A 57,671-nucleotide genomic window follows, 5' to 3' on the forward strand; every position below is an offset into this window, starting at 1 on the left:
AGTCGGTAATTTCACAGAGTCTGACATGTCAGCAACATGCTGACTGTGATTTGCCTCATGTCAGTGGGGGATACCGATTTCTCTCCGCCCACCACTGCCGTTCATTTTCTTGTTTACAATTCATCTCACCACCTATAGAGGTGGGAGAATCCTTGTTATATCTTGTTGAATAGGCAACCTCACAAGAAGCCTGACCTCAAACGGGGATTCTGACCCACGTGCATTTCAACTCACAGCCTCACGAGGAGGCTGACGGAGAAAGAGAGGAAAAGGGATATGAAACATGAAATTTCAACTCACAGCCTCACGAGGAGGCTGACTAGTAATGGCAACAGCCGGGTGCAGGAATCATTATATTTCAACTCACAGCCTCACGAGGAGGCTGACATTTTCCACGATGCTGATTAACTCGTTTGCGATATTTCAACTCACAGCCTCACGAGGAGGCTGACATTTCACGCCCTCTTCCATGCTGCTGTACGCTCTATTTCAACTCACAGCCTCACGAGGAGGCTGACGATGTGTCCTAGCAACTGATGCATGATGCATAGCATTTCAACTCACAGCCTCACGAGGAGGCTGACAGCAGAATGGATTGGATCGAGAGTTTCCGCTGACATTTCAACTCACAGCCTCACGAGGAGGCTGACGTGCCTGATCTAATGTTCTGCACGGCTCTTGACACATTTCAACTCACAGCCTCACGAGGAGGCTGACAGCTTGCAAATGGTCAAAAAGTACTTCAGCGGTATTTCAACTCACAGCCTCACGAGGAGGCTGACAAGTTCAAGTTCATATCCTTTATATTTGATTTTCATTTCAACTCACAGCCTCACGAGGAGGCTGACATTTTCCGTGAAGTCATTCCAATACCTGTCGTTATTTCAACTCACAGCCTCACGAGGAGGCTGACGATTATATGCAATATGGGGGGTACTTTTAACGAAATTTCAACTCACAGCCTCACGAGGAGGCTGACATGCCGCGAGGAACCCTGTCCCCCTTTTGTGGGATATTTCAACTCACAGCCTCACGAGGAGGCTGACGGTAAGGGGTATGCTTATGAAGTTATATGTATTCACATTTCAACTCACAGCCTCACGAGGAGGCTGACAACATCTGCGGCTGGAACAGCAAGCGGTGATACATTTCAACTCACAGCCTCACGAGGAGGCTGACGATACAACCGGTGTCCAAAATGGCGTATCAGCTATATTTCAACTCACAGCCTCACGAGGAGGCTGACGATGGACTCAAAAAGCTCGCTGTAAGTGTAGGCATTTCAACTCACAGCCTCACGAGGAGGCTGACGACAGAGGTAATTATCTCAACTCAAGTCCTTATAGATTTCAACTCACAGCCTCACGAGGAGGCTGACAGGCTAGTCTAGCAGAATCGAAAAATGTGATCATTTCAACTCACAGCCTCACGAGGAGGCTGACGGTTGTCATGGAAATGCTGAGAAGAGATATAGGTATTTCAACTCACAGCCTCACGAGGAGGCTGACAGAGCAGGTCTTTTTTTGTTTCTATCGAAGAAGCAATTTCAACTCACAGCCTCACGAGGAGGCTGACGAACGTCTTTTCCGCATAACGAATCGCCTTCCAGTATTTCAACTCACAGCCTCACGAGGAGGCTGACTGCTGGGTATGAGTTTGATCTTGTCGGATATGACATTTCAACTCACAGCCTCACGAGGAGGCTGACTTAAACCGGAAGATGTGAAAGCGATCTGCAATCTATTTCAACTCACAGCCTCACGAGGAGGCTGACATACAAAAAGCCAGGACAATCTCCGATACCATGCCATTTCAACTCACAGCCTCACGAGGAGGCTGACTATTTTAAATTCTGAAAAATATCTTGGTGCACTATTTCAACTCACAGCCTCACGAGGAGGCTGACGTAATTGACAGCCTTGTTGGTGTCTCTGCTCCACATTTCAACTCACAGCCTCACGAGGAGGCTGACGGACGAAAATGCTGTGCATCTACAATGAATACACATTTCAACTCACAGCCTCACGAGGAGGCTGACACACCGTGGTGGTAATACTAATACCAGTTACAATATTTCAACTCACAGCCTCACGAGGAGGCTGACAATCAGCGAAGAAAGATATATCCCGATGAATCCATTTCAACTCACAGCCTCACGAGGAGGCTGACGTCAACAAGCAGCCGACAGTTTTTGATGTAGATATTTCAACTCACAGCCTCACGAGGAGGCTGACCGTGGTCGATGTTACATTTACAACCATGTCTGACATTTCAACTCACAGCCTCACGAGGAGGCTGACCATATGGAACTTCCGGCTACATTCTGTCCATGGAATTTCAACTCACAGCCTCACGAGGAGGCTGACTGGTTATGAAACCATGAACCGTAATAGAGAACTATTTCAACTCACAGCCTCACGAGGAGGCTGACGATATGACAGGTCTTGAACTTGACAGTGCTACTGTATTTCAACTCACAGCCTCACGAGGAGGCTGACTGTAGCAGGGTCTTATGTACTTGGAATTGTGAACATTTCAACTCACAGCCTCACGAGGAGGCTGACGTAATTTTTGTCCCACTCTTCCGGCAACTCCCACTTATTTCAACTCACAGCCTCACGAGGAGGCTGACTTAAGCCCCCACAGCATTGAAATTCCTTGTCGATATTTCAACTCACAGCCTCACGAGGAGGCTGACGATAGCACCATTATGCGCTGTACCCCCTTCTGTTATTTCAACTCACAGCCTCACGAGGAGGCTGACGGATCAGAGCCAGATCGGAGCTACATCAAAGGCATTTCAACTCACAGCCTCACGAGGAGGCTGACGGTCATTGACTTGTTTCACAAGAAAACATCACTATTTCAACTCACAGCCTCACGAGGAGGCTGACGGGCAGGGCGTAGAAAGAAGAGATGAAAAATGAGAATTTCAACTCACAGCCTCACGAGGAGGCTGACGGAACTTAAAACAGATGCAGAAATCGTGAATTTTATTTCAACTCACAGCCTCACGAGGAGGCTGACGTAGTAGAGGATATATCAGAAATACCAGAAGGTATTTCAACTCACAGCCTCACGAGGAGGCTGACGAGTATTCGAACCAAGACGTTAGGTCTTAACAAAATTTCAACTCACAGCCTCACGAGGAGGCTGACGGTCATAAGACCCGAGATAGTTTTAATCCTAGAATTTCAACTCACAGCCTCACGAGGAGGCTGACAGCAATTTTAAACAAAAATCATTTTATCTAAAACTGTTTTTTATATTTATTGCATAAATTCTTTTTAATTTTCCTTCGTATCATCATATTTTACAGTGCTCAACTTATAAAACTCGCCTGTTTTCTGGTGCGAATGTTCTGGGATTTTTCTGCTCACATACCTTTCGCACTACAATATTAAAGTATCTGTAACATCAAATCCAGGCTTTGCGCCAATATGTTCTACTTTATTTTTGTACTTTTCACCCAGATAATAAAATCTCAGGCTGTCCATGTCTTGATCTATAATACTCTCCAGAATATTCTTCACCTGCCTGCATTTTGTTGCATCCATCTGGCACTCAAATACTGAATTCTGTACTCTCTGTCCATAATTGGTACACTCTTTCGCAACTTTACGCAGGCGTTTTCTTCCTGCTGCTGTTTGTGTATTCACATCATATGTTATCAAAACCAGCATTGTCTCACCTACTTCCAGAAAAATGGCGGATATTCATCCAAATCTCCTCTTAGATATCTCGCCAGCAACATACTCTGAACATACGGAGCCATTCCCCATTCTATCTTTTCATCCAGAAATGGATGTTTAATGGTTTCCTGTTTTTTTGACTGCCAAGCTGACAAAAAAGCTTTCCGACCTTCATCTGTCATAATGACCGCTTCATTTTCTTTTTTTATGAAATACTTATCCTTCATAATTCTTTTATTGATCAATGTCAAAACAAAACGATCTACCATAACGCTTCTGAATTCTTCCATCAGATCCAGGGCTAAGGACATACGCCCAGACCTGTCTGTATGAAAAAATCCAACGTACGGATCAAGGCCTACTGCTTCCAGTGCAGATCCGCACATTCCTGCCAGCAAAGAATATCCAAATGACAGCATGGCATTAACGTTGTCCAAAGGCGGTCTCTTATTTCTTCCACGAAAGTAAAAAACTTCTTTCTGCTGTAATATCAGTTCATCAAACACAGAGAAATATACAGAAGCAGCCTCTCCTTCTAGCCCTAATAACTCCTCTGTACTTTCACATCCTCTTATTTTTCCCATGTTCTGTGCAAGAAACAGAGATTTCTTTTTTATGTTTTCTACATCCAGCCGCATGGCATAGTCCCTTACAGCCCTTTCCAAAACCCACCTGGAATTATACACTTTTCCAAGAATAAAATTTCTGGCTATATGTATATTTTCTTCCCTGTTATCGCTGATTCGATACTGCTGTTTTCTCAACGTTACATTTCCCTTTACCTCACCAGAAATTCTGGCCAGAAATCTTCCATTTCCAGACATAAAAGAAAGATCTATATTTCTCTGCGCACACGCTCCCATAAGTGCTGGACTGGCCCCCGTGTAGCCAAATGTAATGATTGCCTGCAGATTATGTAAAGGAACTCTTCCAATTTCGGTCTGTTCTTCCAGGACAACTACATTTTCTCCATCCAAAGACAGATACTTATTCCCAGTTGTTACATACAATGTATTCAAAAGCCTTTTCATTCTTTTTCCTCTTCTGCAATGATTCTGTCAATATATCCGGAAACAGAGTTCTTTTTATTCAGAACAGGAATACAAATATCTTTCAAAGAACAGGCATTGCACTTTTTGCTTGTCTTTACTTTCGGTGTATATCGCTGCTCATAATATTTATGCATCTCTGCAAATATCTTTCGAACCTTTTCCCGCACTTCATCTGTAAATTCTACTTTCATGCGATGTCTTGTTTCTCCATAAAAGATATAGCCATAAGATATATCGCAGCATAACATTTCTTCCAAACACATTGCCTGTGCCGCTACCTGAAGAAGATCCGAATCATCTGTTTTCGGCCTGCCTCTTTTATATTCTATCGGAACAGCCTTATAAAGTCCATCTTTTCCTGCCAGGTGAATCCCATCTTTTACTTTATGAAATTCTACCACATCACATTCGCCACTCACTCCCATTTCCCGGGAGTGAATTGGCATTGCACGTACGATCAAAAGATCTCCTCTTTTTTCGTTTATGCTTGCATCATGTGCGTTTTCATGAAGAATTTTTCCTTCCACTGTTCTGACATTCTCCTGCCACTGCAATTCTATATATGCCAATGCCCACTGTCTTCGGCAGAATGCAAAATGCTGAATTCCGGATAACTGAAGAAAATCTTCTTCCTTATACAAAATCAAATTCCTCCGGTTCTTTGCATCCGTCTACATGCCATAAGATTTCGTAATCTGTAAATTCTCTTGGATGTTCCTCTTTACATTTAATATCAAAGCCTCTCTGGATTTTTCCACTGGAAACAGCAGGCGTTTTTTCATCATGCTGCCACCAGTACATTTTGCAGACTTCCATACTTCCTTCCGGTCTTGCAGAAGAAGCATCATTTTCGAACAATGTTTTTAATGCCTCTTTCAGCAATTCTGCATCTTCCTGACTGAATCCTGTTTTTTCAGCAAGCTGAACATTCACACTTCCCATTACTTTATATACCGCAAAGCCTACTCTATGTTTCGTGCCCATAGTATCTGAGGCCTTGCTCTCTTTTCCGGATTCGCTGTTCACACTCTTAGTGATCTGCATACTGATGATATCAATTGGTGAAAGGCTGATTGCCTGATGAATGGAAACAGGTCCTCTTACTCCAAATGATACCGGAATTCCTTTAAATGCGAAAACCTGACCAAAAGCTCTGACATCCAGCCACTCTTTGCAGGCAATCGCCGCACAGGCATCGCGATTTGCATTTTTCTTATTTCCTATCTGAGCTTTCAGTTCCTCACATCCATCTGCACGGTCTTTCAGACTGGTATACGAATCATCTGTACGGTCATCTGACTGTACAAAGATTTTCTGTCCAAGATCCTGAAGGCGATTTCTTATCTTTCTTTTAATACACACATCTGATATTTCACCATATCCATCCATGTTGATTCTTGGACGATTTCCATTTAATGGATCTCCATTTGGATTCGCATTATCAGCACTTACAAATAAAGTAAAATCAATTTTTCCCTTTAATTCACTCATCGTTTATTCCTCCTCTTCCTTCTCTTTGGAATCTTCCTTTTTCAGTTTCAGATCATAAGCCTGGCTATGAAAACCAAGAAGATATAAGCCATTTAATTTTTTATTATCTTTGAAACTATCTACTTCAAATAACTCATAAATGTCGTTTAACAGATTTTCATAAAAACGTCTTTCAGCAATTCCCAATTTATTCATATATGGCTGGATATTTTCTTCAATTACCTTCCATGTTTCAAAAGGTCTCTGGGAAAAAGTGCTCATGTATCTTTTTGCATTTGTAACCCTTGCTTTATCTCCATCATCATAAGTACGATACTCAATCCGGTCTGCCACTGCCAGTAAACGTCCGTATAAATAATTTCTGTCCTTTTGTTTTTTATCTAATGCCACATTCCATTCCTCCTTGTTTCTTTTTTTTCTGTCTTTTTTCACCAGAGAACACGCCAGCGTTAAAACCCTTTCCCAGTTATTTTGCTCTTTGTATGTCAATGGATTGGAAGCCTTTAACACAGCTCTGTTCACATAATCCTGCGGGATTTCAGTTCCGTTCCAGATACAGGGAATCAATCTTCTCGCAACTTCCGCATACATCTTCTTTCCGTTTGCGTCCACAATCGCAAGTCCGCCGTTACTTTCTATACCAAACAGAATCTCTGCTACGTCTTTTACACCGACCATTCCGGAAAACTGTATTCTTTTTTTGCCTTTCCATTTTTCATGGATCCAGTTACAGCTTTCATGCCATTTCTTTATATTTTCCAGATATCTCGCAGAGTCCAGAGTCATCTCCTCAACCATGGATAATCTTCCCGGTGTGGCTGCATCAAAGCTAAGAAGAATCATTGCTGATGTATTATCTACTTTTTTTCCATATCCACGAAGTGCTCTGTAAAATTTTTCAGCAGTGACTGCATTTCCATCTGATATGATTTCTTCAGGTTCTTCATCATCCCAGTCATATTCCGATGCGATAACTTCTGTATCTGCATTCCATCTTGGCATACTCAGTCGATTAGATTCCCATGTAACAACTGCCAACGTATCAAAAAACGTTCCCTGTTTCCGGATGATCCATTTCAAAGCATTATGAATCTTCTGAGAAGTTTCATTTCCTACAGCAAAAGCCTCTTCTCTGCTTACAAACCGTCCCCGATAGGTAAAATTCTGGCTGTCATTTGACGAGATCAACTTTGCCCCATCACCTTCATTACGGATTTTTTTAGAATGAAGATAGGAAATAGCTTCCATATTTCCGGTAAGATAGCACAATCCTTTCTCTTTTTCCCGGGATCGCACATAATTTATATAACAATCCTGAAGTGTTCTGTCTTTCCAGCATTCATCTGTTTTTAATTCAAAAAGATCTGGATTTGACGAACGAATGATAAAACGCACAAATGCTTTCGTCTGTACAATTCCCTGAATATTTTCCTTATCATCAATCTGGTTCTGTTCATCCAATTTTATAATCTTTTTATCGACCAGATCAGAGATCAGGGTATTTTTTTTCAGGTATAAATAAATTGCCCGAACCTTCTCATGACAATATTCTGATTCTACCCATTCTCTCAACTGAGAAATATACAATTCATGACAGATTCCATCATCTTTATAATATTTTGTATAGTCTCCCGCAAGATATCTCAGATTATCGCACAACGGATGCGGCTCCTTTCCCGCAGTACGACTTCCTGATTTTTCTGTAACCGGTATGATTGTCAATTTATCATTAAGATCTACCGGTTCTGCATTTATAAAATCGCCATTACAATTAATAGTCACTGTTATCTGTGCGGTCACAGTAGTATGAAACGGTGGCAAAAGAACATATGGCATTTCTCCCCGATACTCAATGACACCTATTTTGTCACTGTTTATCTCATACAGATCAATGAGTTCAGTTACCCAGCTCACTCTCCCACCTCCTCACTGGTAAATTCTTTTAGACCTGTAAAATTATCTTTTCCGAAAATTTTACGTTCCATTTTTCTAATGTGTCTTTTCTGTGTACATTCTTCCGGTCTTATAAATTCTATAATTCCTCCCTTCTTCATAACCGGTTTCCAGAAACGCACCGTCATTTTTCCCTTATCTTCTTCCAAAACAGCTTCATCCGCATATGTTATGCCATGATACATAAAACCGTAATCTACTTCTCCGGTCATTGTATCATAAAAGCTTTCTCCCTCACCAAATGTACAAGGTTCTTCAAAAGCCTGACACTCTCTTGTTCCAAGAAAAATATCTCTGCGTCCGCCTCGCTTGACCATCCTTTTGGCAATATTATGATGTTTATACTCATTTCGATCATCTTTCAATTCTGTATGATTATAATTTATTTCAAAATGCGCACGTACTTGATAACGAACATTTTTCAGATACGTATAGTATGCAAGCTCATTACCACCATTATATGCGATCGGACGGATACCTTTTGTTTCTGTCTGAATCGGATTCATTACTCTTACTGCATCTACAATCCACATGATCGTAGGTTTCCAGTAAATGCTTTCCACAATTCCCCGCAAGGCTTCATATGTGGGAATATGATAACTTGTCTTTTCTCCACCGACACGCATAACGGGATCAGAAAAAAGTGCATATGGTCCATATACTTCAAACTCTATTGTATTTCTATATTTTTTCATGTTTCTCACCACCTTTATATGCTGCAATAACTCATCTTTGGTTCATCTACAACCCCTATATTTTTATCATAATATCCATCACTCAATACCAGAATCCCTTCGCTGTTTTCATATATGACATTTCCCAGTTTGCTTTTTCTGGTTTCCGAGATGCCGACCGTGTATCTCTGTAATTTTCTCAATATCTTTTTCTTTTCTGTTTCTGTTCGCACTTGTAATAGTTCTTCCAACAACTGATGCGACTCAGTTTCATATGGAACAACAACTCTTACTTTATAAGTATCAGAAATCACTTCAAACTCATGTCCTGCTGTCTGGAAAGCCTGCGGAAGTTTTATATGCATTTTTTCTTCATGTTTTCGTCTGTATTGATTCTGACCTGTTTGATTTTTTCCCAACAGATCCACTAAGGTTACAGGCACATTATATATTTCAGCCGGAAATTTCGTTTCTGACTTTCTTAACTGTGTATGATACACTGAATAATAAAATTTTATAGCTATTTCTGAGTCCAATGCATAATTAAACTTTTTCTTATCATGCTTAAAATCATCAAGCACCTTTTGCAAAGCCGCCTGTGCGTTTCTTATTTCTCTCAAATGTTCCAGTTTTTCCGCTTCCCGGGACATCTGCACAATATAAACCGCCCCCATTCTTCCCAGTTCTTTATGTCGGTTGCATCTTCCTGCTGCCTGAATAACATTGTCAAGGCCAGCTTTTGACCGGATTACGCATCCGAAAGAAAAATTCACTCCCGCTTCCACAACCTGTGTACTAACACAAATAATCTTCTTTGATCTTTCTTTTAATGCATTTCTTATTTCTTTCAAAGTATCCAGTTTATGTTGTGGGCACATATTATTACTCAGATGGAAAATCTCATATTCTTCCGTACAGCTGTCTTCCAGTTTTTGAAATACTTCAAATGCACATTTTGTAGTATTTACAATTACTAAAGTACTTCTATATTCCTCTGTTTTTTCTAATACAAAATCTCTTAGATCTTCTGTTTCCATCCCTCCGGCGTATCTTTCTGTTTCATCGATGATCTCAACTCGTTTAAAAGCTTTTGCGTATTTTTCAGATTCTCCTGACATCTCCAGGCACTCGCAGATATTATTTTCTTCAAGAGAAGCCAGTGTCGGCTGTGTAGCCGAACATAATACCACTGTTGTTCCACAAAACTGAGAAAGAAAATTCACAGCCAGATTAAAAAGTTCTGTGCATTTAACCGGAATCGCCTGCACTTCATCAAATATGATAACGCTGTTACATAGATTATGCATTCTACGAATACAACTCTTCTGATCAGAAAATAACGTATTTAAAATCTGTACTGCTGTTGTTACAATAATTGGTGAATCCCAGGTCTCTGTGAGATTTCGATATTTTTCCTCTTCTCCTTCTTCACAGATTACATTACAGTGATGTTCCAGCACAGCAGAAGGCAGTCCCGTTGCTTTTCGAATTTCCTCTGCGTTCTGTTCCAATATGGATGTGAACGGTGCTATATAAATAATACGATTTTTCTGTTCTTTCCTCGCATGATAGAGTGCGAAACGAAGACTACTGAGCGTTTTTCCGGCACCAGTTGGCACTGTCAGGCGATATAGTTTCTGAACCGTTTCAGCTGCCTTTCGGCAGGAGTCAGATATCTCCTGTCGAAAACTGTTCAGCTGATTTCCATTGTCCGGATTATTCTGAATTTCATTTTTCAGATACTGCTCAAAATTATATATGCACTTCTGCCATATTTCCTGAGTCTCTTTCTGCGAAATTCTTTTCGATAAAGGAATGTCCTGAAAAAAACATGCCGTATCTGTCCAGTCACCATCAATCAGCAACGACAACGCAATTCTCAGATACATTCCCAGATAAAAATATCTGCTTCCATATTTTTTCCCGGAAGAATCCTGTTTTTTGACAAATTCATTTATCTTATTAAAGATTTCCTGATATGACTGGATCGCCTTCTCTCCGGATTCCTTCAACATTTTTTTATCATAGATCTGGAAAAATTTTTCTTTAATATACGCATACTCGATTTCTTTTTTCAGACGTCGTTCCTGTAAACTCTGACCACTCTCCAGATTAATGCAATCTTCCATTCCATGGTGAAAATAAATCAATGTGCTGATAAATTCCGAGACAGGCCATTCCTTTATTAATTCAAGTGCAATTCTTCCACCGGCAGTAGAATGATCCAGACCATGTTTATGCACCTTATCCCCCATCTTCAGAATATTCTTAAAATCATTCTGATTTGCTGCACCAAGCTTTCCTGCATCATGAAGAATTCCCGCCAGTTCTACAAGGTTTTTCAGTTCTGGAAGTTCACAGACATTACTTGAAAAAAAAGCAACATTTCCTGCGTGTTCCTGCATAGACTGGACTCTTTCTGTTTCATAGTCTACATGAGCCCGTGTACACTCTTCCGTTTCCAGAATACTTATTTCTTTATCTTTCATTCAGTACTCCTTGTGTTATATGTCTGTTTTTTGCAATATTAAATTTTTATTTTATGTATTTTTACTATATTTTATCAAGATTACAGTCTTAATACAAGGCAGATTTCGAAAAAACGTTCGATTTTCCATATCTGCCTTGCCGACAAATCTTTCTTCTTTACTCACGCGGCAGCATCAATAAATTATCTTCTGATGTACTATTCGCCACAGAACGAACATATTTCTCACCCTGTGAACTTACTGCTGAAATAAGATATGGGTATGGAAAAATATTTACGGTAATGGTTTTAGGGAATTTTTGCAGATAATCGTAAACCTCTGATTTCTTCCAATATGTACCTGTCTGATCCATATAGATAGGCTCAATATCCTGTACATCTCCGGAATTACCACAGTTACGTTTCATTTTGATTTTAATCGCTTTCATGATAAAATCCTCCTTATGATATTTTATTGTAATGAAAATATCATAGAAAGGGTTTACAAAAATCGCGAAATAATTTAGAATAGATTTGTTTGGATGCTATTCAAATTATTTTGGATTGCATTTTCTATGATGAGCTACTTAGTATTACCAGTACTAGGTAGCTCTTTTTCATTACAGCTTTATAATATTCCTTTTATCTTTCCATGTCAATAGTTTTAACAAATAAATAATAATATAAAGAATATAATCAAATGAATAATAATATAAACTCAAAAAGCAATTGAACTATTTTCAATTGCTTTTTCCTTAACAAATATATAATAATATTTTTCAACTCACAGATTTTCATCTGACAATAAATAAAGACAGCAGGACTTTTTCTTTCCTGCCGCCTTCATTCATATTTTTTTGCTTCTCTTATTTATTTCACAACCATTACTCAAACTCAATCGTTCCCGGCGGCTTGCTGGTCAGATCGTAGAATACGCGGTTCACGCCTTTAACTTCATTAATGATACGGCTCATGACTTTATTGAGTACCGCATAAGGGATCTCAGCGGCTTCAGCTGTCATGAAATCGATTGTCTTAGCTGCGCGAAGAGCCACTGCATAATCATAGGTTCTGAAATCTCCCATAACACCTACGCTTCGCATATTTGTGAGTGCTGCAAAATACTGGTTCGGCATCCACGGTGCTTCTTCACCGTTTTCTGCTTTGTACTCTTCTGCTGCTTTGTCGATCTCCTCACGATAGATAAAGTCAGCATCCTGAACGATACGGACTTTCTCTTCTGTGACTTCACCGATGATACGGATTCCAAGTCCCGGGCCAGGGAATGGCTGACGGAACACCAGTCTTTCCGGAAGACCAAGTTCAAGACCTGCTTTACGAACCTCGTCTTTGAACAGGTCGCGGAGTGGCTCAATGATTTCCTTGAAATCAACGAAATCCGGAAGACCTCCTACATTGTGATGAGATTTGATCACTGCAGATTCTCCACCAAGACCACTCTCTACAACGTCAGGATAAATGGTTCCCTGTGCAAGGAAATCTACCGCACCGATCTTCTTTGCCTCTTCTTCAAAGATACGGATAAACTCTTCACCGATGATCTTACGTTTTGCTTCCGGCTCAGATACGCCGGCAAGTTTATCGTAATATCTCTGCTGTGCATTGACACGAATGAAATTCAGGTCAAACTGACCATTCGGGCCAAATACACCCTCAACTTCATCTCCTTCATCTTTACGAAGAAGTCCATGATCTACAAACACACAGGTAAGCTGCTTGCCAATAGCTCTGGAAAGAAGTCCTGCTGCAACGGAAGAATCAACTCCGCCTGACAGTGCAAGAAGAACCTTGCCGCCGCCGACTTTTTCACGAATCTCTCTGATCGTATTCTCAACGAAAGCATCCATCTTCCAGTCTCCGGCACATCCACATACACCAAGTACAAAGTTGGACAGCATGGTCTTTCCTTCTACAGAGTGAAGTACCTCCGGATGGAACTGAATCGCATACAGTTTCTTGTCTGCGTTTTCTGCTGTAGCTACCGGACAGTCTGCTGTATGTGCAGAAATCTCAAATCCCGGAGCCGGTTTGGAGATATAATCTGTATGGCTCATCCAGACGATAGTTTTTTCTGAAACATTCTGGAAAATTGCAGAATCCTTCTTGTCAACCAGAAGTTCTGTTTTGCCATACTCGCTGACATCTGCTTTTTCAACTTTTCCACCAAGGACATGCATCATCAGCTGTGCGCCATAGCAAAGTCCAAGTACCGGGATTCCAAGTTCAAACAGTTCTTTCTGATAAGTCGGTGCATCCGCTTCATAGCAGCTGTTTGGACCGCCGGTAAGGATAATTCCCTTCGGATTCATTTCTTTAATCTTTGCAATATCTGTCTTGTAAGAATAGATTTCGCAATATACGTTGCATTCTCTGACGCGTCTCGCAACCAGCTGATTGTACTGACCGCCAAAATCGATGACAATAACTAATTCTTTTTTCAAGTCTTTCCTCCTGTAATTTCTCTAAACTCGTCACTGTTTACTTCGTTCGCAGCAACATCACTTTCTCAAGAATCTTTGTAACTGTTCAGTACCTTCACAGTTATGAATCTTTACTAATTATAAATGAGTAAAAAAACTTTTACAACTTCTAACTTTCTTTTGTTGTGTAGAATTTTTGTAATTATAAAGACCAAATTTTATAAGTTTTTTAGATTTTTATCACCATTCTTTCAATCTCTCATCACAGTTTCATCACAGATTCACAGTATAGTAATAAGCAAATAAAGCGAATGCTTTTTTACATATATTTTTCTTTTTCATACTCGCCGGGCACAGACGCCCGGCCCTCCTTCTTTTGGGAGTTTTTTGCATTCTCTCTGTTCTCTTATTTCCAGAGATAATTTTTGCCTTCCTGATATAAGCTATTCATTGCCAGACGAACACCCGCTTTCTCTGTCATAGGATCTTCAATTCCGATGGAAAGACGATATTCCTTTTTCAGAAGGCTGTTCAGTTTCTCTGTCTTCAGTGTGGTTGAGGTTGATATTTCTTCTTCCGGAAGCACAGACGACATTTTTATTTCGATATTTTTCTTTTCGATAAGTTTTCCCTTCTCATCTTCAATATAAATATATGCCGGCCAGTCTTTGTACAACGGTGCCACTCCTGAATTTTTCCAGATGAGCTTCAGACTGCTGCTGTTCCGGGTGCTTTTTAGTTCTGCCTTTGAAATCCACAGACGATACCCCATATTTTTGAGGACTTCTTTGTATCCTTCTGCATAATCCTCATCCGGAATCTTCGGTCCCAGAAAGGTTGTATGTGCTTCACGGATCATTTCCACAGTCTCTGACAAATCTGTGTCCATCATCTCCTCCATCGAGAAAGAACTTGTAAATTCTCCGCCGGATGGTGCGGTTTTCCAGAAATCCTTCATGGACACCATTGCATTTTTTTCACCTGTCTGATCATACTCACCGCCATTGCTGATCCAGTCAAGCCAACTCTGGGTTCCCTGTGGATGTCCGGTCATATCATTATATAACCCAAATCCATATTTTTTTGCAGCAGCAAATGGTCTCCGCATGAGAATCATGGCATCCGGAAAGGCCTCCATCCATGGGAGAATATATTGTTCTCTTACCTTTTCTCCCGGAATCCTCTGAATTCCCTCGCTGTAGTTTACATGCCACTCTCCCCAGTGTCCAAGGCTTCCAAGCTCAATATAGTTGATCAGCCCATCCTGCCCCAGGTGCTCTCCAAGTGCCTTTACTGCCTGCTCATGACAGGAAATGATCGTCGGATTGTTATAATCCGGAGCAAAGCCTTTCCCATATCCTCCGGCATACCATTGACCGGCTTTTCCACTTTTTTCGTACAGCCATTCCGGTATGTCCATATGCTCTTCCTGTCCCGGAATATCACAGACGAATCTCAATACCAGATGCTTCCCCTCGCTTTTCCATCGTGCGAGCTGATTTTTTTTCTCGATGGCCTCCCAGTCATAAACACCCTCCTCCGGTTCCAGTTCTGCCCAGGTAATGTCCATATACAAAAGAGAAATGTCTTCCGAAACTTTATCATACCATGCATTTCTCGCATATCCCATAAGCGGATTCCCGAAAGCCGCCTGGCTTTCCTTATATTCTTTTACTGTCTTTTGTCTGCTAAGCCAGAACATTTCCACTCCTGCTGCCAATACAACTGTCAGAATCACGGTCAGACACAGTATTGCTCTTTTTTTAATCATCCTGTTCTCCATTGTACTTATCATACGTCTCCCAGCGGCTTCAAAGATCCTGCCTCCGGATATCTGTATCCATCTCAGTTTGTAATATTTTACCCTGAGCAGATGCTTATTGCAAGAACAACGTTACTGTTCACGGTAACAGAATAACGCAGCTTTCCCTCTTTTTTGGAGTTATTTTCTTGTATGAGATTTTGCCGGATGTTATAATTCTTTCTGTATAAAACTGTACTTTTCAGAAAGGATTTTTTTATGTTCAAATGTCAAGAAGGCTATACCCTTCGTAAAATAAAAGGTGTCAGTTACATTCTTCCTTTCGGACAGCAGATTGCCGACCAGCGCAAAGGAACTATCCTAAACGAAACCAGCGCTTTTCTGTGGAATGTGATCCAGCATAATGAAGGTGCTGACCTGGAAATGCTGACCGAAATGCTTGCACGCAGATATGGACTTGCGGAGGAGGATTTTCCCATGCTCCGCGAGGACATTCTTGATTTTCTGCGGCAGCTGCAGTCCATGGGAATGCTGACCGAAACTCTTCGTCTTCAGTCGGAAGAAGCCTCCTTATGCATCCTGATCGCAGGGCTTCACCTTCACTTCCATGGCGCTTCGCAGCTTTTCTCCGGATACTTCGATAAGTTCCGCGAAATGAATCCTGCGAAAGATGCGGACCAGGAAATTGAGTTTTTTACAACTCCGCCAGCCAGCAAATCTTATGGAAAAGTCCTCCTTCGCAATTCAGATATGACAATTTTTGAAAATACTGACCGCTATGTGATTCTTTTCCCGCAGATGTCAAACATTCATCAGGTACATATGAGTCTGGACGGAAGTTACGTGAGATTCTACTGTACTCCGGAAACCTCTGAGTCAGCACAGGAAAATATTTTTCATGCAATCCGGCTCTTTTTCCTGTTTGTTGCACAAAAGCACGGGAAATTTGCCATTCATTCTGCATCGATTCTTTATAAAGAAAAAGCATGGCTGTTCTCCGGACATTCCGGTATGGGTAAGTCAACACACACCCAAATGTGGCATGATCTTCTGCAGACTCCATATCTGAACGGTGATCTCAATCTCCTTGGCATGGAATCCGGCAAAATCATCGTCTACGGAATTCCATGGTGCGGAACTTCCGGGATTTATACGACCACCGATCATGAGCTTGGCGGTATCGTCCTTCTCGGACGCGATCCGGAGAAAGATTTTCTTCAGGAGCTGTCTCCTTCAGAAAAAGTCATCCGGATTATGCAGCGCATGATCTCCCCTTCCTGGAAAGAACGCTTCTTCTCCATGAACCTTGACTTTGCGGAAAAAATTGCCGGACAGGTGCTGATTCTGCATCTGCTCTGCACCAGAAATCCATCTGCTGTTTATACAGTTCAGAGGGAAATAGATACTCTGGAGGAACCACAATGAGAGAGAAACTCCAGCTTATCATGAAACATCTCAGACAGGGAAGCCTCCAGAAAATATGGAAACAAACCATATGGATCTACCAGTATGGCAGACGTTACTGGAAATCTATGATTCTCTATACACTGCTGGGTGTTATGGGATCCTGTGTTTCACTTGCTTCCAGCCTGATTTCCAAAGATCTTGTCGATATCATCACAGGGCATCAGACCGGACGGCTGCTGTCCACCTTTGCAGCAATGATCGGCTTTGCGATTGCAAATCTTCTGGTCTCACAGGCATCCGGGTATGCTTCGACCTTTATCAGTCTTAAGGTTGACTCCGAGATCAAGAACGATATTTTTGCAAAAATGCTCGTCACGGACTGGGAATCTCTGACGGAATATCACACCGGTGACCTTGTTACCCGCTGGAGCTCGGATGCTTCCAATATTTCCAACGGTATTCTGAACTGGGTACCAAACCTGATCATCTATACCTTCCGGTTCATCAGTGCTCTTGCGGTTGTTCTGTATTACGATCCGACCTTTGCCCTGTTTGCACTTCTCGGTATCCCGTTCAGTGCCCTGATGTCGCGTCCGCTGCTGCGCAGAATGCGGAACAACAACCAGAAAAGTGCTGCCATGAATGCCAAAATGTATGGTTTCAATCAGGAGGCTTTCTCCAATATCCAGACGATCAAGGCATTTGATCTGATCCATTTTTATACGGACCGGCTCAAAACGCTCCAGAAGGACTATATCAGCATGCGTCTGGAATTCCAGCGAATGTCGATCCTGACCTCTGTCCTGATGTCGATCGTTGGTTTTATCGTATCCTACAGCTGTTACGGATGGGGAATTTACCGTGTATGGAGCAATGCGATCAGTTACGGAACCATGACCATGTTTTTGTCTCTTTCCGGAACACTGACAAGCTCCGTAAACTCCCTCACGAGCCTGATTCCTTCCGCGATTTCTCTCACGATCTCTGCCGGACGTCTGATGGATATCGTGGAAATGCCGCAGGAAGATTACAGCCAGGATCATGCAGTAAAACTCTTTGAAAAGCAGCACAAAACCAGCGGTATCGGTCTCACAATGAAGGATCTGAGCTATACCTATCACAGTGGAACGGAAGTTTTTGCCCATGCTTCTATGGAAGCTTATCCACATGAGATCATCGCCCTGGTCGGACCTTCCGGTGAAGGAAAAACAACTATGCTCCGGCTGATCCTGTCACTTCTTCGGGCACAGAGCGGAGAATTTCAGATTTGTGCCGGAAGTGATCATAATCAAAAACTGAATATGTCACCTTCGACCAGAAAGCTTTTTTCCTATGTTCCGCAGGGAAATACCATGTTTTCGGGAACCATCGCAGAAAATATGCGAAACGTAAAGCCGGATGCCACAGATGAGGAAATCATAGAGGCTCTCAAACTCTCCTGTGCATGGGATTTCGTGGAAAAACTTCCCAATGGTATTCAGAGCGTTGTCAAAGAACGCGGCGGTGGTTTTTCTGAGGGACAGGCACAGAGACTTTCTATTTCAAGAGCACTTCTCCGTAAGTCTCCGATCCTTCTCCTGGATGAGGCAACTTCTGCACTTGATGTTGCCACCGAAAGAAAGGTTCTCAAGAATATCATGCAGGATACCTATCCAAGGACCTGTATTGTAACAACCCATCGTCCTACAGTATTAAATATCTGTACGAGAGTTTATGCGATACGCGATAAGAGGTGTGAGGTACTGAATGAAGTGGAAATTGAGAAGATGGTGAAAGAATTTTAAAAAAGGCACAGAACCCACGGGTTCTGTGCCTGAGCTATCCTAATCCTGCAGAACAGCTTATAAATTTAATTTCCTGTTAATTCACAGAATATGTAAATCCTGTCATCTTAAGATCATCAATGCTTGTTCCATGGTTCAGATGAATTCCGATTGTCAGCGGATTAGATGCTGTACTTGCAAATGTAAGAGTAGCAGTCTTTCCTGACCAGGATGTCTGTACAGATGCATCATCTGTTTCAACCTGATCTACAGTGTCACTAAAAGTAATGTTCAGAGTAATCGTTCCGTTAATGTCAGACCAGTCTGCCTGTGCAAGGCCTTTACCACCATTCGTGCCCCATCTGTCCCATACACCAACATAGGTAACATTCAATGTTCCCTGTGCAGCACCGCTTGCAGCATATACTCCCTCTGCCATTCCTGCATCTACAGTCACAACCGGCTTTTTGTACGTGTTCATCATCTTTATTTCCTCTCTTTCGTCGGTTCATATTTCATTGTTTTTCAATGTCATTTTTTCTTATATACAGAATTCCTTCAAAAGTCAACCCGCAAACCCTTTATTTAAGCCATTTTTCTCCATTTTCTTGTCTTTTTTTCTTTAGCATATTATAATGTATTTGCTAATGTAAAATCACACTGGAAATGAGGATTTTTTATGAAAAAGAACACAGGAGATTTCAAAACAGATCTCGAACAGCTTCTCCAGGAAGGAAATATTATCCGTCTTAAACCACAGGGATTCAGCATGTATCCCCTCTTCATTCCCGGAAGAGATGAGGCTCTGATCCAGCAGGTTCCTGTCACCTCACTTAAGAGAAATGATGTGGCTCTCTACCGCCGCGATCAGGGAATTCTGGTTCTGCACCGTATCGTTCGTGTTACTGCCAACGGCTATTATATGACCGGAGATAATCAGTATGAGATTGAAGGACCACTTCGCCCGGATCAGTTCAGGGGCAAACTCATTGCTTTCGTCCGCAATGGGAAAGAAATCTCTGTCAGGAATCCTGTATACCGCTTTCTCTCTGCTCTCTGGCTTCTGATGCTGCCAGTACGTCCTTTTTGTTTCAGACTGACTGCTTTTTTGCGACGTACAAGGTCAAAGTAAAAGACCTTTTTCCCTCAGAGTTCTGACAACCGACACCACATCTTCATACACTACGGATTTTTCTACCTCATATGCTTTGCTGACCAGTTCTGCAAGTTCCTCTGCCGAGTCAGCTTCTTCTGCATGAAGATACATAAATCCGGCTGTCTCACTCAGAGAGATTACTTCGTTTACTTCCTCTGCTCTCTTTCCAAACGGAAGAACCACATATTCATCCTCCAGTTTCCTGATCCGATATCCTTCTGTTTTTTTCATATTCTCCCCCTTTATTTAGCAAATACTTCGTGTTATACTCTATTATCACAACTATTCAGTAGCCTCACAGTTATGAGTCAAAATGCATTCCAGCTGAATAGTTACCTATTATCATTTATTTTCAGGAGTTTTCCATGCATCCATCATATAAACATTATTTAAAGATCATCAGAAATACCTGTACCGGTCATGAAAGACCTGTCACCATTCCATCTGAAGAACTGGCCGACCTTGCCCGACTTGCCGAAGATCACTGCACGGTTCCTTTTGTTCTGTCTTCTTTTCGAGGCACACCTTTCTATCCTTCCATGCTCCAGCGGACACGCAGCATGATGCTGAATTATTATCAGATTGACCAGTTTACTCGTCATACGGTTTCCCTTCTTGAAGACAACGGAATCGACTGCATCCTTCTTAAGGGAATCAGCCTTGCTTCCTGCTATCCTGTTCCCGAATATCGTAAGCTTGGCGATTTGGATCTTTATATCAGCCGGAAATCCGATATTTCCAAAGCTCAGAAACTTCTGGAATCCCATGGATATATCGCGGAAAATGAGCTCAGTGACCATCATCTGACCTATCACTATAGATTTCCAAAAACAGGGCGCAAATTCCTTCTTGAACTGCATTATCGCGTAGTTGGAATGTATCAGTATGAGCGTGCCAACCAGATTGTAGATCAGGTGTATTCCTTTGAGAATCTTGTTCCGGTATCACAGACGATCAATGATTTTACCTACTCTGTTCTGCCGCCTTCGGAATATGTTTTTTATATGATCCATCATATGCTGAAGCATTATCTGTACAGTGGTTTCGGTATCCGTCTGCTGTGTGATTTTACCTTTTACCTCAGGATGCATGCAGATGAAATTGATTTTCATAAGATACATAGCTGGTGCCAGAATTCCCGCATCAGTCATCTTTATGAGATTGTTCTGGAGACCTGCCGGATCTATTTTGGCCTCCCACAGCACATTGACTCCAGGGTTCACTATGATCCACAGGACTGTAAGGAATTTCTTATCCGTGTTCTTAAAGATGGAGATATGGGCACGGATGTTTCCAGTGAGCTTGTCGGAAGTACTTCCTATCAGAAGGTCAATCTGATCACTTACTTTAAAGAAGGACATGTGCAGATGAAGGTCCGCTTTCCGAAAGCCAGCCGCTGCCCGGTTCTCTGGCCGGTTTTGTGGTGTGTTACTCTTTTGTGTTTCATTCAAAATACTTACAAAGTACGAAATACCACTTTACGACAGACGCTCCATAATTTCAAAAAAAGCAATCAGAAAACCAAACTGATACGTATCTTTGACAACAGTGACTCCTGATCTGGGAGTTACTGTTTTTTATTCTCTCAGACCTGTATCTGACAATTTTTCATCTACCCTATGTTCGATCAATTGTTTTATCCCAAACGACAATGCCAGATAACACTTCCATTTCATTCCCCTGGAAAATCCCTTTATTACAATCCTCCATATTTTCTGGTTCAACTGAGGAATGCGTTTTTTATCACAGGCAAGTTTCGCAAAACAATCTTTTCCAATAGAATCATTACCGTAAATCCTAAGTATTTTCCAGATCATCCATATTGATTTCCGTCGCTTCTGATATTCCATCTTGGCGTCAAAAAAGGAGGCAAAAAAAACAGTATATTGTATCAGTCCCTCATACTGCTCGACATCTTTCCCCTCTTCTTCCATCCAGTTCTTGAAGGTCTGTGCGATTCCCAGCCAGCATCTGCTGGATTCCGGATTGTATTTATAAGAGACAGAGTCCTCATTTTTGCGATAAACATTTCCGATCTGTTCTATAAATGCATACTTTGCCCCACAGACATAACACTGCATGTTAAACAGTTTATCCTCTGCATAAGGGTACTCAGAGAAAGCAATCCTGTTCTGATCCAGAAAAGACTTCCGATACAGTTTTCCCCAGACATATGACAGTGTTCCTACGGAAAAAAATCCCCGAAAACGGAACTCTTCTGAATCCCTCTCAAACCTCGAAAATTCGCTGTGACTAGTGGCCGGAAGAAGTTTTTCGTTCCACAGACGTGCATAATTACTGACAACAATATCTGAATTAATTTTGTCAGCAATATTAATATATCTTTGAAAAACCTCCCTGTCCGGAAGATAGTCATCTGCATCCATGAATAAGATATACTCACCTGTGGATTTCTCTAATCCCCTGTTCCTTGCACAGCCTATACCACGTTCTTCCGTTATAATCAGATAAATATTATCGTATTCTCTGGAATATTTCTCTGCAATTTCCACGCTTCTGTCTTCAGATTCGCTGACCACCAGAAACATTTCCCAGCTTATATAACTCTGTGCGATTATACTTTCAATCGCCTGTGCCAGATATTTTTCAGCATTATACACTGGTATAATTGCAGATATTTTTCCTTTGTTTACAGTCATTAGCTTTGCCTCCGGACACTTTTTCCTATCTTAATAATACTCCTGCACAAGAGTCCTGATGTTTTTTTCCAGTTTTCTGTTCTTCGAAATATCAGCCAAAGCAAACTATTCGGAACAATTATACAGATCACTGCTCTGTAAAACAGATTAAAAGCTGCACTTCCATTGACTATCTGGCAGCAAAATTCTGTAACTGCCCAAGCAGCTGCCATAACGATAAGATACAAACCGTATCTTCCAAAATATTCCCGAACTGGTTTCTGGAAACGATATCTATAAATGATGTAAGGCTCCACCCATACAGACGTAAGCACTGTGCTGCAGAAGGTTCCGGCAAAAACACCAACCACACCAAAATGTGTAACCAGAAGAATCGAAATTCCAAGGTTCAGGACTGCCTCCGCGATTGCTTTGTAACGGTCATACCAGAACAGTCCCATAGATTCCTTAAATATCAGCACAGCTTTTCTTGTTCCGTTGACAAAGAAATTAATGCACAGAACAAGCACTACCTCCCGCTGAAACAGATATTGTTTTCCAAAGGCCAGCTCCACAAACGGATTCAGCAGTTCAAACAGACAGATCCCGGCAAAGCCATATATCCAGTAACCGATAAAAAATAACTGGTCAAAAATCCTGCTCACTTTCTCGGAATCTTCTGTAGCTCCAAGGTTTCCCACACTTGCTGCCACACCCTGCAGTGCCTGATCCAGAACCTGTCGGATGGAACCTATCACCAGATAATAGTTCGAGTAAATTCCCGCAGTAATTACGCCAACAAAACTGGAGATCAACAGATTATCCGTATTGTTGACCACAACATTTCCAAGCTTATGCATAAGCATGGCTCTGACATTTTTTAAGATATCCTGTCGTTCTTCCTGTGGCAGTTTTTCATGACAGGGTTCTTTGAGGTAAGGAAACAGTGCATCTGCTTTTCTGGACATGAAGACGTTTCCTGTAATCGTGCACACTACCGCAACAATCAGAAACAGCACAAAATTCCTGGTCGTGATCAGTATAATAATCTGGCAGATATCCTGCAGCACCAGAAACCCATTATGATACAACACTGTGATATAATTCATCTGATGTGCATCTATAAGTGTTTTTTTATAGATCAGCAGATATGAGACCACAGAATTCAAAAGATACAAAAGATAGATCAGCACAAGATGATCTACATCCGGACGGTCTTTCATCAGAATATCCAAAAATGGAATAAGGCACATCCCTGCTACCAGTACAAATCCGGCAGTTATCCGGTAGAACATCCGGAACATACGCATAAGGATCTGCTGCTTTGAAATGTCATTTTCCGCAATCGGTCTGTAAAGGGCATAGGTGATCGCTGTTCCAACCCCCAGTTCCGACAATGACAGTATATTTAAGATGTCGGTAAACAGTCCGTTGATTCCAACGTATCCTTCACTGAGCATTCTGGTAAAAACTACTCTGGTAAAAAATCCCATCAGAATCGCAGATATCTGCGCCACAAATGCAACGCTTGTATTCATAACAGAATATTCTGTCCTCGATTTCTGTTTCAAGCTCTACTTATCCTTTCCCTTGTATATGTACCCCAGTTAAAAATCATCTGTATGGTAAAAGTTTTCGTTTTTAATGTTTTTCCAGATCATATCCTTTGTCTACATCCATTTTGAGAATTTTTTCCCGTATCCACACCGCCATGAGTGAAAAGGTCATTCGAAACATATAGACAAATGGTTTCAGTCCAGAATGCATACTGACTCCGGTAACACGAGGATGCATGACTGCCGGGATTTCTCTTATATGAAATCCAAGAAGAGACATCTGCATCAGCATATTTGCATCCGGATACTTATCGTCAAAGTTATTATATTTGGAATAAAACAAAAATGTTTTCCAGTTCAGACCCTGAAGTCCTGTGGTTGGATCTGTAAAATCTTTACCTGTCCCTCTGCGAAGCAGGAAGCGAAACCACACGAAGGCAATTTTTTTTGCCGCGGAAACCGGGAATTCTGTGCTTCCTTCCATAAATCGCGATCCCAGAACAATGTCCGGAACTGTTCCGTCTTTATCCGGTGTTGTCAGTGCTTTATAAATAGCCGGAATATTACATACATCATGCTGTCCGTCTGCATCCATCTGGATCACATACTGATACTTTTTGCGGACTGCATATTTATATCCAAGCTGCAGACCACTTCCATAACCCAGATTAAACACATGCGTTACCACTGCATGATTTCTCCTCTTTGTGATCCAGTTCGTTGAATCCAAGGAGGCATCGTTCATGACCAGAACATCTGCAAGTTCTGAGATTTCAGGTTTTTCAAGCTGCTCCAAAAGTGCCGTAATTGTCTTTTCTTCATTATAGGCAGGAATAATAATCAATACTTCTTTTTTCTTTTCCATATACTCAGTCTTTCTTTTGTTGTTTAAATTTGGAATAGTTTCAGTACATCTTTATCTTCTGATGATAATTTAACAGAGGCTTTCTGTCCAAGCTCTCTGCATTTCTGTGGATTTTTCAGCAGTTCTTCTATGTTTCTGCTGACTGCCTCCGGAGTCAGACTGCACATCATTCCGTCTTCTCCCTGAATGACCTGCTCCCTGTTTCCGCTGCTGTCCGACACAAGGATCGTACATCCAAGAGTCTGTGCTTCCTGTATTGCAATGCTCTTCCCTTCAAAACGAGTCGCATGGACATACAGGTTACATTGTCTGTAATACGGATAAGGATTCGTCTTTGCTCCCAGAAGCACGAAATCTTCCTGCAGACCAAGACGGTCAATCTGGCTCTGCAGCTTTTCTCTCAGTTCTCCCTCTCCAAGAACATACCATCTGGCTTTTACACCATGATCTTTGAGGATTTTCATTGCATCAATCGAAATCTCATATGCCTTCTGTGCTGTCAGCCTTCCAACGGTAAGAATCCTCTTCCCGTCATAGGAATCCTCAAACCCTCCCGGAAGTTCTGCTTTCCTCCGGATTTCTTTCTGATCTATGAGGTTATGAAATACATATGTATTTTGGCTGCACTCCGGATACACCTTGACAAAGCTTTTCTTCACTTCATCGGACACTGTAAAAATCCTGTCAAAATCCGGATAGCAGTTTCTGTCCAGCTCTCTGGTATAACCGGCAAATCCATAGTCTACATGGAGAAATGTAAACTTCCGGTCAGCATTAATATGATCATGGACATAATAGGTCGCTCCACCCTCAAGATAGGCGACTGCCATATCATAATGTTCTTTGATACTCTGTCCACTGTCTGACATTACACGCCAGAGAAGCTTATCCGGACTTAGCTTGCCTTTTTTTAACATAACAAAGGTATTTCTGAGAAGAAACGGTAAATTTCTGAGCACCGCTCCCCGAATCCAGAGACGCTTCCATATCTTTCTGTTAAGAACTTTTTTCCCGTCTTTTGAGAGAACAGAGGCATCTGAATATTCCCTGTTAAGAACCTTTACATGTTCCGGAATCTGAGAGATCAGTTCTCCCTGATCCAGAAGGACATACAGTGATACTTCATACTGTTCCCTCGGGAAATGTTTCAGAAGCTCGATCAGAGCTTTTTCGGCTCCTGCCCCTCCAAGCGTATTGATCACAAAAAGAATTTTTTTCATTTTTGTAAGTCATCACCTCCTGCAAAATGCTGGTCGATCCTTTTTTCCAGTTCTTCTAATTTCTTCAGCATTCTTTCACTGTCCTGATTAAGAAGGGATATCTGCATTGCCAGTTCCTGATTCTTCCGCATCAGAATTGAAAGCTGTGTGCTTATGAACCAAAGAGTCCATACAACTCCAATCGTTATAAGAAAAATTAAGATCAAAATCCTGAGACTTACATACCGTTCCAGTTCGGAAGGCTCTATCAGAATTCCGCATATAACCAGCAGCACTGATACAATAGCCCACGCAAGACAGAACGGTTCCGTCATTTTTCTCTTTGCCAGTGATAAGATTGCCATCACCAGAAGACAGATTCCCATCATTATCAAAAATATCGTTAACAAATCTCCCAATGTCATTTTTTCCCTCCTCTAATTTTGTTCATATCTGTCAAATACCTTCGGTGAAGGACAGCTTCCTTTTGATTTCTGAAGCAGATGCCCATTACAGAAAATGTGTATATCCAGGTTCTTTTCCATCCACTGGAGCCTGCGATACGCGACTGCAAAACCGATAAAACTTCCGACTGTCAGTCCGATTCCATACCAGATATCCGGAAAGTGTGTAGCAATTATGCTCCCGATCAGTGTCCCGATACAGAAGGACAGACCGGTAAGTACAGAACCCTTAAAATCATCGAAATAATACAGAAAAATAATCTCTGCATACATCAAAAACAAAATGAAATATCCTGCTGCAAGGCAGGGATAGATTCGAAGCGTCATGCCCCCAAATCCGACCTGCGGAAGAAAGATCATACATAACAGGAAAATAACCAGCGTAATAATGAACTGTATTCTGGCAAGACTTAACAGTTCCTCTGCCAGAAGCCGGAACATTCGTTTCTTGGTGATCTCAATATCGGCTCCCCTGCCTCCGATAACAGCTTCCGAGTACGCTTTGTACCTTTCATGGAAGTTCATCTCCACCCTGCTGATAAAGATCACACTCGCAGAAATATTTGTGAACATCGCAAGACAGGTTGCCATATCATAGGTCGTCACACATACAAAGCTTCTGACTATCACCATATGAAGGTCTGTCGTCCAGAATACAAAGTTATGGATGTACAGTCCCAGCGTATACAGGAAATTGGTAAGCACAAGCGGCCAGTACTCTCTGAAATAGTGAAATACCCTTCGGTATCTTCCGCTGTTCTCCCGGAAATAGCTTCGTATCAGAGCAAATTCCAGACAGGCGATCAGCCAGAAACCAATGGCCAGTGCAAGAAGCATTCCATAGGTGATACTCATATGAATGACTTTTACAAACAGAAAAGACAACAGTACTGTCACAGTCATACCGATCATGAAGAAAAAGGAAATTTTCTTATAATCTTTACAGATCGACAGGTACAGCATAGAATAAAACACCAGTACCAGGGCAACAAATCCACAATATCCGGTGAAAACATAGATGATATCCACGTTTCCCACCAGATACTCGTGGATACAGAACGAAATTCCAAAAAGTGCACTGAATGTAATATTCAGGATCATCCCGACATAGTAGCACGGAAGGATATCCTCAAAGGTTTCCTCATAGATGATATCCGACATGTACTTGGATAATACAGAGTTGAACGGCGATGCTGTAAGGAGCGAGAATATAAAGATATACAGTACTGTACAGGAGAACAACTCTCTCGTAGCATATCCGACTGAATCAAAGCCAAGAAAATGCTCCATAATACAAAGTGCACCAATCACGGTAAGCATTGGAGCAATGGTCATGACCGTACTGTAACCCATGCCGATGATATTTGTTGTCAGCGTTCTTTTTCCATATATATTGTTTAATTTAACACCGATTCCAGCCATTATCCTGTCTCCATCCTGTTTTCTATCGTTTCAGTTGAAAGGGTTCTTCTGTCCATTCAACCTGCTGCTCCTCTGCAAATCTACGGTAAATCTCTTTATAAGTTTCCTTCATCTGCTCAATCCGGTAAAAGGAAGTAACCCTCTTATATCCGGCCTCACCCATCTGTTCCCGTCCTTCCGGATCTATGGCAAGGTCTATCATTGCCTGGGCGATTTCCTCCAGATTCATGATGTGAGTCAGAATACCTGCTGCTCCAAATCCATCATCATTGCCATAGATCAGTTCCCGGCAGTTTCCGACATCTGTCGCAATCGTCGGCTTATGTGCCGCATAGCTTTCCAGAATTGTCAGCGGCTGTCCCTCACTGATACTGGTAAGAATCGTAAAATCCATCCTCCCTAAATATTCTTTCACATTGACCCTTCCTGTAAATTCAATATCGGATACTCCAAGAGAATCCACAAGGTCAAAACATTCCTGTGCATATTTTTCATCCTCATCGGTCGGACCCATGATCCAGAGTTTTAACTTCGGCACACTTTTTTTTGCAAAAGCAAATGCCTGTATCATCGTCTTTACATCCTTGATCGGGCTGACACGAAGAACAGCTCCTATATTGATCATCTGTTCTTCTGGATTTTTGCCTGGTATATCTGCAAAACCATCTACATCAATTCCATTTGGCGTCACCTGAATTTTTTCTTCCGGACAGCCGAGTTCCATCTGAAGCGTTCTGGCACGTTCAAAGAGACAGGTAACAGCATCTGCCTTATCATACGCCAGAAGTGACATCTTCTTGAACTGTTCGATCCAGATATTTTTGTAGACACCTTTTACCCACTGTGCTTTGATCAGCTCCTCTTCTCTCTCTCGGGTATAGATTCCATGCTCGGAGATCAGAAGCGAGCTTCCGTGGAAATGCTTTGCCATACTTCCGAGTACACCTGCATAACCGGTAGCAACACAATGGTACAGATCAGCTTTTGGCACATCCATCTTTAATGCCCAGAACAGTGGCAGATAAATGGAACGGAGTGTCCAGAGGAAATCTGAAAATATAATATTCGGATACTGTCTGTTATAACACTCTCGGGCAATCTCAAAAAAGTCCGGTCCCATCAGAAAGCTGTCCACAGAGATGCTGCCATGGTGAAACAGATCAAAAACAACTCCCCAGTCGGTCTTTCTGTTGAGAACCATGTTCAGGACTTCTTCATATTCTTTCCTGGAAAGACGGGCTTTTCTTCTGCTCTTTCTCGTTTTTCTTCCTTCATCCCACTCACAGTCATCCAGATACAGTTCATATACCTGTGTCAGGTTTTCCGGAAGCTCATATACAAACTTTCCTCTCTGAGATCTGTTTGCCACAATTGCAAGCAGGATAAATTCTATATTCGGAAAAGACTTGATCAGGCTGTTGATCCATCCGGAAACACCACCGACCACATATGGGTAGCAGCCCTCTGCCACTAAGCAAACCTTCATCTCTTACCTCTCTCTACACAGTTTTTGCGGGTATCATAGTAAAGCTCCTGCTCTTTTAGACGGATTTTTACTGTAGTATCTTCGGCACAGATCAGATATGCATCCGCTTCTATTTCTGTCTGGCTGCCGCCGTCAATCTCATCGATTTCTTCGCCATGTGTCCTTAAGATAAACCAGCTTCCTGCCTCTGATGTCTGAAGCGTGATTGTATTATCTTCTCGAGACTGGCTATATGCCAGATTCAGGAACGTTCTGATTCTTGCATTGCTCTCAGAAAGAGTGGTGCTGTCAAAATCTCTGAAATTTTTCCAATATGTCAGAAGGTTACTGGAAAAACGCTTTTGCATGACTTCCCATCGGTCCGTTTTCTCCTGTGGCCAGAAAATATCATACATATCCAGCATAACATTTGTATATCCAAGCGCGGTCTGAATGCTTCGCATCCTGATATCGTCACTGTATGCATAATTCATACCGTCACTTGTAACAGTCTGTAATGTTACAGAATCACTGTAATAAGAGACCACCGGCTGGTTCTCTGTATAGTCACAGACCAGAGTTCCGACATCTCCAAGAAGGCCGGAATCCGTGTCTTTCAGAATTCCTTTCAGATCTTTTTCTTTTGCAAATGCTGCACCAAAACGATAGTTTATCTTCTCATTTTCAAAAAACTCCGTATCCTTTGTGACCTTATCTTCCGCTTTGTCCAGCTTCTGATATTCCAGAGAGATTCCTGCCTCAGCACTCTGCTCCTTCATCTGCTTCAGATAAAACTCCAGGTTCCCGGATTTAGGTTCTATATCATCTGTGTAATCTGCCTGCGGCTGAATGAAACAGGTCATTTTCATATCACTTTTCTCGACAACAGAAATCAATGCAGGCCACATGATATCTCTCGCAATACCAGTTACAGACTGACTGTATAGTTTCAGCATTTCAGTATTGTTTTCGTCTGCAAAAACGGGAAAATTAACCATGGAAAGATTCTGTGCGTTGACGATTGGATAAATTGTATATTGCAGTGCTTCTGCCCACATTCCATCCAGAAGTCCAAGAGCTGTGCTGCCCTTCATATAATCTCCGACTACCGCAAAGACACTTCCATAATCTATTCCATTTCGCCAGATGATTGTCGGAAAATCCTCATTTTCAACATTTTTTCCTGTTTTTTCATCAAGAAGTCCTACCATATAGGTTTTGGTTCCGCTTCCTACCTGATACCAGGGAACATCGAGTTCCAGATCCTGACGTTTCTTTTCCTCTTTATCTTTCGATGTATTATAGGTCACTTCTCCTCCAAGGAGCAGTCCTTCAAACAGCTTCACACCTGCAAGATGCGTTTCCTCTGCAACAACCTTCTGAATCCCAAGAAATTTCATCAAAGCCTTGTTATTCTGGATATTTTTTGCGTTTTCCAGACAGCCGAAAACAATAATTACGCCTTTCTTTTCCAGAGTTTCCAGTGTAGTAAGGTTGTCGCCATCTGCATATTTCTCAGATTCCAGAATCATCATTTCCGGTAGATTTTTGTCATCTGCTTTATATGTACTTACGGATTTACAGGAGATCAGTTTTCGTTTGGCATAAGTACACCATCTGCTGATGGCTGTTCCCATGTCACCGTTTTCATTTCCGATAAAGACAACAGAACTGTCAGCCCCTGTTACATTGTCAGAAGGCGTCCACCGGTTTCTACCATCGGCCTTTTTCTCTGTAAGACTGGAATTTATATCATAGGTGTTCTTGCTGTCCCTGAGTACCATAGAAAACTGAAACAGGAAAAACAAGACAAACATCATGGTCGCAATGCTGAAAAATTTTCTCTTTGAAACCATCACTGCTCTGCCTCCTGTTCCTCTGTTTCTACCTGATTATATCCATAATCAATCGCAAAATTATACTGATGATACATATTCTGCGGAATTCTGTAGCAGATAAACTGGTCGTCTTCATAGTAAACTTTCATTTCATTTGGATATTTTTTCATGAAAGCCTGTGCCCAGTAGTACATTCTGGACATTACGATCCAGCGTTTTTCGCCCTGATACATTCCAATCCCGCCAACATTTGGAAGCGTCTGACTTGCACCTTTCTTAGAAATAGACTGTCCACTGTCAGCATAACTAACACTATAATCCAACGGTATCTTCTCAATAAAGAAATAAACGTTCTCTGTAGGAATTATAACTTTTGTATCTTCCTTCATATGTTCCAGTTTACGAAGAAACGTAATCGTTTCATAATGCCATCCATGATCCAGGCCCATCTGCGTTTCATCGTTTGCAGAAACAATCGTCCATGTTTCATCCTCATTATCTCTGATAATATTCGTAAGACAGGTAATCGCTCCGTTTGTTACATATCCTGATGAAAACCCTGGTTCTTTTATCAGATCATTTTGACTCAATACAACCAACAGCACTGCTGCCAACCCTAAGGATAAGATATTTCGACAAATTCTAAGAACTTTCGGCATTAATACCAAATATAAAAGACCATCTGTAATCAAAACTCCCGCCACCGGTAAAAGATATGCATAATAAATACTGCATCGTGCCGCATCCATCAGGGTCGGAAGGCCAAATGGACCCGCACACAGGAGAACGGTCAATATCAGCATACAGAATCCAACTGACATGAGTACCGCTCCATATTCTGTTTTTTGAAAAGCACAGAACACCAATCCCAGGAGCAGTAAACCCGCATAAGCCGTCATTACTGCTGTTCCCATCTTCTGCCAGTCTACAGGAACGACTATATTTCTGATTCGTATCGACATTGTCCTGACTGCCTTCGGTATTTTATTCGGAATGGTCTTAATTTTATCTGATATGACCTTAATTTTATCTGTCACTGTCCGCATCCGGTCTCCTAAAGAAGGTTTTTTCTGCTCGACAACAACCGTTGTTTCACCCTTTTTAGCGGATGGCAGTTTACTTACATCGATCTCTGTAACCTTTCCATTGCCCGATGTAACCTGTACTTTGTTATTTTGTGTAGTATTATCTGCATCAGACTCCTCATTTTGACTTCCATTAATGACACTCATTCCCCATCCCAGAGAGCCCTGAAGAGGTGTTCCGCCTGCAAACGCAATCGCCATCGGAAGAACCGCCAGTACAACACTGAGAATTCCTGTAACCATAATGCGGCAGAAGTATTCCTTCTTCACAAACCGAAAACAAAATCCCATCGCAATGCCAATACAACAGAGTCCTGCAATCATCGTTCCATAGAAATGAATTGCCAGTGTGAGAGAAAATGCCATCGCAAAACATTGCAGAATCCTTCGGGTTTCCCTGTCTGTCAGATTTTCCTTATGTATCTGAAAAAATCTGATTAAAAAATAGACCGATGGAATCACAAAAATCATCCCATATTCCTGTGGCAATGTAGAATAAAATCTTGAATAAGTCTGCCCTGACCAGAAATCTCCAACGATATATGCAAATACACCGATATACGGAAGATATTTTGTTTTGCAGAGCAGCTTCAGCATGACCAGAAGCACTGCATGAAGATAAATAACCTGAACAAAGAAGAACTCACACAGGATTACATAAGTATCTACTCCAAAAACGGTATGGAGATAGTAGATCATGCAATGAAATCCAAACGGATAAACACCTTTGGAAAAGATTTTTCCTCTGCTCATCTGATTGATCCAGCTTAAATGCACCGGAATATCCGATGCTCGATAACCATAAGTAAGTATGATCTGGCGGCCATAAATCCAGAGAAGTGCTCCACAGATAAATATCAGAAATACAAATTGTATTGGTTTCTTCACAATATATCTGCAAAAAAACTTTCCAAAATATCTGCATCCAGATTTCATCCATTCTCCAAATTTGCTAACAGCAGACCTGATACCCAGGCTTCCATCGGACAGCCTGCAAAATATTTTTTTACCCTTTGCAAGTTTCCGTCTCAGAGGGATTCGATTAACCTTAAGTCCGATCAATATGCTCATCAGAACTGTGACTGCTGTGAGCGTGAAAAAATTCGAAATGTGAAGCAGCTGAAGTGCAAATACAATGTTAATAATATAAAAGTTTCCAAATGTATAGGACATCAGAAATTGCTCTGACAGCCTCCTGCCTTTCAGTATTCTGCGGAACATGATTTCCGGCAAAAGCACTGTAATTCCCGTATATGCAGCAAAAATACCTGTAAATCGTAAAATCACCAGTGTTGACATTAACATGTTGTTTCATCCTCTACATAAATATTCTGATAAGTTCCAGTGTCTCATTATCAATCGTAATATCAGATTCTTTAAGCTCCTGCATGATACGGAAAAAATTTTCCCGGTCACCGCAGGAAAAGAACAGTTTGAGCTGACAGGTATAGCTGGAAAGAGCATCCGGATACTGCTCTCTGACACGGGCACACCATTTGCGGCAGTTTTCATAATCTTCAGTCTCAAGAAGTCTCTGACACACCTTCTCATAGACGGAACTGCTTATCTTCTGTCTGTCTGCCGTCCATGCCTTCTGCAGAACTTCATCCATACGCTCTGCCATGGAACGCTGCTCCAGATCGGTCAGAACCTTCTGTTCAACAACAGGATTCATATATTCCAGAAGATTAACGCAGTTCTCTGCAATATGCTCCTCGTCTTCGTCCAGGGTACGGTATTTTTCCTGTACACCGACACGAAAATCACTCAGCACATCCTGAAGAATTGACGCTGCATAATGAGCAGTCTCCGTGTCTTCACTGTTCAGTGCCAGTGCGATGGACGACAGAGAGTTCTTATAATCGCCACGAATTACATTAAGAATAAAACTACGAAGACTTTTTTTGTCGGTAACTTCCAGTGCCTCTTCAAGTGAAACCATATTTTTTTCTGTTTCTTCATCAGGACGTATAAATGTTTCTACCCTTTCCTTACTGAATACCACATCAGAAAGATCCATGGACATCAGCATAAAAAGCCGGCTGGTCCAGAATGCCACAAACACAAAGGTCGGTCCTACAACCGGACATAACAGCATCATTCCTGCTTTCATCCATGTACTTAAGCTTTTTTCCTTTCTTCTGAGATGGTTCCAGATAAGATACACCACAACCACCAGAAGATTCAGAACAAGTAAAATTATAAACAGCCTCATTCTTCCGGACATACTGCAATCTTCTCCACAATTTCTGTACTATAGCCATTCTGTTCAAATCTTTCCTGCACAAAACCGGCATTTTCTTTTGTTGTATTTGCAAGAAGTGCATATAACTTTCCATCTGGAAGGATTCCAAGATAATCACTGTCTCGCAGTTTTTTTGCCATAAGCTGATCTATCTGTCTGTACTGTTCCGGATCAGCATCTATCTTCAGAAATACGCATTCTGCCAGATCTTTTGCTTCTGCATCCATATAAGCTTTCACCAGTGGTTTAAATGCATCCTCTCTGAGAATCCTCGAGCCTTCTTCACTGTATCGATTCTCCTCTAGTGCCTGCATATATCGCTGTGCCCTCAGAACTGCATTCTGGATCAGATAGCTGACTACAGTAAGAAGATTTGCCTGTCCCAGAGTCATTTTTTCCCAGCTGAGTCCCCAGAGCATGATGATCATTTTAATATCTCCATTCTCATAGATAGCACGTGCCATCAGAGGATAACGGGGATCCATATTTTTGTTGATGTAAACCTTTTCTTCTGTCAGTTCCTCATACACTTCTGTCATTTCCCTGTAACGGATTGAATTTCCAAGACTTCTTGCTTTGGCGGAACTTGCCGAGAAAATTCGGGCATAATCCTGGTTGACGACATTGTACAACGCCACATCCCTGGTCCGCATCAGCTTCATCAGCATTTCTACCGCATAGAACATAACCTCATCCGGCATATACTGATCCAGTGTATGTGTGATCGTATAAATCTTGCCGATACTGTCTTTCTGGTCGATCAGCTGCTGCTCCATAACGCCTTTGAGGCGGGCATTGCTTTCATTAATGTCCTTGATATCTGCGATCTGCCTTGACAGATGAACTTCCAGCTCCTCGCTTTCCATACGCATAGTCTTGATCTGATCCCGCATATATCCGACTACAAGGCCAAGAATAAACAGCTGTGCGATCCACACATAAGTGTTATAATCCAGAAGAACTTCAAATCCACTCCGCGTGTACATCTGCCGGAACATATATCCAGCCACTGCACATATTGCAGAAAAAGTTGCCTGCTGCTGTCCATACACGATCGCAAACAGCAGAACATACAGAAGAAACGGATCCAGGTTCGCGAAATATCGGCTGCCTACCGTTCTGTTATTCATCATAAAGAACGGAATAAAACAAATCAGATTCTCCACAAACGGAAACAGAACACTGAGCAGCCATTTCCATTGGTTCCACAAGACCTTCCACCATGGAAGTTCCAGTTTATCTTCATTTACAAAAACAGCCTTGTGCTTCTGCATATACGCTGCCATTTTTTCAATATTTCTGTTCAGATCACCAAAGGCATGTACACCGTATTCTTTCTCGAATCGTGTTCCGGACAGGACACAACGGCCGATACCTCCAGATGAAGTCACAATATTGGCACTGTCCGCCATATGCTCCTGTACCATGGCTGCCAGCTCCAGCTCACTGACCACGTCATTGGAAGAAAGCTGATAAAGCGAATATTCATGTTTTCCGGTACTGACAACTTTATAAATATATTCTACTGCGTCTTTTTCAAACAACAGTGAAAACGTATGGTCTGTGTCGGCTTTGATATATCCCTCGCTCATACATTCCAGACACATCCGGGCACAAATATTATTTACATCTTTCCTGTCTCTCGGAATGCAATACAGATGATCCAGTCTGAGAACCACAATATCCGTACTTCGGTTCTTTCTGAAATTCTCGCATATCTCCTCTGCCTGTGCCAGGATGTCTGCCCTCATTCCAAATCCGAGAGTTTTTTCTGTTTCTTCAATGTCATTTATATAGTTTCCACTATAAACCTCATCTGAGGAAAGAAAAATAAGTTTCCCTTTCCTAACTGTAGAATGTGCCACCAGAATGTTGACCAGATGAGACACAAAACGAACAGATTCTCTCTCTTCTTCATTCCAGTGATAATTAGTGTCAAAAGCACCCATAAGAATTGTCGCATCCGGATTGACACTTTCAAAAATAGAATTTAGATTTTCTGTGTCATATGGAAATTCATATTTTTCAAATACTCTCTCATATTTATTATGTTTATACTTATCTCCGGTCAGTATATACACCCTGTGTCCTTCTTTTCGAAGTTTCAGGATCATACTGTCCATCAGGCTGCATGAGCCTCCCACCAACAGGATGTTCATTATTCTTCCTCTTCCGTGCTCTTTTTATTTTTCGTATGAAGATTTTTGGCCTAGTCTCTGTTCCAGTGCAGTATTGATCTCTTTTTTTGCCTTTTCAAAATCTATTTCATGGTTACTGTCATTAATACAGACCATCTTATTTCTGTGTTCGGTAATGGTACGAAGCAGTTTTTCATTGTTCTGCGAAACATCATAATAACTGCACAGTTTACGGATATTTCTTGGCACAAAATCACCTTTTAACTTCTGATACTCCCGAAGTACATACTGGCTGATATCTTCTTTATGCCGAAAAGCATGACTGCATACTTTTGTCAGAAGTTCCGGTTCCAGCTTCCACAGTGTTTCGAATGTCTGCTTCTTCAACGGTGAAGCACCATGAACCGTATAAAAACCGGTAAATCTCGGAAATGCCATCTCCAAAAAATTATAGAAAAAATACATCGGCGGATAGCCTATATGAAAATATGCCCCCGGCTGTTTCTTTACATTCTCATATTTCTTAAAATATTTTGCAAGAACCATGGCATTATTCAGATAAATATACGGCATAACTGCATTATCTATATTTGCCACATCAGGCTGCAGGGCAAGCATATCTACCGGCTTTTCCCCCTGAAAGAAATCCCCTGGTTTTACCTTGTCCAGCAGAAACATATCATCATTAAAATAGACGAAGCGTTCAGATAATCCCTGAATCCTGTGCAGGTTCCACTCAATAGTATGAGAATTAAATGTAGGGCGGAATTCTTCTGGAATAAAATCCTCGTGATTAACGATATTCAGTTTCGGTGCAGATGTGTTCAGCCATTCCGGAAGATGCCCCCAGGTCACAAAATGAACTTTACGTACCCACGGAGCAAACTGCTCCACACCACGGAACCAGTATTGAAGGTTATCCCAGTCTCTGTATCTCTCTTTTCTGTCATCTGCCGCTGACTTCAACCCACAAGCCTCAAGCGTCTTTCTCTTTTCCTGCTGCCACGCAGGATCACTGCCATCTACCCAGGTGATCACAAAGTCTATTCCCTCTGTATTGTTCAGGTTTTTCATTCCGTTTCCTCTCATACATTTTTCTTGTGTGTTAGTATATCATATCTTTTCCGCAAAAAATATCTGGGTTTTTATATAAAAATATATCCTTTCATTTATCAGTGTTTGCTGATTTTTCACTATTCTACTCTGAGCAAATGCTAATTGCAACAAAAAACACCGTCCCCGCGGCAATCGCAATGTCCGCAAAAACAGTGTCCTTAGTGCGCCTTCAGGGGCTCGAACCCTGGACACCCTGGCCAAATAGAGTCCATAATGTTCTGGACATCTGCTAATAATCGGGATATAATAATCATGCTGTCGACTCTTTCCAGCAGGAAGGAGGTGTACTATTTTGGATATTATCATCACTTTTTTGATTTCGATTGCGGCAAGTGTAGTTGGTTACTACATATGCAAATGGTTAGATCGGAATCGTAACGACAGCTAGCGTAAACGAAACCCCATGGACTGGTCCTCCATGGGGTTTCATTGTACTATCTTGTATCATCACTTCTTTGGTTATTGTTATAATACTTCTTAAATCTGTGTATGTCAATCCCTGTATCTCAAAAATCATACTGAATTACCCTGATGTAAAACAACAAAAAACACCGTCCCCGCGGCAATCGCAATGTCCGCAAAAACAGTGTCCTTAGTGCGCCTTCAGGGGCTCGAACCCTGGACACCCTGATTAAGAGTCAGGTGCTCTACCAACTGAGCTAAAAGCGCATTCCTTATTTAGTTGTACGTCTGTGTTCTCAACGCAAGAATTATTATATGCAACTCTATACCAAAAGTCAAGGAAATTTTTATAATTTTTTAAAAAATTTTTATTTTTCTTCTTTTTCCCCTTTTTTCGGCGGCATGGAGTCAAGAAATCTGCCGAGTTCTGCGGCGTTTTTCCTGATTTTTTCCATACGTCCTTCCAGTTTTCTGTGTTCGTAATGAAACTGTACGATCGCCATCCTGATGCGGTTGTTTCCTTTTCTGGCTGACATAACATATCTCCCGGAAGTCATATTCCGCAATTGATGTCAAATCAACTGCGGAGATTCTTCCTATATAGTATGCCGATTTATTTCTCAGGTTTACCCTGTTTCGCGATCAGCTTGCAGATTGGATTTCCCATGGAAGAAAATTTCTCTTCGTACTCTGTCATTACATTTCCCTCCATCATATCTGCCTGATTATGAAGATCAAAGGTGTGTGCGAGCAGTTTCCAGCCTGCCTCACCGACCTCTTCCAGCGAAAATTCAAACAGTCCTTTGTTATCGGTCTTGAATTCTACCACACCGTCATCCTCCAGAATCTCCTCATAACGTGCAAGGAATTCTCTTGAAGTCAGTCTGCGCTTCGCATGGCGTGCCTTCGGCCACGGGTCTGAGAAATTCAGATATATCTTCTGCACTTCACCCTTTTCAAAAATCTCCGGAAGCAGTCTTGCATCTACGCACATAAATTTCAAATTCGCAAGTTTCTCTCCGGTCTCTTCCAGTCTCTCTCTCTTCTGCAGTGCACGGAGAAGGACACTGTCGTACATTTCAATTCCTACATAGTTGGTCTCTGGATGAAGTTTCGCCATATCCATAAGGAAACGTCCTTTTCCCATTCCAACCTCAATATGGAGCGGCTGGTCTTTCGGAAACACCTCATTCCAGCTTCCTTTATGCTCTGCCGGATTCTGTACAACATAAGGACTTTCTGTGATCGCATCTTTTGCACCTGGTATATTTCTTAATCTCATAAATCTTATTCTCCATTTTTCTTACAGACTTCATACCTGTTCATATCTTACAGTAAAACTTCGTAACTGTGAGGGTACTGAACAGTTACGAAACTTCTTATTATCATACATGGTTTTTATATTTCGAACAAGTACTATTCTTTCTTTTATATAAAGGAGAACTTACTTTTATCTCAATATCTTGTATTTTGTATATTCAATATAAATAATTTACCCATTTTTTATGCAATATATACTAGAATTTTAGTTTCAAAAGGTGTATTATATGGTCAAGTTCCAACAAAAACAGGTCAAAGGAGGGGAAATAATGGAGCAGATACTTAACAAGCTATCTGAAATTGAAACAACCGCCCGGCATATTATGGAAGATGCTGACCGGACAAAGGCAGCTCTTTCCTCAGAAATGGAACAGCAATGCAGAGATTTCGATGCAACCCTGGAGCAGAAAACAAATCTGAAAATACAGGAACTTCGCAACAGTCTTGAGAAACAGAAGGATCAGGAACTCACACTTCTCCGCCAGCAGACAGAGAAGGCACTCATAGATCTGGATGCTTATTACAGACAAAATCATCAGCAGCTCTCGGAAGAATTATTCCACAGGCTTCTTGAATGCTGAAAGGAGTGATGCAATATGGGAAATCTCCTTTCCTACAGCGGAATCTCCACCAAGATCCGCGCCATGCAGAGCAAGCTGATAAACGAGGAACAGATCCGTGAGATCCTGGAGCTTTCCAGTATCCCTCAGGTAACAACCTATCTCAAACGGACACCGGAATATTCCAAAGTCTGGGCTTCCCTGGATGAGGCTTCTACCCATCGAGGACAGCTTGAGAAACTGTTGAAAGCTTCTATCTTTCACAATTTTTCAAAAATATATCAGTTTGCCAACCCGGAACAGCGCAGGTTTCTGGATCTGTATTCCAGACGCTATGAGATCCGCGTGCTGAAGGAGATCATGACCAATCTGTTTGATCACCGCGACACGGATCCCGTCGATGTTTCTCCTTATCGGGAATTTTTTCGCAGACATTCCCGGCTGGACATTGACCGACTGGTTGCCTGCACCAATATGGAGGAATTTATCAATGCTCTGAAGGGAAATGAATTCTATGGTCCGCTCTCCAGAATCCAGAATCGCGAGAATGCGCTTCTGTTTGACTACGGAATGGCTCTGGACCTGTATTATTTTTCCCTGATCTGGCATGTGCGTAAGAAGCTTTTTTCCGGAAATGATCTCAAGGAGATCACCATGGCCTATGGTGAGAAATTTGACATGCTGAACCTTCAGTTTATTTCCCGGTCCAAGCGCTATTTCAACATGGCACCGGCTGATATTTACGCTCTGCTGATCCCTATGAATTATAAGCTCAAGAAGGAAGAGATCAGAGCTCTTGTGGAAGCAACCTCTTATGAAGAGACCAAAGCTGTTTTCCGCAAAACCTACTACGGCAGGAAATACACTCATATTTCTGCACAGAATATTGAAGAATTTTATAATTATATGCTTCGCACCACTCTGGAAAAAGAAGCTCGCAAGGATCCTTATTCTGTCGCAGTTTTGTACTCCTACCTGTATCACAAAGAACACGAAGTAAACCGTCTGACCATCGCGATCGAATGTGTCCGTTATGGTGTGTCAGCGGAGGAAGCACTTCAGTATATTCGTAACAATTAAAATCCCGGAGGTATTTTACTTTGATTGAAAAAATGAAATTTTTGAGCATCACCGGGCCAAAGGCGGATATTGACAGACTGACCAAAACCTATCTTTCCAAGTATGAGATCCATCTGGAAAGTGCCTTATCTGAGCTCACAGATGTTGCCAATCTGTCACCTTTTCTGGAAATCAACCCTTACAGGGAATACCTGACAGTCATTGACGGTTTTTATGAACAGCTCGATGAATCCGAGAAGACCGTTCCTGAGCCAATGGATATCGAGACGGCTCTCGCCACTGTCAATAAGATCCAGGAACATGCCCGTCTCCTGGAAGAACAGAAGGAGAAGCTCCAGGAAGAACACGCCGGAATGGTGGATTCGCTCAAGATCATCCGTCCCTTCAAGGATCTGGATTACGATATTTCCACGATCCTGAATTTCAAATACATCCATTATCGCTTTGGACGTATCGAAAAACAGTATCTCCAGAAATTTGAAAAATACATTTATGATAATCTGGATACCTTATTTATCAAATGCGGCGAAGATGAACAATATGTCTACGGTGTTTATTTTGTCCCGGAACATGAAGCACACAAGGTGCACGCCGTATACTCTTCCATGCATTTTGAACGTATTTTCGTCCCGGACGACTATCAGGGTACCGCCAGAGAAGCCTTTGAAACGCTTGATAAGCGGCACCGCGACATCCACGCGGGTCTGGATGCCAACAAAGCAGAATATCAGCACTTCCTGAACCGCTGTGCCTCAAAGATTGTTTCTGCAAAAGCAGCCCTGGAATCCTGTTCCAGAAACTTCGATATCCGTAAGCTTGCCGCCTGCACGCAGGGTGAAGCCAATACTTTCTATATACTCTGCGGCTGGATGACGGAAAAGGATGCTCTTGCATTTCAGCAGGATATCCAGAATGATGATAAGATCTTCTGCCTTATGGAGGATCAGCATGCACCTACAAACAAAAAGCCACCCACAAAGCTTAAAAACCTTAAATTATTCCAGCCATTTGAGATGTATGTCAAAATGTACGGTCTTCCGGCCTACAACGAAATGGATCCGACCTGGTTTGTGGCACTGACCTATTCCTTTATTTTCGGAGCCATGTTCGGAGATGTCGGGCAGGGACTGGTGCTCTTCCTTGGAGGCATCCTTCTCTATAAAACAAAGAAAATGGATCTGGCAGGCATCATAGGATGTGCCGGTGTTTTCTCTGTTTTCTTTGGATTTATGTATGGAAGCTTCTTTGGATTCGAGGATGTTCTGAAAGCCCGGTGGCTGAAGCCTATGAACGCTATGATGGACGTCCCTCTTGTAGGACGGCTGAATGCAGTGTTCGTGATTGCGATCGGTTTCGGAATGTTTATCATTCTGATCTGTATGGTATTTAACATTATCAACTCCATACGAAACAAAAATATCGAAAAAACCTGGTTTGACAGCAATGCTGTTGCCGGTCTTGTATTTTACGGATCTATCGTGCTGACCATCGGACTGTTTATTTCAGGAAAAAAGCTTCCTGCTGCCGCAGTTCTGGCCATAATGTTCGGAATTCCGCTGATTCTTATGTTCCTGAAAGAGCCTCTCACCAACCTGGTAGAGAAGAAAGCCCAGATCTTTCCGGAACAGAAAGGTATGTTCTTTGTCCAGAGCTTCTTTGAATTGTTTGAAGTTCTGCTGAGCTACCTTTCCAACACGCTTTCTTTCCTGCGTATCGGTGCTTTTGCCGTCAGCCACGCCGCCATGATGGAGGTTGTCCTGATGCTCGCCGGTGCCACAGAAGGAGGAAGCCCCAACTGGATCGTTGTTGTCCTCGGCAACATCTTTGTATGTGCCATGGAGGGCCTGATCGTTGGTATTCAGGTTTTACGTCTGGAATATTACGAGATCTTCAGTCGTTTCTACACAGGAAATGGCCGCGAATTCCAGCCTTTTATGAAGAAAAACAGCAAAACAATATAGCTGTTCCACACTTCACGGCTGCCCGTTGATATTTCAGGGCAGCTACATCAAATCACAGACTTTAGGAGGATATCACCATGAACATGATCATTCAAATCGTAACCGCAATCGCACTGACACTCAGCATTATCGTACCTTTCGGCTGCTTTTTCCTCGGAGAAAAAAACAAAAAACGCTACAAAAAGTCTCTGATCGCCAACTGTTTCCTCTTCTTCGGCGTTCTTCTTGCGGCAACCGTTGTAAGTTTTGCAGGAACAGCAAGCGTACAGGCGGCATCTTCTGCTGACGGACTTGCTACAGGACTTGGATATCTCGGTGCAGCTCTCGTTACCGGTATTTCCGGTCTCGGATCCGGCATTGCCGTTGCAAGCTCTGCAAGTGCAGCTCTTGGTGCTCTGAGCGAGGACGGTTCCCTGTTTGGTAAATCCATTATCTTCGTAGCCATGGCAGAAGGTATCGCACTCTACGGACTGATCATTTCCTTTATGATCCTTGGTAAGCTTTAACTGTGCGTTGAAACAAGGAGCGGTTTTTATGAAAATGTATCTTATCAGCGATAACGTTGATACCTATACCGGAATGCGTCTGGCAGGCGTTGAAGGTGTCGTCGTCCATGAACGAAAGGAACTGAAGGAAGCCCTGGAATCTGCGATTTCCAATAAAGAAACAGGAATTATCCTGCTCACCGAAAAATTCGGCAGGGAATTTCCTGAGATCATCGATGAAGTCCGCCTTCATCACAAAACGCCTCTGATCATTGAGATTCCGGACAGACACGGCACCGGCCGTAAACCAGATTTTATCACTTCATATGTAAATGAAGCGATCGGATTGAAATTATAATTACTGTGAGCAGGTAATATTCCGCGAGGTGTTTTGTCATGTATATGACAAAATCCCGAGACATACGGGGCAAAATCCCATCACCGAAGGTGATATGGAATGGATTTTGACCAAGTTACTGTGAACGGAGTGAACAGTAACATTATAATTACTGTAAGCAGCAACAACTACAGGCAGGTGAAAAGTATGACAATAGATGAAAAGCTGCAGCATTTTTACGAGGTCTCCCTGGATGAGGCCCGTGAAGATGCCGCCAGAGCCATCCAGGACCACAAGGACTATCTCCAGAAGGTTCTGGAGGAACATAAACAATCCAGAATCCAGACTGCAGAGGCAGAAGTCAAAGCAGAAACAGAACATGTACGAAGAGAAGTAAACAAGGCTCTTTCTTCTGAGCAGATCACACTTAAACGAAACTGGTCTCTCAAACAAAACGAGTTAAAGGAAACACTTTTTGCAGAAGTTAAAAACAGGGTGCAGCAGTTTACTGCGACTCCTGAATATCAGGACTATCTCTGCCGTCGTATCCGGGAAGCCAAAGACTTTGCGGAAGATGATGAAATTCTGATTTTTCTTTCTTCCAATGACAAAGAGCTTCTGGATTCCCTTACAGCCAGAACAGGCTGTCCTCTCCAGGTTTCTTCCGAAAACTTTCTCGGAGGGATCCGTGCTGAGATTCCGGCAAAAAACATCCTGATCGACAACTCTTTTTCTGCGAATCTGGCAGCCATGCACAAAGAATTCAAATTTGACGGAGGACTGAATCATGAGTAGAACAGGTATTATTTACGGTGTCAATGGTCCCGTCATTTATCTGAAAGGCGATCCCGGATTTAAGATTTCTGAGATGGTCTATGTCGGAAAGGACAATCTTGTCGGCGAAGTTATCGGACTGAAAAAGGGCATGACTACTGTCCAGGTTTTTGAGGAGACCACAGGGCTCCGTCCGGGAGAGACTGTCACCGGCACCGGCGATGCCATCTCCGTTCTTCTCGGACCTGGTATCATCCACAACATTTTTGACGGTATCCAGCGTCCACTGGAAGAGATTGCAAAGTCCTCCGGCAAATATATTTCCCGTGGTGTCAGTGTAGACTCTCTCGACACACAGAAGAAATGGTCTGTTCATATGACCGTAAAGGAAGGTGACATCGTTCATCCGGGTACGATCATTGCAGAAACGCAGGAAACGGCTTCTATTCTTCACAAATCCATGGTTCCACCGGATATCCAGGGAGGAACTGTTGTCAACGTTGTTCCGGACGGTGATTATACGATCCTGGAACCTGTCGTAACACTTCTTTTGGATGACGGAAGCACCAGAGATCTGGCCCTCGCCCAGAAATGGCCGATCCGTATTCCAAGACCGACACATCTTCGCTATCCGGCAAGTGTTCCGCTTGTCACCGGTCAGCGTATTCTTGATACACTTTTCCCTATCGCCAAGGGCGGTACTGCTGCTGTCCCGGGTGGTTTCGGTACAGGAAAAACCATGACGCAGCACCAGATCGCCAAATGGTCTGATGCAGATATCATCATCTATATCGGATGTGGAGAGCGTGGAAACGAAATGACACAGGTTCTTGAGGATTTCAGTAAGCTGATCGACCCAAAATCCGGAAACCTGATGATGGACCGTACCACTCTGATCGCCAACACCTCCAATATGCCGGTTGCAGCACGTGAAGCATCCATCTACACCGGTGTTACCCTCGCCGAATACTACCGCGATATGGGATATGACGTAGCGATCATGGCCGATTCTACCTCCCGATGGGCTGAGGCTCTTCGAGAATTATCCGGCCGTCTGGAAGAAATGCCTGCCGAGGAAGGCTTCCCGGCTTATCTTGCCTCCAAGCTTTCCGCTTTTTATGAAAGAGCCGGCATGATGCAGAACCTGAACGGAACCGAGGGCTCTGTCTCCATTATCGGTGCAGTTTCTCCTCAGGGCGGCGACTTCTCAGAACCAGTCACCCAGAATACCAAACGTTTCGTCCGCTGCTTCTGGGGGCTTGACAAATCACTGGCCTATGCACGACATTTTCCGGCGATCCACTGGCTGACCAGCTACAGTGAATATCTGGAGGACCTGGCTCCATGGTACCGGACTCATGTTTCCCCGAAATTTGTTTCTGACCGCAACCAGCTCATGGCCATCCTCAATCAGGAGAGCTCCCTGATGGAGATCGTTAAGCTGATCGGAAGCGATGTACTTCCGGACGACCAGAAACTGACACTTGAGATTGCAAGAGTTATCCGTCTGGGATTCCTTCAGCAGAACGCATTCCACCAGGAAGACACCTGCGTTCCGATGGAAAAACAGTTCAAAATGATGGAAACCATCCTCTATCTGTACGAAAAATCCAAGGCACTCATCAACAGAGGCATGCCTGTTTCTGTTCTGAAAGAGGACAATATTTTTGAACGTATCATTTCCATCAAATACGATGTACCAAACAATGAACTGGACAGATTTGACCAGTACAAACAGGATATCGACACATTCTATGACAAAGTATTAGAGAAAAACGGCTGACAGGAGGGACTTTTTTATGGCAATCGAATATCTGGGATTAAGCGAGATAAACGGCCCTCTGGTAGTTCTGGAAGGGGTAAAGAACGCATCCTATGAAGAAATCGTAGAATTTCATATGAATGACGGAACACAGAAGATTGGCCGTATTGTAGAAATTTATGAGGACAAGGCGGTTATCCAGGTTTTTGAGGGAACCGACAATATGTCCTTAAGCAACACTCATACACGCCTTACAGGACATCCGATGGAGATCGGTCTTTCCGAAGAAATCCTCGGCCGAACCTTCAACGGTATCGGACAGCCGATCGACGGACTAGGCGAGATCACACCGGAGGTAAGTCTGAACATCAACGGACTTCCTCTGAATCCTGTCAAACGTGAATATCCACGAAACTATATCAATACAGGAATCTCCGCGATCGATGGTCTTACTACCCTGATCCGCGGACAGAAGCTTCCTATTTTTTCCGGAAATGGTCTTCCTCACGATAAGCTTGCCGCACAGATCGTACAGCAGGCATCTCTTGGAGATGACTCTGACGAAGATTTTGCAATTGTATTCGCCGCAATGGGTGTCAAATATGACGTTGCAGAATTTTTCCGCCGTACCTTTGAAGAAAGCGGTGCCTCCGACCACGTAGTTATGTTTTTGAACCTTGCCAATGACCCGGTTGTAGAGCGACTTCTGACACCGAAGATTGCACTGACCGCTGCTGAATATCTTGCCTTCGAAAAAGGCATGCATATCCTGGTCGTCCTGACAGATATCACCTCTTTCTGCGAGGCAATGCGAGAGGTTTCTTCCTCCAAGGGTGAGATTCCTTCCCGTAAAGGTTATCCTGGTTATCTGTACAGTGAACTGGCAACTCTCTACGAACGTGCCGGTATCGTACAGGGTGGATCCGGTTCTGTCACACAGATCCCGATCCTGACCATGCCGAACGACGATATCACACATCCTATTCCTGACCTTACCGGTTATATCACCGAAGGACAGATCGTTCTGGACCGTCAGCTTCACGGACAGGCTATCTATCCGCCGATCAATGTACTTCCATCTCTCTCGCGTCTGATGAAGGACGGTATCGGTGAAGGCTTTACAAGAGAAGATCATCAGGACGTTGCAAACCAGCTTTTTTCCTGCTATGCAAAGGTTGGTGATGCAAGAGCCCTCGCTTCTGTTATCGGTGAGGACGAGCTCTCTCCTCTGGATAAACGTTATCTGGTCTTTGGAAAGGCTTTTGAGGCAGAGTTTGTCGGACAGTCCGAGACCGATAACCGAAGCATCACTGAGACTCTGGATAAGGGCTGGGAACTCCTCGGACTGCTTCCGAAGGATGAACTTGACCGTATCGACACTAAGATTCTGAATAAGTATTACAAAGAAACGGTTCGTTAAGGGGAGGTGACGTTTTATGGATCCTAATACCTTCCCCACCAAGGGAAATCTGACTCTCGCCAAAAACTCTCTTGCTCTCTCCCGTCAGGGCTTTGAGCTGATGGACAAGAAACGTAACATTCTGATCCGGGAAATGATGGAACTGATCGAGCAGGCCAAGGATATCCAGTCTCAGATCGATGTTACCTTCCGTGCCGCTTATGCGGCTCTTCAGAAGGCCAATATGGAGCTTGGTATCGCTTTTGTCGAACAGGTGTCTTACACAGTGCCTGTGGAAAACTCCATACGGATCAAAACCAGAAGCGTCATGGGTACGGAAATCCCGCTTGTAGAATATGATAAGCAGACGACCAACACACCGACATACGCTTACTACAGCACCAGGATGTCACTGGATGAGGCAAAAGCCGCCTTCGAAAAGGTAAAAGAACTTTCCATCCAGTTATCCGGTATCGAAAATGCCGCAATCCGTCTGGCTGCAAACATCAAAAAGACACAGAAACGTGCCAATGCTCTCAAAAACATCACAATCCCCAAATATGAGGCTCTGACCAAAGACATTCAGAATGCTCTTGAAGAAAAGGAACGAGAAGAATTTACACGACTTAAAGTGATCAAACGAATGAAGCAAAACTCATCCGCACGATAAGAGAAGCCCACTCCATAAATATGCGAGTGGGCTTGTTTATTTTCTGTATTGTCAGATAATTATAGTTTGAAACCTTTAAATTATCCTTTTGTCCGAAAAACTTTCCAATATTTTCACTATGAAAATGTCAATAGAATTTACCTAGTTTTTTCCTGTTTTTATCAATTTTATCATTATTGACCAAAACATCTGTTTCTTTTTATTTTATGTAAATCTGGTATTCCACATCTTATTTTGGTGGATAATGTGGATAACTTTGTGTATAACTCAGTTTTCCAGTAAAATCAACCTTTTATGAATGTGGATAACTTTTGCACCAAAATCGACATTATCCACATTTTTCGACAAGTTTTGTGCAATCTGCCAGACCACTGATTTCTATTGTTTTTCTTCCTCAAAATTACTGTCACACATCTTTTTTGTCAGTGCGATACCACACTCTCTGTTTCACTCCATCTCCGTCGGTTTAACAGAAAAAAAGCCCGCGGAACTTACGTTCCGGGGCTTTATCTTTGATAGTTTTATTCAACATAGGTTCCGATTCCAACCGGTGTCTCATAGTTATAATCGGATACCTTGATTCCTGTTGCCGCTGTGCTGGCATGAACAATCTTACCGTTTCCAATATAGAGGGCAACGTGATTGATCCCGCCTGCTCCATAGAATACCAGATCTCCTGTTTCCAGCTGACTAATATCCTTTTTCTGAGAAGCTTCATACTGTGCTGCTGCTACTCTCGGAAGATCATAACCAAATTCCTTAAAGACAGACATCACAAATCCTGAACAGTCTGCACCATTTGTCAGACTTGTACCGCCGTACACATAAGGATTTCCTTCAAACTGCAGAGCAAAGTTTACAAGGGATTTTCTTTCTGCCACGCGCTTCTGCTCCACTTTACGATTGGATTCTTCCACCATAGCTGCAATCTTTTTTGCACGCTCCGCGGAAGCTCTTCTTTCTGCCGCAATATTTTTCTGTACCTTCAGTTTCTGATACTCCTGTCCCTTTTCCTGGGCATGAGCCGCCATATCGTTTACCATAGCGGTGATACTTTCTGTCTTTATTCCTTCGCTGCCATCTGTAAATGTATCCTCTTCCACTGCTGCCTCTGTCATCCCGTCACTGAAATCCGCTGCGGAAACACCAGTTAAAGTCATAGAAGTTACACACACACCTAACAATACTACTGTAATTTTTTTTAACATTGAACTCTCCTTTTTCATTCCTGTTCACATTAGATTCCGCCGTTGATTGCTGCTCTGTTCCCTGAAAAAAATAAAATAGATAACTCACGGCCACAGTCAATTGCGTATGTTACCATGAATTTACCTGTTTTGTCAAATTTTATTACAATTTTGTTACATTGGCATAAATTAAAGTCTTCTTAAAAACTCGTGATACTTTTGCTTTACTTCTCTTTGTCTGGCCTCGCTTATAGGAAGAACTGCATTGTTTTCCATCTCAACTCTGTCCGGATGATATCTGCATATTCCGTAAGGATTTACCAGATATGACTGATGGATCCGGATAAAAGGACAACTGCCCTGTTCCAAATCCTTTTCTATTGTACCAAGCCTTCCATAGAAAGTATCGCTTCCCTCCTTTCCATGAAGGATGATCTGCCTTCTGTAGCTTTCAAGGTACAGAACATCCCTGAAAGGAATACGAAATGTCACATGTCTGCTTGAATAAGTAAAATAGTGTAAATGTCTCTGTATACGCTCCAATGCCCGGGTAAAATATTCTTCGAACTTTTCTTCGTCCAACGGCTTTTTAAGGTATCGAAAAGGCTCTGTTTCAAACATTTCCGTAAAATATGTCTCATGAGAGGTTACGTAAATTACAAGTACTTCCGAAAGCTTCTTCTTTACCTCCCAAACTGTATATATCCCATCGCTTTTTCCCATTTCAACATCCATGTATACAAGGTCATAAAAATTATCATTGAAAACAGCCTGCCGAAAACTTTCCCCATCTGAAAATACTTCTGTATCCAGCCGGACACCTTTCCGCTTTCCATAATCCAGAATTTTTTCTTCCAATGCTGCTGCAAACTGCACATCATCATCACATACCGCAATATTTATCATAATACGTCTCTCCCCTTTCATTGGATTATGTTTCTTACTGAAACATTTTTATTTCTATCTGTTTTTTATCCACTTTATTTTTTTCTCATATGATTACATTTCTCTGATTTTTAGTTTCTAATTCCGACTGTTTTTTCTTCTTTCTAACAAAAGGAGAAAAATCATGGATACGACTAGCTTTATTTCCACCCTCACCCAAGCAAAACAAGGCAACACACAGGCTCAGGAACTGCTGATTCACAAATTTCTGCCTTTGATACGTAAATATGCGTATAAATGTCATGCAATGGAATTTGAAGATGCACAGCAGGAACTTATTTTTGCCCTTTTAGCAGCTGTACACTCCATAACATACATTCAGAACGAAGGAGAATGTATCCGTTATCTTCAGAAAGGAATATTAAACTATTTCAAATATCTTTGTCGTACTTCTATACGCCACAAGGAATATGAACAGATATCAGCAAATGATAACTTTACTATGCTTCCATCTTATAGCGATTTCAGCCTTATAGATTTAAGCCTCTCTCTTGCCCAGTATATGAAATCCCTTTCACCGACCAGACAGCGTATTTTGCAGTACGCACTTATCGATGAATACTCCAGTTCTGAAATTGCAGCTAAAATGCAACTCTCCGTTCAATATGCAAACCGTATAAAAAAGGAATTTCTGGCAGAAAGGAGGAAATTTACATGAAATCCGGGCACACAATACAGCTACTGTTATCCTGGATGATCACCTGGATCAGCGCCAAATTTCAGGCACTTGGGATGTTGCTCCTGTGCCTTTTATTCCTTATGTTCATTGATTATATCACAGGAATGCTTGCCAGCCGTAAAGAAGGGATTGACCACCCTGACGATGTTTCTTATGGATGGCGTTCTCAAAAAGGATTTTGGGGAATTATCAAAAAAACCGGATGCTGGATGGTTATTGCCAGTGCTTTTTCCGTAGATGAACTACTGCTTCATTCCGCAAAGAGTCTTGGAATCACGTATCCCGGAAACCTCTATCTTGGAGTTTTTGTCACCGTATGGTACTCTCTTAATGAAGTATTATCGATTATTGAAAATGCCGGCAGAATGGGAGTTCCCATTCCTCAGAAACTTAAGACATACATTTCCATTCTAAAAAAAGAAATTAATGATAAAGACGGCCTTCCATAATGAAGTGCTGTCTCTTTTAATCCAGTCTCAGCAGTTCATGTATCTTTTCTTTTACATAAGCTCTGTGTGCAGTACTAACCGTTAATTCTGCTCCACTTTCCATAATGATTTTTGAAGATTGGTATTGGGATATATGATGATAGTTTACTAGATATGACTGATGAATCCTGATAAAAGGAATAACGGAATTCTCCAACTCCTCTTCAGTGTCTGACAGTTTCCCATAGAAATAATCTGTACCTTGCTTTGTATGAATATAAATTTTACGATATATACTTTCAAAATAAAAGATATCTTTTAACCGTATTTTGTTTTCCCGGTAATGATTCCTATAAGAAAAATAAAGAATCCTTGTCTCCAGAATATCCAATGCTTTCTTCAGGCATTGCCGAAACTGATCCGGATACAGCGGTTTCTTCAAAAATCCAATTGGCCTCATCTCAAACAATTGGAGAGCATATTCTTCATAACCGGAAATATAAATCAGCTGTACATCTTCATCAATTTCTCTGATTGTTTTCGCTGCACGGATACCATCTATTTGTTTCATCTCTATATCCATAAAAATAATATCAAAACAGTTTCCCTGCCGCATGGATTCCAACAAAGTATATCCATCAAAATAAATACAAATCTCAAAAGAATATGCCCTGCCAAAATCCAAAATCAGTTCTTCTACCCGCGTTGTAAATACAATGTCATCATCACAAATAGCAACCCTTATCATTTCTTATCCTCCAGATATTTATTCAGCATTACCCGAAATGACAGAAGAAATTCTCTCTCCTCTTTGTTTAAAGGACGTTGTATTTCAATAGTTAAAAGTTCTTTTCCCTCATGTATTGATGAAAGACAGCCTTTCAGCAATTCATTTGGTGTAGTATCCAAAATCTGACACAGTCTGATCAGAATATAAAGAGTACAGGTTTTATGCCCATTTTCAAGATTACTGTAATGACCACTGGATATTCCTAATTTTTCTGCAACATAATCCTGTTTAAAACCTTTCAGATCTCTGATCGCTTTTATTTTCTGTCCGATAAGATAATTATATTTTTTTAGTTCTGTTTTGTTATGCTCCATACGATGTCTCCTTTTTACATCATTGTACGGAGTATAGTCTGCAAACTTAAGTTTCTATAAGAATTATTTGTTTTCTATAAGACAATTTCATGCATTATTTCAAGCAAAATCCTCCAGTATCGACAGGAACAGAATCCCTTAATATCCTGTCTGATGAGATGCCAAATTCCCTGCATATTTCAATCAGCACTTCTATGGGACAACTCCTGTTTCCCTTTTCTATATTATTGTAATAAGAATAAGAAATCCCAAGTATATCGGCCATTTCAGGCTGAGATATATTACGCTGCACCCGTTCCTGACGTATACGATAACCTATTAATACCGCATATTCTTTTTCCATCAGTTTTCCTCCTGATCAGTTTTATTTTCTACCCTGGGAAGCATCACAGACGCCTGAAAAATCCCATTTTCCACATTTGTGTAAATACTTACCTGACATTCCTCTACCGCACGTTTTACTGATAATAATCCCATTCCATGACCCTCTTCGTTTTTAGTAGTAAGAAAATGGCCTCCCTTTTTCATTAAGCTTTGTTCCATACATGGATTCTTGATCAAGATGAAAAGATTATCTACTTTCAGCATCATTTCCAAATAAATCTGTCTTTCCTCTTCCTTTAATTTTTGTGTCCCTTCAATAGCATTGTCCAATAAATTCCCAATAATAATACACAAATTATCTTCCGGCCATTTCAGATCAAAAGGAATCGCTATTTCAGCCTGAAAATCAATATTAAGTGATTTCATGTAGGGAATTTTATAATTGATCAGTCCGTCGACCAATATGTTTCCACTATTTACAATTCCCTGATGGGACAATCCTCTGGAGTTCAGCAATTCATCTATGTATTTACAGACTTCCTCATCCTTCTTCTGACGGATCAGCTCTTCCATATAAATCAAATGATTTTTCATGTCATGTTTCAAAAGACGAAATTCCTTCACAGCCTCTTCTCTTTCAGAAATCTGAACGCGATAAGCTTCCACCTGCGTCTGGTAAACCATATTACGTGTCTCCAGTTCAGCCTTCTCACCCAGACCTTCGTAAATTTTAATAATGATAATTGACATAATTATCATCATTATAGCAATAAACAAAGCATAATACCCATACTCTTTATCTTGCAAATTCCAATAAATCCTAAAAGCTCCATAATCAATAATCAACGTTTCTAGTCCCAAGAAAATCAAGATAAGCCAATTTTGACTTCCAATCTTTCTATTATATTTAATCTTTAAAAACTTAGAAACAATAGTTATTATAAGCGTAAATACACACCATTCCAAAATCATTCCCAAATCAAATAATTTAGAGTCAAAAGCCTCTTTTGCATATAATATATAAAATAAAGATATTACAAAATACTCACATACCAGAGCCATCATACTCCATATCACCGTATGAAGAAAAAGCTCTGTGTATTTTCCTCTATAAACCAAAAATATAAAAAATAAATTTGTTAAAAACATTATCGTAATATTTTCATACACTCCCATATTAGGAATAAAGTACGTAATAACATAAAACAATACTACAATAATAATATTTTTTTTGCTTATCTCTCGAAATTTTTTTTCAAAGACTGCGCCCATATAAACTGTCAAGCAATAATACCTTAATACAAAACTAATAATATTCATGTATTCAAACATCTCTTTCATTTATCTCCTTCATTTTATATATGCTATTTGCATAAAGAAAAGCAAAATTTAACTTTAATTATATTTTTATCGATATTTCTGTATTTTTGCACAAATTTATATATAATCTTTTATACTTCAAGAAAGGAATTTTAATATCATGAGATTCTTAAAAAACACATTAACCTCTCTTATCGTTCTTAGTATATTTTTTTACACAAATTGTATGGGATTTTTCCATGACAATATCCCACCAGATAATCTGGACCAATGGCTTCTCCAAAAGCGTAAACACTATGATTGATTCCTTACTACGCAAATTGGAAATTCCAGAAAACGATCTCCCCTATTACCGATACGGGATTGTCTCTCTTCTGGAGCTCATTAGTGTTCAGTTTCTGTGTATCCTATGGGCAGCATTCCGCCACCAGATCATTGATTATTTAATCTTTTATCTAATCTTTCTGATACTTAGAAAATATGGAGGAGGATTTCATTTTAAAAATTTTCTTCCTTGTTTCATTACCTCTGTGATTTCTATTATTGGATTATTGGAACTGATGCAGCACATATATCTTGGGATATTTCCGTCTGCACTGATCAGTACATTTTCTCTGGTACTAATCATTCTGATATCTCCTGTTCCAAGCGTGGTGGAAACCCTTTCCCAAAAGGAATTCCAGTTACGTAAACACAGACTGACGATTGTTGCAGGAATACTGGAATTACTGATAATATTATTATATTTTACAAAACAGCTTCATCTGCTCCATGTTTGCATGGTGACTTTTCTGTTTATGACAGGAATCCTGATTGCCGGTAAGCTCCGCTTAATCTATTACCATAAGATCAAATATAAGAAAAAACAGCGAATAAAAAACTAATTTAGAGAAATTTTTGTTTCAATCTGTCTCCATTAATTCTTCTTATAAAGTGAATTTGCAAATTCCAAAATCACAAAAAGGAGAAAAAACAATGACAGATCACGAAAAACTTGTAATGCGAAACATCATCTATGCGGTAGAAACTGGCGGACAGGTTTACGGTCAGAAAAACTACGCTGACTTCACAGAGGCCTACACAAACAGCTCTTCAGAGCATGCAATTACCATTGGCGCAGGACAGTGGTATGGAAATGAAGCACGGACACTTCTTCTCAATATCAAAGCGGCTGATGCTGCAACATTTAAAAAACATGATACTGCCGGTGTTGCTGCAGATCTTGCCAAAACAGACTGGTCAAACTACCGGCTTTCCAAAACTTCTGCAAAGGCTAAAGCTATTGTGAATATTATTAATTCCACTGTCGGCCGCCGTTGTCAGGATCAGCTTATGGATACTCAGATGGAAGCTTACGTAAAGGAAGCAGCTGCACTTGGGGTTTCCAATATGGATGCTAAAATGATGTGTGCTAATTTCAGACATCAGGGAGGAGCCTCTGCTGTAAAAAGAATTTTGGCAAAAACAACAAAGCCTTACACTCTGGATCATCTCTACGCAGCCTGCCAGACAGATACCGGAAATCAGGTAGGAGCATATAAGAGTCGTCAGAAGATGGTATATAACGCTCTTAAAACTCACATCACCAATTATAAGGTTACCGCTGCCGAGGCCATTCAGGCTGCTGTAAAAATTGCCAAAACTGAAATCGGTTATCGTGAGAAAGCATCGAATGCAAATCTTGACAGCAAGACCGCAAATGCAGGAACCGCTAATTATACAAAGTATTGGCGGGATGTTGCACCGGAATACCAGGGTCAGGCATGGTGTGCCTGCTTTATAAGCTGGGTATTTATGAAAGCTTTTGGAAAAGCCACCGCAACCAAACTGTTAAAACACTGGCCATATATTTATGTTCCAACACTGGCAGGATTATTCACCAATTATGCTTCCCCCAAAGTCGGAGACATTTTCATGTATCATAATGGATCCGAGTTTTCACATACAGGACTGGTAATTTCAGTAAGTGGTGATAAATTTGTAACCATTGAAGGTAATACCAATGATGGAAGCGGTGTCGTTGCTGAAGGAATTGGAGTTTACCAGAAAACAAGGTACAACAGCCAGCTTCCAGGCTCAAAATTTGCCCGTCCAAATTACAGCATCGTAACCTCAATTAATGGTTCCGGAGGAGACATCACACCACCATCTACATGGGTAACAACCGGTACCGCTGTATGCACAGGAGATGACGTTTATGTACGCCAGACTCCAGGCGGTACTGTTATGGGTATGGTGTCCAAAGGAACAAAGTTAGAACTGGATGGAACAAGTTCCGGTGTATGGGTTCATGTAAAAGTGGCAGGAATCGGTATTGGTTACATGCATCAGGATTATGTTGGGAAGGATTCTGGCTCCACAGGCTCTTCCCCGATAAAAACAGCACAGAATGCGCTGAACAGCAAATTTAATGCTGGTCTGACAGTAGACGGTATTTGGGGATCTGCCTGCAAAACAGCATATATCAAGGCAATACAGTCTGCCCTGAACTCTGTATATGGTGCCGGACTTACAGCTGACGGCATCTGGGGAACAAACACATCTAGGGAGTATCCCAAAGTTTGTGTAAACCTTCAAACTGATGTAAGATAGAATTACTCAGTTTGGAGGTTTATTTTATGGCAAGAAAAAAGGATTCACCACAAAAAGCAGCGCTTAGAGAACTCATGGGAAACTACCTGAAAGAAAACAATGTAAAAGTAAAAGATGGAACAGATGTTAATTCCATTATGCGGGATATGATGTCTATCATTTTGGAAGGTGCCCTTGATCAGGAACTGGATGAAGAACTGGGATATTCCAAGTATGATTATCGAAATAAAGAAACCGATAATTCCAGAAATGGACATTCCCAGAAAACGTTACATACCAGTTACGGAGATATGGAGATTGATATTCCAAGGGATCGAAAAGGTGACTTCGAACCACAGGTTGTAAAGAAGTATCAGAATTCGATTACGCAGGACATGGAAGAAAAGATCATTTCCATGTACGCAAAAGGAATGACTACTGCCGATATAGAAAGCCACATGCGTGAATTATAC

50 protein-coding genes, 1 tRNA gene and 1 CRISPR repeat array (1 of these 52 running past the window's edge) are annotated in these 57,671 nt (G+C 41.6%); of the genes, 18 read left to right on the forward strand and 33 right to left on the reverse strand.

Annotated elements, in window-relative coordinates; translation table 11 throughout:
- Nucleotides 1–222: 222 nt before the first annotated feature.
- Nucleotides 223–3,223: a CRISPR direct-repeat array (repeat unit 32 nt; unit sequence ATTTCAACTCACAGCCTCACGAGGAGGCTGAC).
- A 169-nt stretch (nt 3,224–3,392) separates the two neighbouring features.
- The 10 genes from cas2 to GT674_RS09315 form a co-directional block, all read right to left on the reverse strand.
- Entirely contained in the window at nt 3,393–3,683 is a 291-nt protein-coding gene (cas2, locus tag GT674_RS09270; RefSeq protein ID WP_161285419.1) for a CRISPR-associated endonuclease Cas2, read from the reverse strand.
- An 8-nt stretch (nt 3,684–3,691) separates the two neighbouring features.
- Nucleotides 3,692–4,723, reverse strand: coding sequence for a type I-C CRISPR-associated endonuclease Cas1c (cas1c, locus tag GT674_RS09275; protein ID WP_161285420.1), 1,032 nt, complete (start codon nt 4,721–4,723; stop codon nt 3,692–3,694).
- Nucleotides 4,720–5,388, reverse strand: coding sequence for a CRISPR-associated protein Cas4 (cas4, locus tag GT674_RS09280; protein WP_334297015.1), 669 nt, complete (start codon nt 5,386–5,388; stop codon nt 4,720–4,722). The genes cas1c and cas4 overlap by 4 nt, the downstream gene beginning before the upstream one ends.
- Nucleotides 5,378–6,235 carry a type I-C CRISPR-associated protein Cas7/Csd2 gene (gene cas7c, locus GT674_RS09285; protein ID WP_161285422.1) on the reverse strand — a complete coding sequence of 286 codons (858 nt, stop codon included), beginning with the start codon at nt 6,233–6,235 and terminating at the stop codon, nt 5,378–5,380. Before cas7c ends, cas4 begins: the two co-directional genes overlap by 11 nt.
- Before the next feature lie 3 nt (nt 6,236–6,238).
- Nucleotides 6,239–8,149: a type I-C CRISPR-associated protein Cas8c/Csd1 gene (gene cas8c, locus GT674_RS09290; RefSeq protein WP_161285423.1), complete on the reverse strand. Its 1,911-nt coding sequence runs from the start codon at nt 8,147–8,149 to the stop codon at nt 6,239–6,241.
- Nucleotides 8,146–8,883, reverse strand: coding sequence for a type I-C CRISPR-associated protein Cas5c (gene cas5c, locus GT674_RS09295; RefSeq protein ID WP_161285424.1), 738 nt, complete (start codon nt 8,881–8,883; stop codon nt 8,146–8,148). The genes cas8c and cas5c overlap by 4 nt, the downstream gene beginning before the upstream one ends.
- Nucleotides 8,884–8,897: 14 nt before the next feature.
- Complete coding sequence (cas3, locus tag GT674_RS09300) at nt 8,898–11,351, reverse strand: CRISPR-associated helicase Cas3' (protein WP_161285425.1); 2,454 nt, start codon at nt 11,349–11,351, stop codon at nt 8,898–8,900.
- 157 nt (nt 11,352–11,508) lie between these two features.
- Complete coding sequence (locus GT674_RS09305; RefSeq protein WP_161285426.1) at nt 11,509–11,778, reverse strand: DUF3892 domain-containing protein; 270 nt, start codon at nt 11,776–11,778, stop codon at nt 11,509–11,511.
- Between the two features lie 435 nt (nt 11,779–12,213).
- On the reverse strand, nt 12,214–13,791 hold the full coding sequence (gene guaA / locus GT674_RS09310) for a glutamine-hydrolyzing GMP synthase (RefSeq protein WP_161285427.1): 1,578 nt from the start codon (nt 13,789–13,791) through the stop codon (nt 12,214–12,216).
- 385 nt (nt 13,792–14,176) lie between these two features.
- Nucleotides 14,177–15,541: a DUF4832 domain-containing protein gene (locus tag GT674_RS09315; RefSeq protein ID WP_243149087.1), complete on the reverse strand. Its 1,365-nt coding sequence runs from the start codon at nt 15,539–15,541 to the stop codon at nt 14,177–14,179.
- A gap of 249 nt (nt 15,542–15,790) precedes the next feature.
- Between GT674_RS09315 and GT674_RS09320 the strand changes: the two genes are divergently transcribed.
- Both GT674_RS09320 and GT674_RS09325 read left to right on the forward strand, forming a co-directional pair.
- Nucleotides 15,791–16,957 carry a PqqD family protein gene (locus tag GT674_RS09320; RefSeq protein ID WP_161285428.1) on the forward strand — a complete coding sequence of 389 codons (1,167 nt, stop codon included), beginning with the start codon at nt 15,791–15,793 and terminating at the stop codon, nt 16,955–16,957.
- Complete coding sequence (locus tag GT674_RS09325) at nt 16,954–18,723, forward strand: peptidase domain-containing ABC transporter (RefSeq protein ID WP_161285429.1); 1,770 nt, start codon at nt 16,954–16,956, stop codon at nt 18,721–18,723. The genes GT674_RS09320 and GT674_RS09325 overlap by 4 nt, the downstream gene beginning before the upstream one ends.
- 76 nt (nt 18,724–18,799) lie before the next feature.
- Here GT674_RS09325 and GT674_RS09330 read toward each other — a convergent pair whose 3' ends face one another.
- Entirely contained in the window at nt 18,800–19,186 is a 387-nt protein-coding gene (locus GT674_RS09330) for a hypothetical protein (protein ID WP_243149088.1), read from the reverse strand.
- A 195-nt stretch (nt 19,187–19,381) separates the two neighbouring features.
- Between GT674_RS09330 and GT674_RS09335 the strand changes: the two genes are divergently transcribed.
- Entirely contained in the window at nt 19,382–19,834 is a 453-nt protein-coding gene (locus GT674_RS09335; RefSeq protein WP_161285430.1) for a S24/S26 family peptidase, read from the forward strand.
- On the opposite strand, the gene GT674_RS09340 is transcribed toward GT674_RS09335, so the two are convergent.
- Nucleotides 19,826–20,089 (reverse strand): PqqD family protein, encoded by a 264-nt coding sequence (locus GT674_RS09340; RefSeq protein ID WP_161285431.1) that lies wholly within the window; start codon nt 20,087–20,089, stop codon nt 19,826–19,828. The two genes, GT674_RS09335 and GT674_RS09340, sit on opposite strands and share 9 nt — an antisense overlap.
- Before the next feature lie 134 nt (nt 20,090–20,223).
- Between GT674_RS09340 and GT674_RS09345 the strand changes: the two genes are divergently transcribed.
- A complete protein-coding gene (locus GT674_RS09345) occupies nt 20,224–21,417 on the forward strand; it encodes a nucleotidyltransferase domain-containing protein (protein WP_161285432.1) in 1,194 nt (397 codons plus the stop codon).
- A gap of 18 nt (nt 21,418–21,435) precedes the next feature.
- Here the strand turns inward: GT674_RS09345 and GT674_RS09350 are convergent, their stop codons facing one another.
- The 15 genes from GT674_RS09350 to trmB all read right to left on the reverse strand — a co-directional run bounded on the left by GT674_RS09350 (nt 21,436) and on the right by trmB (nt 39,574).
- Nucleotides 21,436–22,518 (reverse strand): glycosyltransferase family 2 protein, encoded by a 1,083-nt coding sequence (locus GT674_RS09350; RefSeq protein WP_161285433.1) that lies wholly within the window; start codon nt 22,516–22,518, stop codon nt 21,436–21,438.
- Nucleotides 22,518–24,068: a lipopolysaccharide biosynthesis protein gene (locus GT674_RS09355; RefSeq protein WP_243149089.1), complete on the reverse strand. Its 1,551-nt coding sequence runs from the start codon at nt 24,066–24,068 to the stop codon at nt 22,518–22,520. The genes GT674_RS09350 and GT674_RS09355 overlap by 1 nt, the downstream gene beginning before the upstream one ends.
- Before the next feature lie 70 nt (nt 24,069–24,138).
- Nucleotides 24,139–24,918, reverse strand: coding sequence for a glycosyltransferase family 2 protein (locus tag GT674_RS09360; RefSeq protein WP_161285434.1), 780 nt, complete (start codon nt 24,916–24,918; stop codon nt 24,139–24,141).
- Nucleotides 24,919–24,941: 23 nt separating this feature from the next.
- Nucleotides 24,942–26,138, reverse strand: a complete 1,197-nt coding sequence (locus tag GT674_RS09365; protein ID WP_161285435.1) for a glycosyltransferase — start codon at nt 26,136–26,138, stop codon at nt 24,942–24,944.
- Nucleotides 26,135–26,542: a hypothetical protein gene (locus GT674_RS09370; RefSeq protein WP_161285436.1), complete on the reverse strand. Its 408-nt coding sequence runs from the start codon at nt 26,540–26,542 to the stop codon at nt 26,135–26,137. The genes GT674_RS09365 and GT674_RS09370 overlap by 4 nt, the downstream gene beginning before the upstream one ends.
- 12 nt (nt 26,543–26,554) lie before the next feature.
- Nucleotides 26,555–28,003, reverse strand: coding sequence for an exopolysaccharide Pel transporter PelG (gene pelG / locus GT674_RS09375; protein WP_161285437.1), 1,449 nt, complete (start codon nt 28,001–28,003; stop codon nt 26,555–26,557).
- Nucleotides 28,004–28,025: 22 nt separating this feature from the next.
- The gene (gene pelF / locus GT674_RS09380) at nt 28,026–29,489 is read right to left on the reverse strand and encodes a GT4 family glycosyltransferase PelF (RefSeq protein ID WP_161285438.1); all 1,464 of its coding nucleotides are present in this window, start codon (nt 29,487–29,489) and stop codon (nt 28,026–28,028) included.
- A complete protein-coding gene (locus tag GT674_RS09385) occupies nt 29,486–31,324 on the reverse strand; it encodes a DUF2194 domain-containing protein (RefSeq protein ID WP_161285464.1) in 1,839 nt (612 codons plus the stop codon). The genes pelF and GT674_RS09385 overlap by 4 nt, the downstream gene beginning before the upstream one ends.
- Nucleotides 31,324–33,696 carry a hypothetical protein gene (locus GT674_RS09390; RefSeq protein ID WP_243149090.1) on the reverse strand — a complete coding sequence of 791 codons (2,373 nt, stop codon included), beginning with the start codon at nt 33,694–33,696 and terminating at the stop codon, nt 31,324–31,326. Before GT674_RS09390 ends, GT674_RS09385 begins: the two co-directional genes overlap by 1 nt.
- 13 nt (nt 33,697–33,709) lie before the next feature.
- Entirely contained in the window at nt 33,710–34,618 is a 909-nt protein-coding gene (locus GT674_RS09395; RefSeq protein WP_243149091.1) for a hypothetical protein, read from the reverse strand.
- Nucleotides 34,603–36,795 carry an NAD-dependent epimerase/dehydratase family protein gene (locus GT674_RS09400; RefSeq protein ID WP_161285439.1) on the reverse strand — a complete coding sequence of 731 codons (2,193 nt, stop codon included), beginning with the start codon at nt 36,793–36,795 and terminating at the stop codon, nt 34,603–34,605. The genes GT674_RS09395 and GT674_RS09400 overlap by 16 nt, the downstream gene beginning before the upstream one ends.
- A gap of 24 nt (nt 36,796–36,819) precedes the next feature.
- Nucleotides 36,820–37,848, reverse strand: a complete 1,029-nt coding sequence (locus tag GT674_RS09405) for a stealth family protein (RefSeq protein WP_161285440.1) — start codon at nt 37,846–37,848, stop codon at nt 36,820–36,822.
- Between the two features lie 638 nt (nt 37,849–38,486).
- Nucleotides 38,487–38,559, reverse strand: a tRNA-Lys gene (locus GT674_RS09410).
- A 101-nt stretch (nt 38,560–38,660) separates the two neighbouring features.
- Nucleotides 38,661–38,828, reverse strand: coding sequence for a hypothetical protein (locus GT674_RS09415; RefSeq protein WP_161285441.1), 168 nt, complete (start codon nt 38,826–38,828; stop codon nt 38,661–38,663).
- A gap of 77 nt (nt 38,829–38,905) precedes the next feature.
- Nucleotides 38,906–39,574 (reverse strand): tRNA (guanosine(46)-N7)-methyltransferase TrmB, encoded by a 669-nt coding sequence (gene trmB / locus GT674_RS09420; protein ID WP_161285442.1) that lies wholly within the window; start codon nt 39,572–39,574, stop codon nt 38,906–38,908.
- A 307-nt stretch (nt 39,575–39,881) separates the two neighbouring features.
- On the opposite strand from trmB, the gene GT674_RS09425 reads away from it, so the two are divergent.
- From GT674_RS09425 to GT674_RS09465, 9 genes are all read left to right on the forward strand, one after another.
- Entirely contained in the window at nt 39,882–40,193 is a 312-nt protein-coding gene (locus GT674_RS09425) for a hypothetical protein (protein ID WP_161285443.1), read from the forward strand.
- Between the two features lie 15 nt (nt 40,194–40,208).
- Entirely contained in the window at nt 40,209–41,252 is a 1,044-nt protein-coding gene (locus GT674_RS09430) for a V0D/AC39 family V-type ATPase subunit (RefSeq protein ID WP_161285444.1), read from the forward strand.
- A gap of 20 nt (nt 41,253–41,272) precedes the next feature.
- The gene (locus GT674_RS09435; RefSeq protein WP_161285445.1) at nt 41,273–43,213 is read left to right on the forward strand and encodes a V-type ATP synthase subunit I; all 1,941 of its coding nucleotides are present in this window, start codon (nt 41,273–41,275) and stop codon (nt 43,211–43,213) included.
- 77 nt (nt 43,214–43,290) lie between these two features.
- On the forward strand, nt 43,291–43,719 hold the full coding sequence (locus GT674_RS09440; RefSeq protein WP_161285446.1) for an ATP synthase subunit C: 429 nt from the start codon (nt 43,291–43,293) through the stop codon (nt 43,717–43,719).
- Nucleotides 43,720–43,747: 28 nt separating this feature from the next.
- Nucleotides 43,748–44,056: a V-type ATP synthase subunit F gene (locus GT674_RS09445; RefSeq protein WP_161285447.1), complete on the forward strand. Its 309-nt coding sequence runs from the start codon at nt 43,748–43,750 to the stop codon at nt 44,054–44,056.
- A gap of 186 nt (nt 44,057–44,242) precedes the next feature.
- Nucleotides 44,243–44,830 (forward strand): V-type ATP synthase subunit E, encoded by a 588-nt coding sequence (locus GT674_RS09450; protein ID WP_161285448.1) that lies wholly within the window; start codon nt 44,243–44,245, stop codon nt 44,828–44,830.
- Nucleotides 44,823–46,592 carry a V-type ATP synthase subunit A gene (locus GT674_RS09455; protein WP_161285449.1) on the forward strand — a complete coding sequence of 590 codons (1,770 nt, stop codon included), beginning with the start codon at nt 44,823–44,825 and terminating at the stop codon, nt 46,590–46,592. Before GT674_RS09450 ends, GT674_RS09455 begins: the two co-directional genes overlap by 8 nt.
- Before the next feature lie 16 nt (nt 46,593–46,608).
- A complete protein-coding gene (locus GT674_RS09460; protein ID WP_161285450.1) occupies nt 46,609–47,991 on the forward strand; it encodes a V-type ATP synthase subunit B in 1,383 nt (460 codons plus the stop codon).
- A 16-nt stretch (nt 47,992–48,007) separates the two neighbouring features.
- Entirely contained in the window at nt 48,008–48,640 is a 633-nt protein-coding gene (locus GT674_RS09465; RefSeq protein WP_161285451.1) for a V-type ATP synthase subunit D, read from the forward strand.
- 521 nt (nt 48,641–49,161) lie between these two features.
- Here GT674_RS09465 and GT674_RS09470 read toward each other — a convergent pair.
- Both GT674_RS09470 and GT674_RS09475 read right to left on the reverse strand, forming a co-directional pair.
- Nucleotides 49,162–49,848, reverse strand: coding sequence for a C40 family peptidase (locus GT674_RS09470; RefSeq protein WP_243149092.1), 687 nt, complete (start codon nt 49,846–49,848; stop codon nt 49,162–49,164).
- Between the two features lie 168 nt (nt 49,849–50,016).
- Nucleotides 50,017–50,733 (reverse strand): LytR/AlgR family response regulator transcription factor, encoded by a 717-nt coding sequence (locus GT674_RS09475; RefSeq protein ID WP_161285453.1) that lies wholly within the window; start codon nt 50,731–50,733, stop codon nt 50,017–50,019.
- Nucleotides 50,734–50,896: 163 nt separating this feature from the next.
- On the opposite strand from GT674_RS09475, the gene GT674_RS09480 reads away from it, so the two are divergent.
- Together GT674_RS09480 and GT674_RS09485 are read left to right on the forward strand one after the other, a co-directional pair.
- Nucleotides 50,897–51,430 (forward strand): RNA polymerase sigma factor, encoded by a 534-nt coding sequence (locus GT674_RS09480; RefSeq protein ID WP_161285454.1) that lies wholly within the window; start codon nt 50,897–50,899, stop codon nt 51,428–51,430.
- Nucleotides 51,427–51,900 carry a phage holin family protein gene (locus tag GT674_RS09485; protein ID WP_161285455.1) on the forward strand — a complete coding sequence of 158 codons (474 nt, stop codon included), beginning with the start codon at nt 51,427–51,429 and terminating at the stop codon, nt 51,898–51,900. Before GT674_RS09480 ends, GT674_RS09485 begins: the two co-directional genes overlap by 4 nt.
- A 16-nt stretch (nt 51,901–51,916) precedes the next feature.
- Here the strand turns inward: GT674_RS09485 and GT674_RS09490 are convergent, their stop codons facing one another.
- From GT674_RS09490 to GT674_RS09505, 4 genes are all read right to left on the reverse strand, one after another.
- The gene (locus GT674_RS09490) at nt 51,917–52,627 is read right to left on the reverse strand and encodes a LytR/AlgR family response regulator transcription factor (RefSeq protein ID WP_161285456.1); all 711 of its coding nucleotides are present in this window, start codon (nt 52,625–52,627) and stop codon (nt 51,917–51,919) included.
- Nucleotides 52,624–52,983 carry a helix-turn-helix domain-containing protein gene (locus tag GT674_RS09495; protein WP_161285457.1) on the reverse strand — a complete coding sequence of 120 codons (360 nt, stop codon included), beginning with the start codon at nt 52,981–52,983 and terminating at the stop codon, nt 52,624–52,626. The genes GT674_RS09490 and GT674_RS09495 overlap by 4 nt, the downstream gene beginning before the upstream one ends.
- Before the next feature lie 94 nt (nt 52,984–53,077).
- Complete coding sequence (locus GT674_RS09500) at nt 53,078–53,326, reverse strand: helix-turn-helix domain-containing protein (RefSeq protein ID WP_161285458.1); 249 nt, start codon at nt 53,324–53,326, stop codon at nt 53,078–53,080.
- Nucleotides 53,326–54,648, reverse strand: a complete 1,323-nt coding sequence (locus GT674_RS09505) for a sensor histidine kinase (protein ID WP_161285459.1) — start codon at nt 54,646–54,648, stop codon at nt 53,326–53,328. The genes GT674_RS09500 and GT674_RS09505 overlap by 1 nt, the downstream gene beginning before the upstream one ends.
- Before the next feature lie 275 nt (nt 54,649–54,923).
- Between GT674_RS09505 and GT674_RS18245 the strand changes: the two genes are divergently transcribed.
- From GT674_RS18245 to GT674_RS09520, 3 genes are all read left to right on the forward strand, one after another.
- The gene (locus GT674_RS18245; protein ID WP_161285460.1) at nt 54,924–55,511 is read left to right on the forward strand and encodes an accessory gene regulator B family protein; all 588 of its coding nucleotides are present in this window, start codon (nt 54,924–54,926) and stop codon (nt 55,509–55,511) included.
- Nucleotides 55,512–55,602: 91 nt separating this feature from the next.
- Entirely contained in the window at nt 55,603–57,219 is a 1,617-nt protein-coding gene (locus tag GT674_RS09515; protein ID WP_243149093.1) for a CHAP domain-containing protein, read from the forward strand.
- Nucleotides 57,220–57,245: 26 nt separating this feature from the next.
- The coding region annotated (locus GT674_RS09520; RefSeq protein ID WP_192926004.1) for a transposase crosses the window boundary (this coding region is incomplete at its 3' end): on the forward strand, nt 57,246–57,671 show 426 of its 523 nt. The annotated region continues 97 nt past the right edge of the window.

Origin of the sequence: Blautia sp. BIOML-A1 (assembly GCF_009883055.1) — a bacterium.
Classification (GTDB): domain Bacteria; phylum Bacillota; class Clostridia; order Lachnospirales; family Lachnospiraceae; genus Blautia_A.

Coding starts and splice junctions, on each gene's coding strand:
- GT674_RS18245 (WP_161285460.1), top strand. CDS start 54,924: ATGATTGATTCCTTACTACGCAAATTGGAAATTCCAGAAAACGATCTC.
- GT674_RS09450 (WP_161285448.1), top strand. CDS start 44,243: ATGACAATAGATGAAAAGCTGCAGCATTTTTACGAGGTCTCCCTGGAT.
- GT674_RS09315 (WP_243149087.1), bottom strand. CDS start 15,541: ATGATTAAAAAAAGAGCAATACTGTGTCTGACCGTGATTCTGACAGTT.
- GT674_RS09370 (WP_161285436.1), bottom strand. CDS start 26,542: ATGACATTGGGAGATTTGTTAACGATATTTTTGATAATGATGGGAATC.
- GT674_RS09455 (WP_161285449.1), top strand. CDS start 44,823: ATGAGTAGAACAGGTATTATTTACGGTGTCAATGGTCCCGTCATTTAT.
- cas5c (WP_161285424.1), bottom strand. CDS start 8,883: ATGAAAAAATATAGAAATACAATAGAGTTTGAAGTATATGGACCATAT.
- GT674_RS09500 (WP_161285458.1), bottom strand. CDS start 53,326: ATGGAAAAAGAATATGCGGTATTAATAGGTTATCGTATACGTCAGGAA.
- GT674_RS09390 (WP_243149090.1), bottom strand. CDS start 33,696: ATGTTAATGTCAACACTGGTGATTTTACGATTTACAGGTATTTTTGCT.
- GT674_RS09430 (WP_161285444.1), top strand. CDS start 40,209: ATGGGAAATCTCCTTTCCTACAGCGGAATCTCCACCAAGATCCGCGCC.
- cas1c (WP_161285420.1), bottom strand. CDS start 4,723: ATGAAAAGGCTTTTGAATACATTGTATGTAACAACTGGGAATAAGTAT.
- GT674_RS09495 (WP_161285457.1), bottom strand. CDS start 52,983: ATGGAGCATAACAAAACAGAACTAAAAAAATATAATTATCTTATCGGA.
- GT674_RS09425 (WP_161285443.1), top strand. CDS start 39,882: ATGGAGCAGATACTTAACAAGCTATCTGAAATTGAAACAACCGCCCGG.
- pelF (WP_161285438.1), bottom strand. CDS start 29,489: ATGAAGGTTTGCTTAGTGGCAGAGGGCTGCTACCCATATGTGGTCGGT.
- GT674_RS09330 (WP_243149088.1), bottom strand. CDS start 19,186: ATGATGAACACGTACAAAAAGCCGGTTGTGACTGTAGATGCAGGAATG.
- GT674_RS09335 (WP_161285430.1), top strand. CDS start 19,382: ATGAAAAAGAACACAGGAGATTTCAAAACAGATCTCGAACAGCTTCTC.
- pelG (WP_161285437.1), bottom strand. CDS start 28,003: ATGGCTGGAATCGGTGTTAAATTAAACAATATATATGGAAAAAGAACG.
- GT674_RS09325 (WP_161285429.1), top strand. CDS start 16,954: ATGAGAGAGAAACTCCAGCTTATCATGAAACATCTCAGACAGGGAAGC.
- GT674_RS09395 (WP_243149091.1), bottom strand. CDS start 34,618: ATGTCCGGAAGAATGAGGCTGTTTATAATTTTACTTGTTCTGAATCTT.
- cas3 (WP_161285425.1), bottom strand. CDS start 11,351: ATGAAAGATAAAGAAATAAGTATTCTGGAAACGGAAGAGTGTACACGG.
- GT674_RS09465 (WP_161285451.1), top strand. CDS start 48,008: ATGGATCCTAATACCTTCCCCACCAAGGGAAATCTGACTCTCGCCAAA.
- GT674_RS09415 (WP_161285441.1), bottom strand. CDS start 38,828: ATGTCAGCCAGAAAAGGAAACAACCGCATCAGGATGGCGATCGTACAG.
- GT674_RS09405 (WP_161285440.1), bottom strand. CDS start 37,848: ATGAAAAACCTGAACAATACAGAGGGAATAGACTTTGTGATCACCTGG.
- GT674_RS09480 (WP_161285454.1), top strand. CDS start 50,897: ATGGATACGACTAGCTTTATTTCCACCCTCACCCAAGCAAAACAAGGC.
- GT674_RS09350 (WP_161285433.1), bottom strand. CDS start 22,518: ATGACTGTAAACAAAGGAAAAATATCTGCAATTATACCAGTGTATAAT.
- GT674_RS09490 (WP_161285456.1), bottom strand. CDS start 52,627: ATGATAAGGGTTGCTATTTGTGATGATGACATTGTATTTACAACGCGG.
- GT674_RS09470 (WP_243149092.1), bottom strand. CDS start 49,848: ATGTTAAAAAAAATTACAGTAGTATTGTTAGGTGTGTGTGTAACTTCT.
- GT674_RS09440 (WP_161285446.1), top strand. CDS start 43,291: ATGAACATGATCATTCAAATCGTAACCGCAATCGCACTGACACTCAGC.
- cas7c (WP_161285422.1), bottom strand. CDS start 6,235: ATGAGTGAATTAAAGGGAAAAATTGATTTTACTTTATTTGTAAGTGCT.
- GT674_RS09320 (WP_161285428.1), top strand. CDS start 15,791: ATGTTCAAATGTCAAGAAGGCTATACCCTTCGTAAAATAAAAGGTGTC.
- GT674_RS09400 (WP_161285439.1), bottom strand. CDS start 36,795: ATGAACATCCTGTTGGTGGGAGGCTCATGCAGCCTGATGGACAGTATG.
- cas2 (WP_161285419.1), bottom strand. CDS start 3,683: ATGCTGGTTTTGATAACATATGATGTGAATACACAAACAGCAGCAGGA.
- GT674_RS09445 (WP_161285447.1), top strand. CDS start 43,748: ATGAAAATGTATCTTATCAGCGATAACGTTGATACCTATACCGGAATG.
- GT674_RS09460 (WP_161285450.1), top strand. CDS start 46,609: ATGGCAATCGAATATCTGGGATTAAGCGAGATAAACGGCCCTCTGGTA.
- GT674_RS09385 (WP_161285464.1), bottom strand. CDS start 31,324: ATGGTTTCAAAGAGAAAATTTTTCAGCATTGCGACCATGATGTTTGTC.
- GT674_RS09345 (WP_161285432.1), top strand. CDS start 20,224: ATGCATCCATCATATAAACATTATTTAAAGATCATCAGAAATACCTGT.
- GT674_RS09505 (WP_161285459.1), bottom strand. CDS start 54,648: ATGAAAGAGATGTTTGAATACATGAATATTATTAGTTTTGTATTAAGG.
- trmB (WP_161285442.1), bottom strand. CDS start 39,574: ATGAGATTAAGAAATATACCAGGTGCAAAAGATGCGATCACAGAAAGT.
- GT674_RS09475 (WP_161285453.1), bottom strand. CDS start 50,733: ATGATAAATATTGCGGTATGTGATGATGATGTGCAGTTTGCAGCAGCA.
- GT674_RS09360 (WP_161285434.1), bottom strand. CDS start 24,918: ATGGAAAAGAAAAAAGAAGTATTGATTATTATTCCTGCCTATAATGAA.
- GT674_RS09365 (WP_161285435.1), bottom strand. CDS start 26,138: ATGAAAAAAATTCTTTTTGTGATCAATACGCTTGGAGGGGCAGGAGCC.
- GT674_RS09305 (WP_161285426.1), bottom strand. CDS start 11,778: ATGAAAGCGATTAAAATCAAAATGAAACGTAACTGTGGTAATTCCGGA.
- GT674_RS09515 (WP_243149093.1), top strand. CDS start 55,603: ATGACAGATCACGAAAAACTTGTAATGCGAAACATCATCTATGCGGTA.
- GT674_RS09485 (WP_161285455.1), top strand. CDS start 51,427: ATGAAATCCGGGCACACAATACAGCTACTGTTATCCTGGATGATCACC.
- GT674_RS09340 (WP_161285431.1), bottom strand. CDS start 20,089: ATGAAAAAAACAGAAGGATATCGGATCAGGAAACTGGAGGATGAATAT.